The organism is Arthrobacter sp. B10-11, assembly GCF_033142195.1.
GTDB lineage: Bacteria > Actinomycetota > Actinomycetes > Actinomycetales > Micrococcaceae > Arthrobacter > Arthrobacter oryzae_C.
On record NZ_JAWMTH010000001.1, the window covers coordinates 1,147,402 to 1,205,072 of the forward strand.

Consider the following 57,671-nt stretch of genomic DNA (forward strand, 5'->3'; position numbering starts at 1 on the left):
GTCGGCACCTGGGTTCGCACCAGGGCCTACTTCAAACGTTCACGCTGGGCGGGCAAACGCAGCCTGGACGGTACCGACGTGGTGGACGGGGTGGCCACCAATGCCCTGGCGCATGCGGTGGCCACCGGGTTGCGGATGGCCGGCGCGGCGCTGGCGGACGACGTCGTCTCCGTGGAGACGGACCTGTACCGTGCCCACGCGACCGAAAGCGATGACACCTCGGTGATCCGAGTGCGCACTGCCGGCGGAGTGGTCCTCCTCTGCGCCCTCACCCTGTGCGCCGACAAACAGACCGCACCCTGTGTCACCATCCACGGCACCCTGGGACGGGCTGAATTCTTTTACACCGAGGACCGGCTGACAATCACAACGCCCGACGGCGAGCGCACCGAAACATTCGGCCGCACCGATCTGCTGGAAAACCTCCTGGCGGCCCGGCGCTCTCCCGGGGCGCGTGGACTGCTCAGCCCGCTGGCCGGGAACGGCGCCTTCATGAGAGTGCTCGAAGCCATCCGGAGAGCGGAGCCGCCCCGCGCGATTGGCGCCGGGCACGTGTCCTGGCAGGGCGAGGGCGACGACGCCCGCCCGGTGGTCCGCGGAATCAGCCACCTGGTGCGCCGGGCCGCGGCGGCACAGGCCACCTTTGCGGAGCTGGGCGTGCCCTGGGCGCGCGAGCTGCCGGCAGCCGGGACGCAACCGGTGTTTGCGGTGAACGGGAAGGTCGTGGCGAGGAGGGCGGACGGCGGCCGGATCACTCCGACGTCATCGCCGCGCCCGTACCTGCATCCGGTAGCAACGCTGGCCGGCACCGTGGTGACTGACCACCTGCCGGAGGACCACGTCTGGCACCTGGGAGCGGGCGTGGCCATCCAGGACGTGGACGGCGTCAACTTCTGGGGCGGCCGCACCTTCACCCCCGGCGCCGGAGCCTATGTGTGGCGGAAGGACCACGGGCGGATCGTCACGCTTGCGGCGGAGCACGACAGTGCCGGCAGCAGGCTGGCCGAAACCCTGGGCTGGCTCGGGCCGGACGGAAAACCCCTCCTCCACGAACAGCGCACGTGGAGCTGGGCCGCCGTCGACTCCTCCACCTGGCGGCTCACGCTCGACTTCATCCTCGCCCCGGCGGGGCCGGACCCGGTCACGCTGGGCAGCCCGGGCTCCAACGGCCGGCCGCAGGGCGGCTACGGCGGCTTCTTCTGGCGCCTTCCCACCGTCGCCGCGGCACAGGTTTGGACGGCCGCCGCGGACGGGGAAGATGCCGTGCACGGCACGGTCCCCTCCGTTGAGGCGCCGTGGCTGGCGTGGTCGGGCACCTTCCGGAACGGGGAGCACGACGGCGGTCCGGCCACCCTCGTCTTCCTGCCCCGGCAGGAACCTGGGCAGCCCGGCGACCCGTGGTTTGTCCGCCTCGCCGGGTATCCCGGCGTCGGACTGTCCCTGGCGTGGGAGCAGCGGGCAACGGCCAGCCACGCCCGGCCGCTGCACCGGACCGTCACGGTCCTCGTGGCCGACGGACTCCTGTCCACCCGCGACATCGAACAGCTGATCACTACTTTGGGGGAATCCGCATGAACACCGTTACACAGCAAACTGAGCAAACACCGCAGGCACCGCTCGTTGCCGCAGCAGGAGAAGGAGCCGCGGGAAATGCGGCCGACCGCGCCGTCAAACGCCGGCGCGTCCTGGACATCCTGGACGCAGCGGGCCGGGACTCGATCCTGCTCACCACCAACACGGCGCTGACCTGGTACCTGGACGGAAGCCGCGTCCATATCAGCCTGGCCGGCGACCCCATCGCCGCGATGCTGGTGGACCGCGACGGCGACCACCTGGTCACCTTCAACAACGAGGCCGCCCGGATCGCGGCGGAGGAACTGCCCGACGGCGTCGCCCTCCACACAGTGCCGTGGCACGGTCAGCTGCACGCTGCCGCAGCCATGCTCGCCCCCGGCGGCACGCCGCTTGCCGAAGCCGATGTTGCCGCGGAACTGCGGACCGCCCGCCAACAGTTCCTGCCCGGCGAGAGTGCGCGGTATGCCCGGCTGTGCGCCGAGGGGGCGGCCGCAATGACCGATGTCCTCTCGGAAGCCACGCCGGAAACCACGGAGTTCGGTGTTGCCTCCGCCCTGGCCGCGCGGATCGTGGCCATGGGGGCCGAGCCGCTGGTGCTCCTCTGCAATGGCGCCGGCCGCAGCGGGTTCCGTCATCCGCTGCCCACGCACGCGCCGATCGGCCGGCGGGCCATGGCGGTGGTGTGCGCACGCCGCAACGGCCTGGTGGCCAACGTGACCCGCTGGGTGCGGTTCGACGCCGGGACACCGGACGAGCTCGACGCTGAAGTCCGGATTGCCGCGGTGGAGGCGGACATCTTTGATGCCACCGTCCCGGGCGCACGGCTCGACGGTATCTTCGCGGAAATCCAGGAAGCCTACTTCCGGCACGGCTTCGGCGCCGACCAGTGGACCCGCCACCATCAGGGCGGTCCGGCCGGCTATGCAGGCCGGGATCCCCGGGCTACCCCGGCCACCAATGACACCGTGGTGCTCGGCCAGACTTTCACCTGGAACCCCTCCGGCCCGGGAGTCAAGATCGAGGACACGGTGCAGCTCACCGAGTCGGGGATCACCGTCCTCAGCGTGGATCCCCGCTGGCCTGCCGCCGTCGTCAACGGCATCCGGCGGCCGCTGACCCTGGAGCTGTGAGTACGCAACATGGAGTCACCGGTATAGACCGGTGAGTGCTTTTGGCCGAAACCAGCGGTAGATTTTTCCGCCCTGGCAGCCGAAGTGATACCCCATCAATTGGATTTGACTTGAAAACCGAGTCCGATTCGGCGGGGTCTCCGGCGGCTGTCAGCGGAGCGGCTCCGCCGCCCGACGGTGGCGTAACTCCGGGACTGTTGAGCCTCCGTTACGGCGCCCAGGGGCGTTTTCCGGCGTGTTTTTTCTCACGACATGTGCCCTTGCGGGCTGAACTGGAGCGTCAATAGCGTTGCACGGGACCGCGACGCACCAGCGAAGGACTGCCATGCCATCAGCACCCGCCACAACGGACCCGCCCGCCCCGCACCCCGATGCTCCAACGAGTCCCCATCCAGCCGGGCGCGATCCAAAAAGCCTCCGCACGTTCCTGACAACCGGACTCCGCTGGGACCTGCCGGCATCGCTGGTGGTGTTCCTCGTGGCCGTCCCGCTGTCGCTGGGTATCGCGGCCGCTTCCGGCGCCCCGGTCATGGCCGGCCTGATTGCGGCTGCCGTGGGCGGGATCGTCGCCGGCAGCCTGGGTGGTTCACCGCTGCAGGTCAGCGGACCCGCCGCCGGGCTGACGGTCATTGTTGCCGGCCTGATCGACCAGTTCGGCTGGCCGGCCACCTGCGCCATCACGGCGGCCGCCGGTGTTCTCCAGGCGCTGCTCGGGCTCGCCCGGGTAGGCCGCGTTGCGCTGGCTATTGCACCGGTGGTGGTCCATGCCATGCTCGCCGGCATCGGCATCACCATCGTGCTGCAGCAGGTGCACGTCATGCTTGGCGCCGAGTCTGCCAGCGAGGCCTGGGAGAACATCATGGCCATGCCGGGCAGCTTTTTCGCCGCCGACATCGCCGCAGCCGTCCTTGGCGCGGTGGTGATCGCCCTGCTGCTCGCCTGGAAGCACCTTCCCGCGGCTGTACGCCGGGTTCCCGGTCCGCTGGTGGCAGTGATCGCCGCCACCGGCCTGTCCCTGCCCTTCAACGTGGACCGGATCACCTTTGACGGTTCCCTCCTGGCCGCGCTGTCGCTTCCCGAGATGCCGGGCGGGAACTGGACCGCCGTGGTCATTGGCGTGATGACCGTGGCGCTGATTGGCAGCGTTGAATCCCTGCTCTCCGCCGTGGCCGTGGACAAGATGCACCACGGGCCGCGGACGGACTTCAACCGCGAACTCCTGGGCCAGGGCGCCGCCAATGTGACCTCCGGAATGCTGGGGGGCCTGCCCGTCACCGGAGTCATCGTCCGGAGCGCCACCAACCTCGAGGCCGGCGCCCGGACGCGTAAGTCCGCAATACTCCACGGCGTCTGGGTGCTGGTCTTCTCGCTGCTGCTGGCGGGCCTCATCCAGCTGATTCCGCAGGCTGTACTCGCAGGCTTGTTGATTGTGATCGGCTCCCGCCTGGTCCGGGCGGCAGATATCCGGACAGCACGGCGGACCGGGGACCTCACGGTCTACGGCGTCACCCTGTTCTGCGTGGTTTTCGTCAACCTGCTCGCGGGCGTCCTGACCGGCCTGGTCCTGGCCGTTGCCCTGGTGCTCTGGCGTGTGGCGCGGGCCAGCATCCATGCGGAACCGACCGGCACCGGCGACGGGAACCGCTGGCGCGTTGTCATCGACGGGTCCTGCAGTTTCCTCTCGCTTCCGCGGCTGAGTGCAGTATTGGCCTCGGTTCCCGCCGGCGCCTACGTGACGGTGGAGCTGGAAGTGGACTTCCTGGACCACCCCGTCCACGACACCCTGGATGCCTGGCGCAACCGGCACGTGGGCAACGGCGGCACAGTGGTCATTGAGGAAAGCGGCACTGCATCGCTCCACGATGCACAGGCGGGCCCGCCGAGCCGCGGCAGTTCGCGCTCCGCCCTGCGGAGCGGGTTTGCTCCCTGGCGCAGCTGGCAACGGCGGCTCCTTTCCGGGCACGCAGCCCACGGGCCCGACGCTGCAGGGCCGGAAATTCCCGGGCCCTTGCGCTCGGTGCTCACAGGCGTCGACAACTACCACCGCCGCAACGCCCACCTGGTGCGACCGCACGTGGAGGAACTGTCCACGTTCCAGGATCCAGGCACGCTGTTTGTTGCCTGCGCGGACTCCCGCGTGGTTCCGAACCTCATCACCAGCAGCGGCCCCGGCGACCTCTTCACGGTCCGCAACGTGGGCAACGTGGTGGGCGACGACGGCCGCGACGCCTCCATCGAGGCAGCCCTTGAGTTTGCCATCAACGAGCTCTCCGTGGAGTCCATCGTGGTCTGCGGGCATTCCGCCTGTGGCGCCATGACCGCCCTGTGGGCGGATGCGGAAGGCTCCGGCGGGCGCGGTGCCATCGACGTCTGGCTTGACCACGCCCGGCCAAGCCTCGAGGCCCTCCGCGAAGGGCACCCCGTCCAGGCGGCCGCAGCGGAGGCCGGGTACGGCGCCGTCGACCAGCTGGCCATGGTGAACGTTGCCGTCCAGCTGGACAGGCTGCAGCGTCACCCCGGCCTGCGGGAACCGCTCGAGTCAGGACGCGTCCATGTCGCGGGGCTGTTCTATGACATCTCCACGGCACGGGTGCTGCAGGTTACGCCTGACGGCATCAGCCACCCCGACCCCGCCGCAAGCGGCCGCTGAACAGGCGGCGCCTCAGGCGTTGGAGAACCACACGACGTGCGGTTCACGCCGGGCCGCGCGCGGAGCGGGCAACCGCTCCGCGCGAACCGCCTTGTCCACCCGGCCTGATTCTCGGATGGCCGGTTCAACCCGGGCCGGTTCAACCCGGGCAGGTTCAACCCGGGCCGGTTCAACCCGGGCAGGTTCAACCCGGGCAGGTTCAACCGCCGCTACCTTTTCGACCCTGACGATCTCGAGCGCTTCGACGTCCAGCAGCTTGCGCGTCCCGGTCCGCGAGTCCACGATCCAGAACAGGTCCGTTGTGGGAATCGTTTCAGTCACCCGTCCCCGGTGGAACAACCGGCCCTTGTGCCAGGCCTCGATTTCCTCCCCCACCGACAACTCCGAACTTGTCCTGACGATCGTATTGCCGCCTGTATCCACGATGAGCCCCTCCCCTGGTGCTGCTCCTGGGATCAGCATCCCCCGGCAAGATTGCAGCAACGTTTCCGGAGGGTGATTTTCCTGTGTCGCCTTCCCTCGAACCGGTCAGCGCAGCCGTCGCCGGTACCGCTAGGGCAGCACCAGCACACCGTCAACCCGGCGCGGGATGCCCAGCGGGTTGTCTTCCCGCAGGGCGGGATGCAGCACTGTCTCCGGAGCGTCCTGGTAGGCCACGGGGCGCTGGAAGCGCCGTACCGCCGTCGCGCCCACCGACGTGAACAGCGATGTGGTGGCCGGGTACGGCCCGCCGTGCTGCTGGGCCCAGTTCAACGCAACGCCGGTGGGCCAGCTGTCGAACAGCACCCGGCCGGCGAGGCCTGACAGGTACTCCACAAGTTCCGAAATGTCCTCGCCCGGCTGCGCGTGGACGGTGGCGGTCAGGCTGCCGGGCACCAGGGCCAGTGCCGCGCCCAGCTGGTCCGGGCCCGAATATTCAATCAGCAGGGTGGTGGGGCCGAAACACTCCTCCAGCAGTTCCTCCGGTTGTTCCAGCACATCGGCCGCACCCGTCACGAAAACCACCGGCGCAGCACCGTTCGCCGCAGCATCCTGGTCCACCGGGCCGCTGACCACCCGGACGGCGGGCAGCCCCGCCGTCGTCCGCAGTGCAGCCACGGCTTTGAGCCCGTCCGGGTAGGCCTCGGCGATGCGTTCCGTCAGCATGGGTGCCGCGTCCTTGTCCCGGACGGCATCCGCCAGCAGCGCCGGAAAATCGGTGCCGGCCGGGATGAACACCAGCCCCGGCTTGGTGCAGAACTGCCCGGCGCCAAGGGTGAACGACCCCGCCAGCCCGGAAGCCAGCTCACCGGCACGTTCCTGCAGCGCGGCCGCGGTGATGACCACCGGGTTCAGGCTGCCGAGTTCGCCGTAGAACGGAATGGGATCCGGCCGTGATACCGCCAGGTCGAAGAGCGCCCGGCCGCCGGGGATGGAGCCGGTGAAGCCCACGGCCTTGATGGCGGGATCCTGCACCAGCGCAGTGCCGGCCTCCCGGCCGCTGACCAGCGCGAACAGGCCTGCGGGAGCACCGGCTGCGGCCAGGGCGTCCGTCACGATCTCCGCCGTGCGCTCGGAGAGCCCGGGGTGGCCGGAGTGCGCTTTCACAATGACGGAACAACCGACGGCGAGCGCCGACGCCGTGTCCCCGCCCGCCACCGAGAACGCGAACGGGAAGTTCGACGCCGAGAAGACCGCCACCGGGCCGAGCGGCTTCAGCAGCCGCCTCACGTCGGGCCGGGGCGGTGTGGCTGAAGGATCGGCGTGGTCGATGACCGCCTCCAGGTAGGAGCCCTCGGCGATCACCGCCGCGAAGAGGCGCAGCTGTCCGGTGGTGCGGGCCACTTCGCCGGTGAGCCGCGCGGCACCAAGCCGGGTCTCCCCGTCGGCAATGGCCACCAGCTCCGCTGCATTGGCGTCCAGCGCATCGGCGACGGCGTTCAGCCAGGCGGCCCGTTCGACGTCGGACGCTGCTGCCGCGGCGTTGGCCGCCCGGGTGGCTGCAGCCGTCAGGGCGCTGAGTTCGAGGGTTGCTGTTGTCACAGTGAATTCCTGTTCTGGTGATCGGAGGGTGGCCCGGAGAAGTCGAACCCCAGCCCCGGCCTGCCCGCGAGGGTGAGCCGGCTGTTACGGACGTGCACTGGCGACGGCGCGTCGAGCACGCCGAGTAGTTCGAAGGAGGCGTCCTCGACGTCCTCCACCAGGGTGGGTTCGGCCATGGTCAGGGCGAGCTGGCCGGAGAGTTCCGGCAGCAGGTGCGGCATGACCCTGATGCTGTGCGTGCGGGCGAGTTCCACGATGCGGCGGAACGGGGTGATTCCGCCGACGCGGATGATGTTGGGCTGGATGATGTCCACCGCTTCCGCCTCGATGAAATCGCGGAAGCGGTAGATGGTGTGCAGGTTTTCGCCGAGCGCGATGGGCACCGGTGAGTGTTTGCGCAGCCGCCGGTAGGCCCAGAGGTCGTCCGCCCGGAGGGGTTCTTCGAGCCATTCGAGGCCGAACTCCGACAGTACGTCCAGGGCACGGAACGTGGCGGGGAGGTCCCACCGCTGGTTGGCGTCAACCATGAGCTTCCGGTCCGGGCCCAGGACTTTCCGGACAGCCGCCACGCGTTCCGCGTCTTCCCGGATGTCCGGTTTGCCCACTTTGATCTTGACGGCGTTGTGCCCGGCGGCCACCCAGCGTTCCACCTGTGCGATCAGTTCCCCGAGGGAATAGTGCAGGTTCACTCCGGAGCCGTACACTTCCACGGAATCCTGGCGCTGGCCGAGCAGTCCGGTGACGGACGTCTGCGCGCGGCGGGCCTGCAGGTCCCACAGGGCAAGGTCCGCTCCGGCCATGGCGATGGTGGTCAGTCCCCCGCCGCCGGCTTCGTGCAGCCGCTTCCACAGCGCATCCCACACTGTCTCGGGGTGCGCAGGCAGCCCGGTAATGAAGGGCGCGACGTCGAAGTCGAGGAGCGCTTTGACCGCCTGCGGGCCGATGTTGGGGGTCCAGGAGAAACCGTGTCCCGTGCCGCCGTCGTCCGTTCGGATTTCGGTGACGATGACGTGGTTTTCCGGCGCGTCCGCCCCCCAGCTCCGCAGGAGCGGGACCGTGAGGAGGCGGCTGGACAGACCGGCGATGCGCGGCGCTGTCCGGACGGCTGAGGCGACCGGCGCTTCGGCGACTGGCGAGCCCATTAGCGGCCGGCCAGCTCGTAGCCCTTGGCCAGGATGGATTTGAGCTGGACCAGCTGATCCTCGGTGGGGTCAACCAGCGGGGCGCGGACCGGGCCGACCGGGAGGCCGCCCAGGCGCAGCCCGGCCTTGATCAGGGACACGCCGAAGCCCGGGGTCTGGTCGCGGAGCCGGACCAGTGGCGCATAGAAGCCATCGAGCAGGGCGTGCCGGCGGTCCTCGTCGCCGGACATGTAGGCGTCGTAGTAGGCCTTGGCGATCTCCGGAGCCATGGCAAACGCGGCCGAGGAGTACAGCGGGATGCCCAGGCCTCGGTAGGCGCCCTGGGTCAGTTCGGCGGTGAGCAGGCCGTTGAAGAGCAGGAAGTCCTGGCGTCCGCTGGCGTTGATGGCGCTGACGATCTCCTGGGCCAGGCCAACATCGCCCAGCCCGTCCTTGAAGCCGATCACCTTCGGGTTGGCGGCGAGCCGTGCCATGGAAGCGGCGGTGTACTTGGCGTTACCCCGGTGGTAGACGATTACCGGCAGGCTGCTGGCCGCGGCCACCGCCTCGATGTACGCCACCAGGCCGTCGGTGGGTCCGGTCACGAGGTACGGCGGAAGGACCAGGAGGGCGTCGGCACCGGCTTCCTCGGCCACCCGGGCGGCGGCAAGCGCGTGGCCCAGCGGGCCGCCGGCGCCGGCAACCACCGGGACCTGGCCCGCCACGGCCTCGACGGCGGCGGTCACCACGGTGCGCACCTCGTCAATGCTCAGTGCGTGGAATTCGCCGGTGCCGCAGGCCGGGAACACGCCGCCCGGGCCGTGCGGCAGGCGGGAGGTGATGTGTTCCTTGAGGATGTCCACGTCCACGGTCCCTTCCGGTGTGAAGGGTGTGACGGGGAAGAACAGTACGCCGTCGAATTTCATGGGGTCTCCTTTGATCCTGTGCCGGCCGTGACCAGCACGGCGGGGGTCTCGTCATTGAGGGTGGTTTCAGTCTTGAGTTCGGTCCGCCAGCTGCGTTTCGGCTCCCAGCCGAGCAGCTCGCGGGCCTTGGCGATCGAGAATGCCGGGGTAGTGCCGGTGAGCCCGGCGGCAAGCTCGGCGCTGCCGGGCAGGAACTGCGGCATCAATTCGGCCAGCGGTGCGGTGGCCAGCGCATCGGCGGCTCCCACGAAGAAGGTCTGGCCGTTGGGGATGGAGTCCATCCTGGCCAGCAGCAGGTCCAGGAAGTCCGCCACATCGCGTGCATCCACATAGTTGAAGAGGGCCGGCGCGGACAATGCTGGATCGGCCAGCCGTTCGCGGACGGTGTGGCCCTGCTGGGTGGGTGCGCCCGACCATTCCTCCGGCGAGATCACGTAGCAGGGACGGAAGGCCGCGTAGCGGATGGCATCCCCCTGCGCGGCGGCGAACATCTGCACGGTCTGTTCGGCAATGAGCTTGGACAGCGCGTAGGCGTTCCAGGGTTTGGGGGTGGTGCGCTCGTCCACCGGGAAGTCCTCCGGCAGCCAGCCGGCCGGTGAACCGTACCCCAGGACGGTGGGGCTGCTCGCCGTGACGATCTTGCCGATGCGCAGTTCGGTGGCCGCGCTGACGACGGCGTAGGCCAGCCTCGTGTTGGTGCTGAAGATGACGTCTTCCGGCGCACTGAACGGGACGGCGATCGCCGCAAGGTGGACGACGGCGTCGGGCACTGTTTCGCGCAGGAGGCGCACTGCCTCCCCCGGCGCCAGAAGGTCGGCTGTGTGCTGCTCGACGCCGTCGGGCAGCTGGGCTGCGGGGACGGCCTCGCGGTCAACGGAGATGACGTGGTGGCCCGCGGCCGCAAGGCCGGCGACGACGCTGCGGCCCAGCCGGCCGGAGCCGCCGGTGACAAAAATCCTGCTCATGGTGGTTGTTCCTTTAGGTTGACGGACGCCGGGACTGTCGGACGCCTGGATTGTCGGACGCCGGCTAGGCGCCGCGGCGGAGGTCGGCGCCGAGCTCCAGGTCCGCGGTGCTGACCGGGAGCCCGGATTCCAGGGACGCGTTGCCCGCGATGCCCACCGAAACGGAGCGAAGTCCGTCCAGGTAGCCGGAGGGCCGTCCCAGGGGGTCATCGCCGGGGCCGTTGAAGAGATCGGACAGGAGCAGTTCGTCGCCGCCGCCGTGGCCGCCCTCGCCGTTGACGATCGGGACCTCGTAGGCCGCCTCCCAGTGCCGCTGGACCACCAGGCGTTCGCCGTTGCGGCGGACCGCGTCGTCTTCCTCGACGGGCGTTGCCGAGGGGTCCACCACGGTCTTCTTGTCGGTGCTGTGCACCACAGCCGCGCGTTCCACCACTTCGAGTTCCGCCCGGCCTTCGGTGCCGTTGACTGCCACGCGGTAGCCTTCCCACGGGCTGTGGGCATTGAGCGAATAGCTCAGGCGCGGACCGCCGTAATACTCCACCACGAGTGCCAGGTTGTCCTCGATGGTGATGCCGGCCGTGAACACATCCTGGTCGCGGCGGTAGCCGTCGAAGTGCTCGTTGTCGAGGAAGAGTGCCTTGAGCCGCTCGTCTTCGCGCAGGTCCAGTGCGAAGGGATCCCTCGCGGCTGTGCCGGTTCCGGCGTCGGGCGTTCCCCGCTCCGGGCGGGGGCCGAGGCCGCGTTCGGCGGCGTTCCTGTCCCCGTAGAACTTCAGTCCGCCGGACGCGAAGACCCGCTCGGGGACGTCGTTGATCCACCAGTTGACCAGGTCGAAGTGGTGGGATGCCTTGTGGATCAGCAGGCCGCCGGAGTTCTTCTTTTCGCGGTGCCAGCGGCGGAAGTAGTCGGCTCCGTGGACGGTGTCCAGGACCCAGCTGAAATCGATCGAGGTGACCTTGCCGATCACGCCGCTCTGGATGATTTCCTTCAGGGCGCTGTTGCGCGGCGAGTAGCGGTAGTTGAAGGTGACCACCACGTTCCGGCCCGTTTCCGCGACGGCCCTGGTGATCCGGCGGCAGCCCTCGGCGTCGATGGTGAGCGGCTTTTCGACGACGACGTCCGCTCCGGCCTCCAGCCCTTCCACGATGTAGTCGGCGTGCGTGTAGTCGGGGGTGGTCACCACCACCCGGTCAATGTCGTTGTCCCGGATGAACGCGGTGAGGTCGGCGGGATCGAAGGACGCAACGGGGCCGGCAGCGCCGAGTTCCTGGATGAGCTTCTGGTAGAACTCCACCCGGCCGGGGTTGACGTCGGAGAAGGCCACCAGTTCGGCGGTGTCCGAGTGCTTGCCCAGAATGGCCCGAATATACATTTCGGAACGGCCGCCCGTGCCGATCAGGACGATCCGCGCCTTGCGGACAGGGCTGGCGGAGCGGACAGGGCTGGCGGCTGCGACGGCGGCTGTGTCGTCGGCTGCGACGGCGGCTGCGACGGCGGCTGTGTCGTCGGCTGCGACGGCGGCTGTGGCGTCGGCTGCGAAGGCGCTGCCCGGAGTGACGGTGTTGGCTGTGTTGCCCATTGCGGTGTAACCCTTTCGAAGGCAGGAACGCTGGCCGCTTGACGGCCGGTAGTGGTGCGGTGAGAATTGTGAGAAAGCGTTTTCTCGGAGCGTTATAAGCTTTGTATCAAGACTCTGGCGGTCACGTCAACCATCGGAGAAGCCCGGAAAGGGGCCACATGGGCAGGAGAGCCACCACCAGGCGAATCGGCATTGCCGATGTCGCCCTCAAGGCCGGCGTTTCGCATGCGACTGTTTCGCGTGTCATGAACGGCAACTTCACGGTCGACCCCGCTATCGCCGCCAGGGTCCGGGCTGCAGCCACGGAGTTGAATTACCAGCCGAACCCGGTGGGCCGCAGCCTGGCACTGGGCAAGACGGACACCATCGGGATTGTGGTGCCGGACCTCTCCAACCCCACATTCCAGGCCATCCTCCGCGGCCTCAGCATGGCGGCCGCCCAGGATGGCTACCGCGTCCTGATCGCCGATTCCTCCGAAGTGTCCAGCGAGGAAGCCATCCTTGCCGGCGAGGCACGCCGCCGCTGCGACGGCCTGGTGCTGTGCGCGCCGCGCATGGCCGACGCCGAACTGGAGGAGCTGGCGCCGTCGCTCCAACCCATGGTGCTGATCAACCGCACCACCGTGGACACGCATACGCCCAGCCTCATGGTGGATTACGGCCAGGGCATCCGGGAACTGGCGGAGCACCTCGTGGGCCTGGGCCACACCCGGCTCGCGTTCCTGGCCGGCCCGGTCCGCAGCGCATCGAACGGCCTGCGCCTCGCCGGGCTGGAAAAGTTCACCAGGGCCCACCCGGGGATCGAGCTGCAAATGCTCGACGGCGGCTCCACCTTCGAGGCGGGGCACCAGTCAGTGGATGCGGTCCTTGGCAGCGGGGCCACGGGCATCCTGGCCTTCAACGACCTCGTGGCCATGGGCTTGCTGAGCGGGCTCCATGAGCGCGGCGTCAGTGTCCCAGAGGACATCTCCGTGACCGGCTTCGACGATATTCCCTTTGCCCGCTACACCACCCCTACGCTCACCACGGCGGCGGTTCCGATCACCGAACTGGGCCAGCAGGCGTGGCACCGGATGCGGGACCAAATCCGCAACGTGCCCTCCGACGCAACAGCCGAAGGACCTACGGTGTTCCAGCCGCGGCTCGAAGCCCGCGGCAGCACGGGACCGGCAAAGCCCTAACCCCTCCTTGGGAGAGTTTTTGTCCAGATAATGGCACTTGGAACCCCTTTTGGAGCCATTATCTGGACAAAAACTCTCCGCCGGGTCAGCCGGGGGCGCCGGCTGCGGGCGGAGCGAGCAGGACGTCGACGAGCTGGGTCAGCCCGTCGGCCATGTCCACGCTCTTGTCATAGAGCCACTGCAACTGCAGGCCGTCGAAGGCAGCCACCACCAGCCGGGCCAGCATCGTGGCGGATACGTCCGTGCGCACTTCGCCGGCGCCCTGCCGCCGGCCGATGTCCTCGGCCAGCTCCGCCACCACCTGGGCGTAGCGTTCCTGGAAATAGGGGTGGGAATCGTGCCCGGGATCATTTGCCGTCGCTGAAGCCACGGCATAGAGCGTGGTGAGTCCGGGCTCTTTGCGGTTACGCTCGGCGATCGGCGCCAACAGCCGAAGGCCAACATCCTCCTGGTCACTGTCGGCGAGGCCGCGCCGGTCCCGCTCCGCCAGGACCGCCGTCAGCAGCTCCTGCTTGCCCCGGAAGTAGTGGAACAGGGTGGCTTCCTTGACCCCCACCAGCTCGGCTACGCGCTTGAGCGCCGTCCCCTCGAAGCCCTCCGTGGCAAAGACATCGGTGGCCGTCTGGATGATCTGTTCGCGGCGTTCCGCTCCCTTGGCGTATTGGCCGCGTGGCTTCGACGTTGACATTGAGTCAGTGTATTTCACTTTTTTCTGCAAAAATCTAGTCAGACTCGGTTTTTATCGCTACCATCATTGTCAGGACCCAACGGAGGGTCACTTTTCGTCAGGAGGCAATGTGGCCGTCAAGACCATTTCCCAGGATTCCGCTGCTTCTCCGGCCAGCGGAACGCCACTCATCAACACCACAACCAGCACCACCCCTTCACCCTCGGCGCCCGCCAAGGCATCCCGCGCCTACGTCATCGGCATGCCGATCGCCAGCGCAGGCCTCTGGATGGCCGTGCTCGCACCCGCCCTGGTCGTACTGGCCATCAAGGTTTCCGAAATCACGACGCCGGACACCCGGGCCGGCGCACTGAGCCTCGTTGCGGGCGTCGGCGCCCTGGTGGCCCTGCTCGCAAACCCGCTCTTCGGCCGGCTCAGCGACCGCACCACGTCACGGTTCGGAATGCGCAAGCCCTGGATCGTGGGCGGTTCCCTCGTGGGGCTCGCGTCCCTGTTCCTGCTGGGATCCGCCGCGGATGTAGCCGCCGTGCTGGTTGCCTGGGTCATTGCCCAGCTCGGGTTCAATGCCGCCCTTGCGGCCCTGGTGGCAACACTTCCGGACCAGGCCGCACCGGCTGAGCGCGGGCGCCTGTCCGGCCTGATCGGCATGACCCTTCCCATCGGCCTGGTCGCTGCAGCCTTCTTCGCGCAGCTCTTCGATAACGCGCTGCAGATGGCCGTCGTGCCCGGTGTCGTGGGCACCGCTGTGGCCATCGCGTTCGCCTTCACCTTCAAGGACCGGGTGCTGACGGAAAAGCCCGCCCCGCTGAACCTGAAGGAAATCCTGGGTTCGTTCTACTTCAACCCGCGCATCCACCCGGGGCTGGGCTGGGCCTGGCTCACCAAGTTCATGGTCTACATCGGCTACTGCGCCGGGCTCCTCTACCTGCCGTACTTCTTCACGGACCACCTGCACGTCGCCGAAACCGAGGTCACCAGCCTGGTGTTCCAGGCAACGCTCGTCAGTGCCGCAGGCACCGTGGCCACCAGCCTTCTCGGCGGCTGGATCAGCGACCGCATCGGCAAGCGCAAGGGCATGGTGATCCTCTCTGCCCTGATCATGATGGCGGGCCTGGTCGTCATCGCCACCAGCTCCACCACCGGCCAGGTCCTGGCGGGCCAGGCGATCGCCGGACTGGGGCTGGGCTGCTTCAGCGCTGTGGACGTCGCCCTCATCGCCGACCTCCTGCCTGGCACGCAGACTGATAACGCCAAGACTTTCGGCGTCTTCAACATCGCCCAGGCCCTCCCGCAGTCGCTGGTCCCCGCCGTCGCCTTCCCGGTGATCACCTTCGGCGGCTACCCCACACTTTTCCTCGGCGGCGCAGCCGTCGGCATCGTCGGAGCCATCCTCGTCACCCGCATCAAAGGAGTCAAATAAATGAATCCCGCCCTGTCGCCCGCCGTCCTGGCCCCGGCTTCGGCCAACCCGGATGCCGAGGCACGGATCCGCGAACTCGCGAACAGCCTGACCCTCGAGCAGCAGGTCCAGCTGCTGACCGGCGCGGACGTCTGGGCCACCCACGCCATCCCCGAGATCGGGCTGAGCCGCGTGGTGATGTCGGACGGGCCGTCCGGCGTCCGCGGCGAAGACTTCGATGAGCGTCACGACTCCGTCTCCCTGCCGTCGTCGTCCGCCCTGTCCGCCACCTGGAGCGTGGAAACGGCGCGCCGCTACGGCCAGGTGCTGGGCCAGGAGGCGCGGCGCAAGGGCGTGCACGCCGTCCTCGGCCCCACGATCAACCTGCACCGTTCCCCGCTGGGCGGCCGCCACTTCGAATGCATGAGCGAGGATCCGCGGCTCACTGCAACCATGGCCGCCGGGTACGTTGCCGGCGTGCAGTCCATGGGCGTCGGCGCCACCCCCAAGCACTACCTGGCCAACGAGGCCGAAACGGACCGGTTCACGGCGGACTCGGTGGTGGACGAACGTCCGCTGCGCGAGCTCTACCTGGCCGCCTTCGAGGACGCCATCACGGAGGCCCGCGCCTGGCTGGTGATGAGCTCCTACAACTCCATCAACGGCACCACAGCGAGCGAAAACAAGCTCCTCGAAACCCCGCTGTCCACGGAATGGGGTTTCGACGGCGTCGTGGTCTCTGACTGGACCGGCGTCCGGTCCGTGGATGCGGCCAACGCGCACCAGGACCTGGAAATGCCCGGACCGGTGGGCCACTGGGGACCCAAGCTGCTGGCCGCCGTCGAGGACGGGCGGGTCAGCCGGGCCGCCATCCTGGAAAAGGTGACCCGCATCCTGCGGCTGGCCGCCCGCGTCGGTTCGCTCGAGGGGTTCACGCCCGCCGTAACGGAGCTTCCCGCGCAGCTGAACGGTGCCGCCGTCGCCCGTGAAGTGGCTGTGCGCGGCGCGGTGCTGGTCCGCAACGAGGGCGGCATCCTGCCGCTGGACGCCTCGAAGCTCGGCAGCGTGGCGGTGATCGGCCACAACGCCGAGGAGGCACGCACCCAGGGCGGCGGCAGCGCCACGGTGATGCCGAAGTACACTGTCTCGCCGCTGCAGGGACTGCGGAGGGCATTGCCCGGCGACGTCAAGGTCACCTATGTCCGGGGCGCCAAGGTGGCAGAGGGCCTCCAGCCCTTCCCCCGCACCTCGCTGCGCAACCCGGTCTCCGGCGTCCCGGGAATCCGCGTCACGTTCCTTGCCGCGGACGGCACGGAGATCTCCGGCGAGGACCGCCTGGCAACGCACCTGATCTGGTTCGGCATTGGAATTCCCGACGGCGCTGCCTCCATTCGCATGGAAGCGGACTGGACCGCCGAAACGGCTGGTATCCACCACCTCGGCGTCGGGACGGTGGGGCAGATCAGGCTCACGCTTGACGGCGCCGACGTGTTCAACAGCGAACTGGAGGACGATACGGACGTCCTCGGCGCAGCCCTGTTCGATCCGCCCAAGACCGTCCACGCCATCGAGACCACAGCCGGCCAGAGCGTGCGGATCGAGGCCGAATACCAGCTGCCGAAGGAACAGGTCATCCCGTTCACCGCCATCCTGCTCGGTGAAGAGACCGTAGAGGCCGATCCGCAGGCCGAGATCGACGCCGCCGTGGAAGCCGCCCGGACCGCCGACGTGGCAGTCGTGGTGGTGGGCACCAATGCGGCCATCGAGTCCGAAGGCTTCGACCGCAAGGACCTGGACCTTCCCGGCCGGCAGAACCAGCTGGTCGAGGCCGTGGCCGCAGTGAACCCGCGCACGGTGGTGGTGGTCAACTCCGGTTCGCCCGTGCTCATGCCGTGGCTGGACAAGGTGGGCGCAGTCCTGCTGGGCTGGTTCGGCGGCCAGGAATTCGGCACCGCCATCGCCGACATCCTGCTGGGCGCCGAGGAGCCCGGCGGACGCCTGCCCACCACGTGGCCGGCAGCCCTGGAGGATGTCCCCGTCCTGAACACCACCCCCGTTGACGGCAAGGTGGTCTACTCCGAGGGAATCCACATCGGCTACCGGGCGTGGCTCAAGCAGGAAGCTGCCGGCGGGGCCGCCCCGGCCCTCCCGTTCGGCTTCGGCCTGGGCTACACCACGTTCGAGCTGGGCACCGCCCACGCTCCCCGGTCGGTGCCGGCCGGGCAGGACGTCGTGGTGCACGTTCCGGTCCGGAACACCGGCACGCGCACGGGCCGCGAAGTGGTCCAGGTGTACCTCGACCGTGCCGACAGCGCGGTGGAGCGCCCGGTCCGCTGGCTCGCCGGCTACGCCGGAACGCACCTGGCGCCGGGCGGAACGGACAGCGTCGAAGTGCGCATTCCGGCGAAGGCGTTCGGGCATTACGACGGCGGCTGGAAGTTTGAGCAGGGCACCTTCCGCCTGCTGGTGGGCCGGCACGCGGCCGACGACTTCCAGGCGCTGGAGATCGAACTGCGCTAGTCACCTCACTTCCACCCCTCCCTTCCGAGTTTTTGTCCAGATAACGCGAGATAAACGCACCTTTCGGCCCGTTATCTGGACAAAAACTCCAGGGCTACTGCCGGGCTGGGTCCGAATCCATCGGGCCCAGCCCGGCTTCTTTGTAGTACCCCTCGATGTGGGCTGCCACGAGCTCGGCCGCCCTGCCGCCGTCGTGCTTGTTGATGGCCGCGAGGATGTCGCGGTGTTCGGCGCGGAGCCGGGCGGCTGTGGAGTCCCAGTCAGGAAGGTTTGCCGTGAGTTTGCCGGCGTAGCTTTGGATCGCCTCGCGCAGGGAGCCCATCATGGCACTGACCACGGCGTTCCCCGCGGCTTCGGCGAGGGCGAGGTGGAAGCGGACGTCGAGGGCAAGGAATTCGTCGGTGTCCGGGCACGCCTCCATCTTTTCCAGAAGCGCGGCGGCCTCTGCCAGGGCCGGGGAATCCGTACGGGCGCGGGCAACGGCCCAGGATTCGAGCAGGACGCGGGTCTGCACAATGTCCGCAACCGGCAGGTGCGAGGTGGCCACATGGAGGCGCAGCGCCGAGCCGAGGGCAGCCGTCGGATCGGCAATGACCACGGTGCCCGCCTCGGGACCGGAGCCCACCCCGGCGCGCACGACACCCATGGCCTCCAGGACCCGGATCGCTTCACGGACCGAGGTGCGCGAAACCTGCAGCTGTTCAGCCAGTGTGCGCTCCGCCGGCAGCCGGCCGCCCAGGGCCAGCTGGCCGCTGGAGAGCTGGTTCTCGATCCACTGCAGGACCAATTGATGGGTTCGCATGGGCCAATGGTACTTGATGTGGTTGGACCACATCCCTTAGAGTGTGGTTAGACCACACCCCGGGGCAGTCAGCCAGACTGTCCGGAGCCATTCCAGACCTACGCCGCGGAGGCCGCAATGACGCACACCATCCAGCCCAGCAACCCCGAGGCCACCCCGGCACCGGACGCAACGGACGTACCGGCTACTGCCGGCAGCGTGCCCGCCGGCACCGCGCCCGCGAACACCACGCTGACGGGCGCGGTGAACCGTGCCGCAGCCGCGGTCCCGGCCGCGCTCAAGCGCCGTGTGCCGAAATACTCGGACCTGGCTCCCCTGATGCAGTTCAAGAAGCCCGAGTTCAGCCGCGCCGCGAAACTCCAGCGCGCCAGCACCATCTGGGAACTGCGGGACATGGCCAAGCGCCGCACCCCGCAAGCGCCGTTCGACTACACCGACGGAGCCGCCGAAGCCGAAATTACGCTGCGCCGTGCCCGCGAGGCCTTTCTGGACATCGAGTTCCGTCCAGGCATCCTCCGGAACGTCTCCAGCATCGACCTGAGCACTGACATCCTGGGCAAGCCGTCCCGCCTGCCGGTCGGCATCGCCCCCACCGGCTTCACCCGGATGATGCAGTCCGAAGGCGAATACGCCGGCTCGCAGGCGGCGGAAGCGGCCGGCATTCCCTACACGCTGTCCACCATGGGCACGGCATCCATCGAGGACGTCGCCGAGGCCGCACCGAACGGCCGGAACTGGTTCCAGCTGTACCTGTGGACGGACCGCGACCGTTCCCTCGAACTCATCGAACGCGCGGCCAAGGCCGGGAACGACACCCTGATGGTCACGGTGGACACCGCCGTCGCCGGTGCCCGCCTCCGCGACGTCCGCAACGGCATGACCATCCCGCCGGCGCTGACGCTGAAGACGGTGCTGGACGCGTCCTACCGCCCGGCGTGGTGGTTCAACTTTCTTACCCACGAGCCGCTGACGTTCGCGTCGCTGTCCCGCTACACCGGCACGGTGGCGGACCTGATCAACTCCATGTTCGACCCCACGCTGACCTTCGAGGACCTGGACTGGCTGCGCGAAACCTGGAAGGGCAAGCTGGTGGTCAAGGGCATCCAGACTGTCGACGACGCCCGCAAGGTTGTGGACCACGGCGCCGACGGCGTGGTGCTCTCCAACCACGGCGGACGCCAGTTGGACCGTGCCCCCATCCCGTTCCACCTGCTACCCGGCGTCAAGGAAGCTTTCACCAAGGACAACTCGGACGCCGCGATCACGCTTGACACCGGCATCATGAGCGGTGCGGACATCATTGCCGCGCTGGCACTGGGAGCCGATTTCACGCTGATCGGCCGCGCCTACCTGTACGGACTCATGGCCGGCGGGCGGGCGGGCGTGGACCGTGCCATCCAGATCCTGGAGAAGGACATGACGCGCACCATGGCGCTGTTGGGCGTCAGCAAGCTGTCCGAGCTGACCCCGGACCACGTGCGGATCCTCGGCAAGTAGGGCAGGTCCGGCTTAGGAACGCCCGCCCAACTGACTCGCAGTTAATGCTCCCAGAACGGGTTTTGACGACATTAACTGCGGGTCAGTTGGGTTTGGGGGCTACTTCTTGCGGCCGAACTTCGGCAGGTTCGCAATGAGGTCGGCGGCTTTGGTTGCGGCCCGGCCCACGGTGCGGCCGATCTGCTGCGGGACCGTGTCATCCCCGGCCGTGGCCACCGGGATCGCGACGGCCGGGCTCAGCTGCCCGCCTTCCGAGGCGCCGGACACCGCCGCGGCGGCCGGGCGGGCTGTGCCGGCAGCAGCCGGCACCGGTGACGGCGCCGCCGTTTCCCCCGCCGGCTGCGTTTTTTCCTCCAGGATCTGCGCCGCCGGTGAGCTGGCGACGGCGGCCCGCGGCCCGACGTCGAACGTCTCCAGCCAGCTGGCGACGCCGGCCAGCGGCTTGGGGTTCAGTGCGTAGTAGCGCTTCTGGCCCTGGGCGCGCATGCTGACGAGGTCGGCCTCGCGCAGCACCTTCAAATGTTTGGAAATGGTGGGCTGGCTGGCGTCCAGTTCCTCAACCAGCTCCCCCACCGCTTTGTCCCCCGAGCGGAGGGATACCAGAATGTCACGCCGGGTTGCCTCAGCAATGACGGCAAATACGTCGTCTGTCACCATGAGATCCACCCTAGCGACATATACGCCGGATGGCATCCACTATTTCGCCCCGCTCCCTGAGGCCATTGCCCCGTCAGTGCCCCGGTGCTACAACGGACTCACGGTTGCCCCGGGCTTTCCGGCTGCGGCCGCTCAAACATGAGGGGTGGGTGGCCATGGATTTCCTGCGCCAGCAGCTGTTCAACATCATCGCTTTTGTGTTTTTAGGCCTGTTTGTGGCGGTCTGGGGATCCGTGCTTTTGCGCGTCGGGTTCTGGGTGCCCGACGGCAGGACAGTCGCGCCGCCCCTCAACGGCGCCCTGGTAACCGCGGCGGGCGTACTGGCCACGTCCCTGAGCTCCCTGACCGCATCGGCCTTGGGGTTCACCATTGCCGAAGTCCGCCGCGACGAGGAAGCCCGCCGCGACCTGGAACCCGGCCAGGCCGGCGCCACCGCTGCATTCAACCCGGCCGAGGTCACGGCCCGGCTGTCCGGGCGGATCGTGGCCGCAGTGGTGGTTTACCTGGCAGTGGGGCTGCTGGTCCTGCTGCTCTGGCTGATCAAGGGAACCGCGTCAACGGACCTCATCGGCGCCTTTGCGCTGTCCCTGCTGGGCTGGCTGATCGGCGCCGCCGGGGTGGTCTTCCAGACGGAGAAGCCGCTCCGCTGAATGCCCGGCTTTAGTCGAACCGGGGACCTAGTCGAACCAGGGATCCAGTCCGTACAGGGGAAACACTTCCTTGCGGGTGGCCATCACAGTGCGGTCCACCTCGTCGTTGGGATCGAAGCCCACCTCCCACGAGCGCCACCATACGTCCACGTCGTCGCCCATGAACTCCGGCGCCGACACCCCGTAGATAGCCCCGTACTTGTCCTGGACGTACTGGCGCCAATCCTCGGGGACCGCTGTGCGAAGCGGGACTGGCCTGCCGGCCGCGATGGCAATCAGGTGACTCCAGGAGCGCGGCACCACGCTGATCACGTTGTAGCCCCCGCCGCCGGTGGCAATCCACCTGTCCCCGCAGTAGCGCGCAGCCAGATTCCCGACGGCGGTGGCCGCCTCGCGCTGGCCGTCCACGCTGATGTTGAGGTGTGTCAGGGGATCCAGCCGGTGCGAGTCGCAGCCGTGCTGGCTCACAATTACCTCGGGTTCGAAGGCGCCGATTAGTTGCGGCACCACGGCGTGGAACGCCCTCAGCCAGCCGGCGTCGCCCGTCCCTGCCGGCAGCGCCACGTTGACCGCGCTGCCCTGGGCATTCGGGCCGCCGATCTCGTTGGCGAAACCCGTCCCGGGGAACAGCGTCAGGCCGGTCTCGTGCAGGGAAATAGTGAGGACGCGTGGATCATCCCAGAAAATGCTCTGCGTCCCGTCGCCGTGGTGGGCGTCAACGTCGATATATGCCACACGCTGCACACCGCCGTCGAGCAGTTTCTGGATGGCCAGGGCGGCGTCGTTGTAAATACAGAAGCCGCTGGCCCGTTCCCGTGCCGCGTGATGCATGCCGCCGCCGAAATTGACCGCCCGGACGGCACTGCCGTCCAGGATCGCGCCGGCTGCCATCAACGAACCGCCGGCCAGCCTCGCACTGGCCTCGTGCATGCCGGCAAAGGCGGGGTCGTCCTCAGTGCCCAGGCCCCGTTCAAGGTCAGGGACGTCCGGGTTAGAGCTGACGCGCCGGACTGCCGCCACGAATTCGGGGCTATGGACAGTGGACAGTTCATCATCACTGGCCACCTCCGGGGCGGCCACGGTAACGTGCCCCAGGTCCAACAGGCCCAGGCTGCGGGCCAGGCGGGCGGTTAGTTCCATACGTTCCGGCGCCATCGGGTGCCCGTGGCCGAAGTTGTAGGCGGTCATGGCCATGTCCCACACCACCATCGTTGGCAGTGCGGGCTGAGCGAGTCCGGGCAGGAATGTCATCAAGGACAGGCTACCTGAGCCGGGCAGCCCCATTTCCCGGTCACCGCGCGGAATATAGTGGTTTACTACTGAAGGAAGCAGTTTCAACCGAGGATAAGCCGCACATGACGCAAAGCCAGCCGAGGTCCAAGAGCCCGGCAAACTGGCACCCCGGCATGCCCGAGCGTGAGGGCCTGTGGATTTTCACGGGTATCCGCGACTTTATCGACAACATCGCCAACACCTCGCCGGCGAGGCTGGCACTGACGGCGTTCGGCGTCGTCATCATTGTCTTTACACTGCTCCTTTCCCTGCCGGCGTCCTCAGCCACCGGCGATTTCACGCCCCTGCACCAGGCCCTGTTCACCGCGGTGTCCGCCGTCTGCGTCACCGGCCTGACCGTGGTGTCCACCGCCGTGCACTGGTCCTTTTTTGGCCAGCTGGTCATCCTGGTGGGCATCTTCGTCGGCGGCCTGGGCACGCTGACCCTCGCCTCGCTGCTGGCGCTGATGGTCAGCAAGAAGCTCGGCGTGCGTGGCAAGCTCATTGCCCAGGAAGCCATGAACAACGCCGGCCGTCTCGGCGAAGTCGGCACCCTGCTGCGGATCGTCATCACCACCTCCGTGGTCATTGAGGCTGCCCTCGCCGTCGCACTGATCCCCCGCTTCCTGACGCTCGGCGAGAGCTTCGGCCAGTCGGTGTGGCACGGCGTCTTCTATGCGATCTCGTCCTTCAACAACGCCGGATTCACACCGCACTCGGACGGCATCGTCCCCTACGAGACCGATCTCTGGATCCTGGTCCCACTGATGCTCGGAGTCTTCCTGGGCAGCCTGGGGTTTCCTGTGGTGATGGTGCTGCAGCAGAACGGGCTGAACTGGAAGAAATGGAACCTGCACACCAAGCTGACCATCCAGGTGTCGTTCATCCTCCTGGCGGCCGGAACCGTGCTGTGGGGCCTGATGGAATGGGAAAACATGCGGACCATCGGTTCCATGGACATCGGCGACAAAATTACGCACTCCCTCTTCGCCTCGGTGATGACCCGGTCCGGCGGCTTCAACCTGGTCGACCAGAACCACATGGAATCCACCACCATGCTGCTTACGGACGCCCTGATGTTCGCCGGCGGCGGCTCGGCCTCCACGGCCGGCGGCATCAAGGTGACCACCATCGCCGTCATGTTCCTGGCCATCGCGGCGGAGGCCCGCGGCGACGCCGACGTGAAGGTCTACGGCCGCACCATTCCGCAGGGAACCATGCGGGTGGCCATCTCGGTGATCGTCGCCGGCGCCACCCTCGTTTCCGTTTCAGCCTTCCTGCTCCTGCACATCAGCGGGGCGTCCCTGGACCGGGTGCTCTTCGAAACCATCTCCGCCTTCGCCACCGTGGGCCTCAGCACGAACCTCAGTGCCGAGCTGCCGCCGTCGGGCGTTTATGTCCTGTCCGCGCTGATGTTCGCCGGACGCGTGGGCACCGTGACCCTCGCCGCTGCGTTGGCGTTGCGCCAGCGCAGCCAGCTGTACCACTACCCGGAAGAGAGGCCCATCATTGGCTGATTCCTCAGGCGCCGTAAATCGGCCCGCCCACAACGCCCCCGTGCTGGTGATCGGGCTGGGCCGCTTTGGCTCATCCACCGCCGAACAGCTGGTCAAGCAGGGGCGCGAGGTCCTGGCGATCGAACGCGACCGCAACCTGGTGCAGAAATGGGCACCGGTGCTCACGCACGTCGTCGAGGCCGACGCCACGAACATCGACGCCCTGCGGCAGCTCGGCGCGCAGGAGTTCAGCTCCGCCGTGGTGGGGGTGGGCACGTCCATCGAGTCGTCGGTGCTGATCACAGTGAACCTCGTGGACCTCGGGATCCAGCACCTCTGGGTCAAGGCGATCACACCGTCACATGGCAAGATCCTGACCCGCATCGGCGCCAACCACGTGATCTATCCGGAGGCCGACGCCGGCGTCAGGGCCGCGCACCTGGTGTCCGGCCGAATGCTGGACTTCATCGAGTTCGACGACGACTACGCGATCGTGAAGATGTATCCGCCGCGGGAAACCGTGGGCTTCACCCTTGACGAGTCCAAGGTCCGCTCCAAGTACGGCGTGACCATCGTCGGCGTGAAGTCACCCGGCGAAGACTTCACTTACGCCCGTCCGGAAACCAAGGTGTCCTCCCGGGACATGCTGATCGTGTCCGGCCACGTTGACCTGCTGGAACGGTTCGCCGCCCGCCCCTAGCACCCGCCCGCCCCTAGCCCCCGGCCCCCGGAGTTTTTGTCCAGATAACGGCACCATAGCGGCCACTAACGGCCATTATCTGGACAAAAACTCGTTGGTGCGGCACGGAATGTGGCTGTTGCCCGGGCGGTCAGGCGAGTTGTTTGGTGATTTCGGCGGCGCGGGCTGCAGCGGCGCGGGCGCCGTCGGCGATGATCGCAGGAAGTCCGCGTTCGTCGAAGGTGGCAATGGCGCGTTCAGTGGTGCCGTTCGGGCTTGTCACGGCCTTGCGAAGGGCAGCGGGGTCCGCGCCCGGTTCGGTGAGCATCATGCCGGCTCCCGCCACGGTTTCCCGTGCCAGCAGCAGCGACAAGTCAGGATCCAGGCCGAGTTCGACGCCGGCAGCCGCCATCGCCTCGGCCAGGTAGAACGCGTAGGCCGGACCCGAACCGCTGATGGCTGAGAGCGCATCCACCTGCTCCTCGGGCACCTCCACCACAGTTCCGGCGCCCTTGAGGATGTCTTTGGCCAGCTGCAGCTGTTCTGCCGAGCAGTTAGTTCCCGGTGAGACGGACACGACGCCGCGCCCCAGTTTGGCGGGAGTGTTCGGCATGGAGCGTATCACCGGCTGCCCCGCCGGCAGCGCGGCTTCCAGTTGGGCGATGGACACCGCGGCGGCCACGCTGATCACGATGGCTTTCGGGGAAAGGGAACCGCTGATCTCCCGCGCGAGGTCGGCAATGCCTACGGGCTTGACCCCGAGAATCACGACGTCCGAGCCGGTGGCCGCCTGCTTGTTGTTCTCCGGCTCCTCTTCCCCGGCGATGGCCGTGATGCCGGGGTGCCGCTGGGCAAGCTCGGCAGCACGCTCCGCGCGCCGGACCGTGGCGACGACGTCCGCCGGGTCTGTTCCGGCCTCCAGCATGCCGGTCATGACGGCCTCGTTCATGGATCCACAGCCAAGGAATGCGATTCGGTTGCTCATGGGTCCATCATTGCAGTTCGGCGCGCGTTGCCGCACGCGGGGGTTACAGTCCGGACCTCAACTGCGGCGGCGGGTCTCCATTCACAGCTGGCTCACATGTTCGCCGCAGCTTCTTCACAAAGTGGGCCCCTAACGTATTAATTACCTCATTGAGGGTGCGAGTGATGAGGCAAGCATGGGGATGTTTGCCCGGCACCGGTGGTCTGACGCAGGTTTCCCCCATTTTCCTGCCACGGCCGCCGGTGCTTTCTCGTTTAACGGCGCTTCTCCGAACGGTTTCAGGCGTCCCGCGCGCCGACCAGCGGATGGCTCAGGTGCTGGCGCGCGAACTCCAGCGTTTCGTTGAGCCACTGTTCGCGCTCTCCCGCAAACCTCGCCCTTCGGGTGGAAATTTCCGCCACCACCACGCCGTCGAATCCGCTCCTTGCCAGGTGCTGCAGCGCTTCCGCGCAGCCCTGGTTGCCCCGTCCGGGAATCAGATGCTCGTCCTTGCCGGAGCCCGACCCGTCCGTGAGGTGGATGTGCCTGAGCTTGCTGCCGAGGGCCTTGATCGCCTCAACACTGTTTGCCCCCGCGGTGGCGGCGTGCGAGAAATCCCACGTGACGTCGTCGTAATCCTGCCCCACGGGGTCCCAGTGCGGCAGGTACGCCACCGTCTCCCGGCCCCGCACGCGCCACGGGTACATGTTTTCGACGGCGATCCGGACCTGGTACATATCGGCGAGCTGGCGGATGCCGGCGGGAAAGTTCTCCGCGTAGTTGTTCTGCCACCGGAACGGCGGATGGACCACCACGGTGCCGCAGCCCACCTCCCGGGCCATTCGGCAGGACATCTCGATCTTGTTCCAGGCCGATCCCCACACCTTTTGCGTCAGCAGCAGCGTGGGTGCATGGATGGAGACGATGGGCTGCCGGTAGCGGTGGCTGAGCTCAAGGAGGGAGTGCGGGCTCTGGCTGGTGGTGTTGTTGGTGACCATCACTTCCACGCCGTCAAAGCCAAGGTCCTGCGCCACGGCGAAAGCATCATGCACGGTCAGCGGGTACACGGACGCGCTGGACAGCGCTACCGGAATCACCCGGTCTTCTTCAGGGGAATGTTCGACGCCGGGACTCATCTCAGTCGGCCCTCCCGCCGGAAAGGACGGCTGGGGCCGCGGCAGAGGCGGACGTGCCCGCCTCAACCGGCGGCAGCACGACGTGGTGCGCCGGTTCCAGCGGCCCTTCAAAGATCAGCTGGTCCAGCCTGCGGAGGATCAGTCCTTCCCGCAGCGCCCACGGGCAGATCTTGACCTTCTTGAATTCAAAGAGTTCCAGGGCCGCCTCGGCCACGAGCGCTCCGGCAAGGAGCTGGTTCGCGCGGGCCTCGGAGACACCGGGGAGGTGCAGCCGGTCCTCGGTCTTCATGGCGGAGATCCGCTGCGCCCAGAGGCCAAGGTCCGTGGCGCCGAGTTCGCGCTTGACGTATGGTCCGGCCGCGCTCGGTGCTGCCCCGGCGATGCGGGCCAGCGAACGGAAGGTCTTGGACGTCCCCGCCACCACGTTTGCCCGGCCGAGCTCGTTGAAGCTTCGGACGGCAGGTTTGAGGGTGGCGCGGATGTAGCGCCGGAGTTCCTTGACGCTCTTGGCCGTGGGCGGATCCTCGTGCAGCCAGTCGCGGGTGAGGCGGCTGGCGCCGAGCGGCACGGACGTAGCGAGTTCCGGCAGCTCGTCCTGGCCCAACGCCATTTCGAATGAGCCGCCGCCGATATCGAGGTTCAGGATGGGTCCGGCTCCCCAGCCATACCAGCGGCGGACGGCAAAGAACGTCATGGACGCTTCTTCGCTGCCGGTAAGTTCCTGGAGCGTCACGGTCGTTTCGTGCTTGACCCGGGCCAGCACCGCCGGGCCGTTGGTGGCTTCCCTGATGGCGGAGGTGCAGAAGGCCAGCAGGTCCTGGGCTTTGTGTTTGGCCGCGAACTCCCACGCTTCCAGGACGAATTCGATGAGTTCGTGCTGGCCGGCCTCGTTGATGTTTCCCTCGGCGTCGAGGAACTGCACCAGTGAGAGCGGGCGTTTGTGCGAGGCGAAAGGCACCGGCCGTGCGCCGGGGTGCGCATCAACCAGGAGCAGGTGGACAGTGTTTGAACCGATGTCGAGGACGCCTAGACGCATTCTGCCATTATTCACCGACAGCAAGCCGCCGGCGCAAACTGCGTCGGCGGCTTGCCGGTTCGAGTCGGGATCCCGCCGGCAACTACTCGGCCGGAGCTGCCGAATCTTCCGAGGGCTGGTCCGCGCGCTTGAAGTCGCGGCGGATGTTGGCCACGCCTTCGGGATCGATTTCGAAGCCGAAGGCGCTGCCGGGGTTGATCACCATGCCCAGCTCATCACCAAGGTTGCCGATGATCGCGGCTCCCTGGGTGCCCAGCACGTTGGGGGCTGCGTCGAGGAACTGCTGGTCCACGCGGCTCGGGTGCGAGAACACGGCCAGTACGGGCTTGCCTTCGGCGTTGGAGAGCACCAGCGGCTCCACCTGCGCGTCTTCACCCTCAAGCGCGTCGGAGCTGATGATGTAGACCTCGTTGTTGAGGAACGACAGGATGACGTCCACCGGGTTGGCATCCGGCTGGTCACCAGTGGCGAGCTTCTCTTCGAGGTCGTTCAGGGGCTGGATTTCCGCGGGTGCAGGCTGTTCAGTCATGTATCTACTCGATCACGTTGTACCCGTGGCGCGCAATTCCTTCACCATCCGCCCTGCCACTACTACTTCTTGGCGACGGCCTTCTTCTTTGCAGGGGCCTTGCGCGCCGCAGGACGCTTGGCCGGTCCCTTGGCACGCTTTTCCGCCAGGAGTTCCACAGCCTGTTCCCTGGTGAGTTCCTCCAGCGAAGTGGAGCGCGGAACAGTGATGTTGGTGATGCCGTCGGTGATGTAAGGACCGAACCGGCCTTCCTTCACCACGATGTTTTTCTCCGATACCGGGTCCGGGCCGAACTCGGCGAGCGGCGGGACGGCGGCGCGGGCACCGCGCTGCTTGGGCTGGGAGTAGATCTCCAGTGCCTGCTCCAGCGTGATCGAGAAGATTTCCTCTTCGGAGCCGATGGAGCGGGAGTCCGTGCCCTTCTTCAGGTACGGGCCGAAGCGGCCGTTCTGCACCGTGATGACGTTGCCTTCGGCATCCTCGCCGAGCACGCGCGGCAGGCTCATCAACTGCATCGCCTCGTCAAGGGTGACCGAATCCACGCTCATGGAGGCAAACAGCGAACCGGTGCGCGGCTTGGCCTTGACGGGCTTCTTCGGCGGCTTCGGCTTGCCGTTCTTGTAGTACTCCACGGGCTGGTTGGCCAGCTGTTCGTCGGTCATCTCCGGAATGATTTCCGTAACGTAAGCGCCGTAGCGGCCGTTCTTGGCCACGATCGTATGCCCGGTGTGCGGGTCCTCGCCCAGCACACGTTCCTCGGGCGCAGCCGTTTCCATCAGCTCAATGGCCTTGGCCGGTGTCAGCTCGTCCGGCGCAAGGTCCTCAGGAACGTTGGCGCGGGCGGACTCAACAACTTCTCCGGTCTTCGGATCAACCGTGGGGACGGAGCTCTCCAGGTACGGGCCGAACTTGCCGACCCTCAGGGTGATGCCCTCAGCGATCGGCACGGAATTGATTTCCTTGGCATCGATTTCGCCAAGGTTGTTCACGATGCTCAACAGGCCCGGATCGGAATCCTCGCCGTAATAGAAGTGCTTGAGCCAGGCCGCGCCCACGGCCTGGCCGTTCGCGATCTTGTCCAGGTCACCTTCCATATCAGCCGTGAACTCGTAGTCCACGTAGTCATGGAAGTGCTGTTCCAGAAGCCTGATCACCGAGAACGCGATCCAGCTCGGAACCAGCGCGGAGCCCTGCTTACGCACGTAGCCGCGGTCCTGGATGGTGGAGATGGTGGAGGCATAAGTGGACGGGCGTCCGATGCCCTTCTTTTCCAGCTCGGCTGTCAGGGAGGCTTCGGTGTAGCGCGGCGGCGGGGAGGTCTCGTGGCCCACGGCGATGATGTCCGCCGCGGTGAGGGAGTCGCCCTTGGCCACGTTGGGCAGGCGGCGGGCCTCCTCGGAGTCGTCGTCCCCTCGGCTTTCGTCCTTGCCTTCTTCGTAGGCGGCAAGGAAGCCCGGGAAGGTGATCACGGTACCCGAAGCGGAGAACTCGGCGTCCCTGCCGTCCGTGGCTGTCGCACCGAGTCGGATGGTGGCAGTGGAGCCCTTGGCGTCTGCCATCTGGGAGGCGACGGTGCGCTTCCAGATGAGCTCGTAGAGCCGGAATTCGTCGCCGGAGAGCTGCTTGGCCACCTGCGCCGGAGTCCGGAAGGAGTCGCCGGCGGGACGGATGGCCTCGTGGGCTTCCTGCGCGTTGGCAGCCTTGCCGGTGTAGACCCGGGGCGACTGCGGCACGTATTCCGGGCCGTAAAGCTCCGAGGCCTGACGCCGGGCAGCCGTGACGGCCTCGTCACTCAGCGCGGACGAGTCCGTACGCATATAGGTGATGTAGCCGTTTTCGTAGAGGCGCTGGGCCACCTGCATGGTGCTCTTGGAGGAGAAACGCAGCTTGCGGCCGGCTTCCTGCTGCAGCGTCGAAGTAGTAAACGGAGCGGCCGGACGGCGCGTGTACGGCTTCGTGTCGACGGAGCGGACCTGGAATTCCGCGGTCTGCAATCCCGCCGCCAGGGACGTGGCGAGTTCCTCGTTCAGGTGCGTGACGTTGCGCGAGGTGAGTTCGCCGTCGTCGTTGAAGTCGCGGCCGCTGGCCACCTTGGCGCCGTCGACGGCGGCCAGTTTGGCTTTGAAAGAAGCAGATGCGGAACCGGCGCCGAACTGGCCGGTGAGGTCCCAGTAGGACGCGGCCTTGAACGCCATGCGTTCCCGTTCCCGGTCCACCACCATACGGGTGACCACGGACTGGACACGGCCGGCGGACAGTCCGCGGGCCACCTTGCGCCACAGGACCGGGGAAATTTCGTAACCGTACAGGCGGTCCAGCACTCGGCGGGTTTCCTGGGCATCCACGAGGTCCTGGTCAACATCGCGCAGGTTGCCCATGGCGCGCTGGATGGCTTCCTTGGTGATTTCGCCGAAGGTCATCCGGTACACAGGCACCTTGGGCTTGAGCACTTCCAGCAGGTGCCACGCGATGGCCTCGCCCTCGCGGTCCCCATCGGTTGCGAGATAAAGTTCGTCGGCGTCCTTGAGCGCCGCTTTGAGCTCGGTCACCTTCTTCTTCTTGTCCGCGGACACAACGTAATACGGCTTGAAGTCGTGTTCGATGTCGACGGCGAACTTGCCGATGGAGGTTTTCTTGAGTTCGGCAGGGAGCTCGGACGGCTGCGGCAGATCACGGATGTGACCGATGGAGGCCTCAACGATGAAGCCCTCGCCCAGGTACTTGGCGATGGTCTTGCTCTTGGCCGGAGACTCCACAATCACGAGTTTCTTGCCGGTTTTGGCCTTGCTTGGCACGGTGCTCCTACAGAAAAAGGTTGGCTCGGGCAGATGAGCCCATACTCGCCTAGTTCACCATATTTTGCAGGATGATGCGCATTCATGTGGAAAACGGGTGCGGGGCATCACTTACGGTCGTCCGGAATTAAGGACCACATTGTGGCCATGCGCTCGGCGCCCCCGGGAACCTGGTCCGGGTCCTCCAGCTCGTATTCCTTCAGCAGGCCCAGCACCTTCGCGGTCAGCTCCGAGCGCTGCGCGGGTGTCAGGTACAGCAGGTGGCTGGAGAGCACCACTACGCCGGGCGCCTCGGTGGATTGGTCGTTGTTCCGGCGCTCGTCCCGGACCTTGGCGTAAGCACTGACCCGTCGCCGGAAGGCGTCCAGTTCCAGGTCGAGGACTGCGAACTCGGGGCTGGCCACTCCCCCGCCCGAGTTGATGGTGAAATCCGTTCCGGCGGCTCGCCAGCGGCGTTCCCGTGCATCGCCGGCAGTGGCGGCAGGCTCCACGATGCCCCACTTCTCCAAGGCACGCAGGTGGTAGCTCATCGCGCTCGGCGTCAGGCCTGTCTGCACGGCAAGCTCCGTGGCCGTCCGGCTGACCTGGGTGGAATACAGCTCGGAGATCACTTCCAGGCGTGCCGCGTGGGCCAGCGCGCGGATGGCCTTGGGATCGGTGATCTCCACCTTCTTCTCCGGCCGCACCCTGCGTCTGGCGCCCTCTTCCGGGGCGGCCGGGGCCGGCTCTGGAATTTCTGCATTCACGCCTCCATTCTATCGGCCGTTCGGCAACTCTGAAAGAAACGCTTGACATCCACTGGCGCCGGGAGTAGTTTCGCGGACATGGGGGACACGGCCGGGCGATCGCCTGCCTTATTACGAAGAGATTCAGCGCTTTGGCGAAGCCGGGACTTCCTGCTGGCAAGCAGCGCACGCTTTATGGCTGCCGCCGGCATGGGTGCTGTTGTGGTCAGCGTGATGCTGCACCTCCAATCAACTGCCGAGGCAGGCACGGTGGCCTTGGCGGGCTCCTGGCTGGTGGCCTTCTACTTGCTGTGTTCGGCCCTGCCTCTGGTGGTCCTCGCCCCCTGGGCGGGCCGGCTGGCGGACACCAGGGATTCCCGGACGCTCGCGACGGCGGCTTCCGGAGTCAGCGCCGCGGCTGTCGCCGGCATGGGCCTGAGCATGCACTACCTGGAAAACTACATCCCCGCGGTCTTCGTGCTGACTCTGGTGCTGAACGCGTGCCAGGCCGTGGCTGGCCCCACCTTTCAGGCGCTGTTGCCACGCATTGTTGGTGAAGAGCGGACACCCCGCGCAGTCGGCACCATGCAGGCGACCATCATGATCGCGGGAATGGCCGGTCCCGCTGCGGGTGGGCTGCTAAGTGGCTGGGGCGGCCCGGTACTGGTGTTTTCCGTCGCCAGCGGCTGTTACATCCTGATGGGAGCCGGCTCCTTCCTGATCCGGACCCGCCGTGGCACTGCCGCCGAACGCGCGGGCCGCGGCCAGCCCGCACTCATGGACGGGCTCCGGCTTATCAGGCGGGACAGCCTGGTGTGGGCACTCGTGCTCGGCGCCCTGTTTTTCATTGCCGTGGGGGAGGCCACCAACGTCCTTGAAGTGTTCCTGCTCCGGGGCGAGATGGGCGCCTCCGAAGAACAGTACGGCCTGCTTATTGCCGCGTTTGCGCTCGGAATGGCCGCCGGGGCCGCCCTCGCCGGGCTGATCAAGACATCCCCGCTCCGGCTCCGTGTCCTGCTGGGTTCCATGGCGCTAACGTCCGCGGTGCTGGCATTCATCGGGCTGGTGCCGACCGTGGACATCATGTTCGTCGCCTACACCGGGATGGGCGTCTCCTGCGGTGTCCTCAACGCCTGCTTCGGGGCGATCGTGATACTCCGGATGCCCGAGGAAGGCCGCGGTCAGGCGATGTCCATGATCGGCGGCCTGACCCGTGCCATCACCGTTGCAGCGCTGGCGTTGGGCGGCCTCTTAGGGGCCATGCTTCCGATCCGCTCCGGTTTCCTGCTGATCGGCGGGATTGGCGCGCTGGTGTCCCTCACCTTCGCCATCATCGTGCTCTGGCGCTTCGGTTCAAGCGATGCGGCTCCTGCCGTGCCGGGTGGTGCCGGCATCGAAGCCGCGGACCACAAAGACCTGGAAGACGGCGGTACCACACCGGCCATGCCCGGTTCAGGCCGGCAGGAGGAACCCGTCGCGGACCAGGTTACCGACTTCGGCGAGGAGCCCGTTCCGGAACGCTTCGCCGTCGAACCCGTCACCCCCGCCCAGCAGCGCTTCAAGGGCACCGATGATCTGCCCGACGGACAGATCGCCGTCGCACGCTGACACGAAACCGGCGAGTTCGGTGCTCAGCAGGTTGGTGCGCCGAAGTCCTGCGCCCTGGCGCAACAGGATCACGCCGGGGTGCTCCGCGCCCGGGCGCTGGTGCCGCTCCTCCGTGACGTCCTCTGCCACCAGTAAGTGGGTGGCGGCAAGGTTGTTGGCCGCCAGCCAGTCGGCCCGCTCCACTGCTGCGCCCAAGTGCGGACCCACTGGCTGTTCGATGGGATAGGTGATCTCCTCGAAGCGGCTGATGACCGGTGCAGCGCCGGCAGCAGGGCGGCGCAGGAAGACCATGCCGAATCCGATCCCCGCCACGTTTCGTGAGGCGAAGTCGTCCAGGTAGGCGGCGTAGGCGTCCTGGTAGTGCTGCCGGTCGCGCGATTGGGAGGCGTCCTGCAGCCAGGTTTCGGCATACTGTTCCGGCCCCACCAGTTCCCGCTGGATGAACCAGGCGTCCACCCCCGGACCAGCCCAGCTTTGCGGCCTTTCCTGCCACTCCGTGCCCGCCGCGACCTCCCAGTTGCCCAACAGCTGGGCTGTTCCGGCGGGGGCAAGGATGGACGGCAGTTCCCTGACCAGCGACGCCACAATGTCGTCTCCGGGCAGGCCGCCGTCCCGGTAGGTGAACTGGTCCGCGGCGGCCTCGCCCTGGCTCCGGGGCGTAATGACGAACGGCGGGTTGGACACCACCAGGTCAAAGGTTTCGCCGGCCACGGGTTCCAGCAGCGAGCCGAGGCGCAGGCTCACCCGGTCTTCCAGCCTGGCCGGATCGATACGGAGCGCTTCGGCGTTGAGCAGCAGGTTGAACCGTGTGAAGGCCAGCGCCCGGGCGGAGATGTCCGTGGCTGTCACGTGATCCGAGTGGTGCAAGAGGTGGAAGGACTGGATGCCGCAGCCGGTGCCCAGGTCAAGGGTCCTTGGCACCGGGCGGCGGATGGTGGTCTGCACCAGTGTTGTGGAGGCCTGCCCGATTCCCAGCACATGGTCGTGGCGGAGGACGCCGGGCTGCTGGTGCGCCGCGAGGTCGCTGGCCACCCAGAGGTCGGCGCCGGGGGCATCGGTGCCGTTCCCGCCCCACCCGTAGGGCCGCAGATCGGCTTTCGCCCTGATGGCCTCCGTGCCGGCCCCTCCCGGTGCCGAAGCTTCAACCAGCCCCAGCGTGAGGAGACCCTCCGTGCGGATCCCCGGCAGGGCGGCGTCGAGCACGTCTGCGCGCTGTGGCACCGCCAACAGCCACAGGCGTACGACGGCGGCGAGCGCCGCTGCGTCCGGGTCGCCCTTCGCGGCGGCTTCGGTGGCTATCAACGCCGGGATGAGCTGGTCGCGGCTGAGGGCTGAGTAGGCGGACTCCCCCAGCAGCCCCGCCACTCCGTCCACGGTGTAGCCGATGGCGCGCAGGTCCGTGGCGAGCGCGGAGAGTAGTTCCGGGAGGTCGCTGCGCGGGGCGTCGGAAGTGTTGCCGGCCGTGAAGTGCATCGCTGTTTCAGTCACTGTGCAAGTCTATGGTTCGGGCCGCGCCGGCCGGCCCGCGATCATCAGGCTCGCACCGCGTACGGCGGAATTGTCGGCAGCACCACCTATGCTTCAGAGCATGAGCCGCAAAAGTGTGATCTTCGTTGACGCAGGTTTTCTCCTGGCCACGGGCGGTCTTCGGGTCACGGGGAATTCGCTGCGTTCTGCGTTTTCCGTCCAGTACAAAAGCCTCGCGGACGGCATCCAGTCTTTTGTGAGCGAGCGCGACAGCCGGGATCTGCTGAGGATGTACTGGTATGACGCCGCCAAGGATGGCGTGTTCAGCGACGAACACAAGCGGATCGGCCTGCTTCCGGGCGTCAAGGTACGGCTGGGGCGGATGTCCTACAACGGCGAGCAGAAGGGTGTGGACCTCAAGCTCGGCCTGGACCTTGTGGGGGTCGCCCGGAACCGTTCGGCCGACGTCGCCTATCTGCTCTCCGGCGACGACGACCTCGCCGAAGCGGTGGAAGCGGCCCAAGACCTCGGCATGAAGGTGGTGCTGCTGGGGATCGAGAACCAGGGCCACCGACTGGGAGTCACTGCGGTGGCCGAGCACCTGGCCCTGCAGGTGGACGACATCGCCACCCTGCCGCAATCGCTCCTGGACCGCTGCTTTGCCAAGTCGGCCCCGGTGGTTGCCGCCTATGCTGCCGCGTCCTCTGAATCCGGGGTTGAAGTCAGCGTGTCCGGCAACGGCGCGGGTCCCGCTCCCGGCACGCGACCTCTCCCGGGGCCGGGCATGGTTCCCGCCCTGGGAGCTGTAGCGGCCGAAGAGGGAGAGACACCTGCCGATGCGGAAGCTGCCGCCGACGCCGGCACGGAGGCCGCCGAATCCCCCGCGGCTGCAGCGCGCGCCGCTGCTTCCGTTGCCGCCGGACCGACGGGTCCGTCAGGGAGGCCGGTGCCCACGCCGGGTCCGAGGCGCGTGCCGCAGGACGTGCGGCCAGTGCCGGCAGCCGGCGCCGTGCGGCGGGAACCCGTGTATTCCACGGCAACCGGCGCACCTGCAGCCCAAAGCCCCTGGTTCGACCTCGTGGAGAGTGCCGAAGCAGTGGCTGTCAGCCTCGCGGACAACTGGCACGGCAGCGTCAGCCAGCGTGAACTGAGCGAACTCCTTGCCGAACGCCCGCTGCTCCCGCCGACCATAGACCGGGTCCTGATCAAGGACTGTGCCGCGAAGATCGGTGAGGCGAAGACCGACCTCCAGGACATCCGCAAGGCCATCCGGGCAGCGTTCTGGCGCCGACTCGATGAGCTCGTGTAGCAGCACCGGTCACAGCATTAGGCAGTGAGCGCCGGGCGGCGCCGAGCGGTCAACTCCAGGCCCGCCAGGGGTCCGGGCGGGACCGTCGCAACGGGTAAGTTGGAAGTATGTTTCCACGTACCCCCGGGCCCCGGCGGCCCGCGCTGAGTCGCGTCGCCGGCACGGCGGCCGCGGCCGCCTGCCTCGTAATTGCCGCCTCCGCCTGCTCGTCAGCCGTATCGATCGAGAATGCCGACGTTCCCGCCTGGCGGGCCACGGCCCTGCCGACAGCCAGCGGAACCGTCCTTGAGGACGCCGGCAAGATCCTCAACCGTGAGCCGCTGGTCAAGGACGCGGCGGACGTTCCGGCCGGTGTGTACACCCTGACCATGACGTGCGACGGCGGAGGCAAGGCCTTCTTCACCGTCACCGCAGGCAGCACGAAGCTCGCCGAAGCGGGCGCCGCCTGCAACGGCAGCCGCGAGCGCGCCAGGATAACTGTGCCCGCCGCCGGCCGCGTGCAGGTCAGCACGGCCAGCGTGGATGCACCGCTCATCTACGCCTATCACCTGGCGGCAGGGAGCTAGCTTCGGCTGGCGGTGGTGTGACTTGCACCGTCCGCGCGGGTGCGTATGCTCAAGGGCATGTCAGCTCTTTGGGGGAAGCGGATGTCGGGCGTCAGGGCGATCATTCCTGTACTGATCCTGCCCGCGGCGGCGCTGGGAGGTTGTGAATACCCGGACGACCGTGAGGCGGGCGTCGGGACGGGCGTCGCTGCATCCCCGCCGCCGTCGGACACCAGCCCGGAAAGCCGGGTCACGCCCCACAGCCAGCAGGCCTACATTGATGCACTGTCGGAACTGCTTGGACCGCCGGGCGACGACGGCCTTCCTTATGCTGCCGGGAACGCGGCGTCCTGGGTGGCGGACATTTCCGCAGGAGAATATTTCCTGACAGCTGCCTGCGTGGCCGCGCCGGGTGCCGAGCTCACGGTGCAGTCAGGCAGTGCCGAGCCGGAACGCACATCATTCAGGTGCGGCATGGGCAAGGTGGTGTACCTGGATCACAAAGGCGGCCCCATCAACGCCCGGGTTGTTCCGTCCCCGGATGCGCCGTATGGGTACACAGGCCTCAGGCTGGACCCGGACCCAGCTCCCCGGGGCCCGTCCGCCGCTGCAACGACTGCCTGGGCGGCCGGGATGCTCGGCGCCGAACGACCAGGCGAATTCCGGGGCTACCCCTGGACAGGCAAGTGGCATCATTCCGGCCCGGTCGAGGTGCCGGGGATGCTCACCATGACGTTCATTTGCCAAGGCCCGGCCACCGTCGACGTCACCGTTCTCCAGCCCAGGGGTGAGGACCTTTTCTCCGGCACCGTTCCCTGCGGCGGGCCGTTTCCCGCGGACGTTCCGGTCGGTCGGGAGGGTGTCATGGTGATGGTGGACTCGAACAACTATCCCGTCCAGGCCGCCTACAGCCTGATGCCCGTCGCCGGAAGCGGGCAGTAGTGGCGGTCCACGCGCCAAAACGCGCGGCATTCCTGGCCGCTGCCCTGCTCGCCGCCGGCGTGGCCGGGTGTGAGTACGCGAACGACGTCGGGCCGGACCCGTCGCGACCGTCCGGGACGGGAACCCCCGCGGCAGCCGACCCCTTTCCGCTCGCCTCCGTCGATCCCGAATTTGAGGCTGAACTGCAACGCAACATGGCCGCCGTCGAACTGATCCTGGCTGACGTCCCGGCGGGTGCGGGCGGGGCCTCGGGCGGCATCAGCGGGCATGGTGCCGCCGGAGGCGGCTTGACGTACAACGGCGTCCTCACGAACGCGGGCACGTACACTGTGACGGCGGCTTGTACGGGCGCAGTGGAAGCGCAGTTGGTGGTCACCTCGCGCGGAGTAGCGGGCAGCTCCGAGGCCATCGATGTGCCGTGCGGGGAACCGGTCAGGCGGCAGCTTCAGCTTGGCACCGGGCCCGTAACTGCCTACCTGGTTAGTCCGGACGAAAGCCGGGTGCACAAAGCAGCTGTGGGCGCTGTACGCATCGGCTCATCGCCCTGACAGCACGCCCTGACACCGGGTTGTTGTGGTGCGGTCCCGGGGCTCTGGTTTGACGGTGGCGGCGGGCCTAGAGTCGGAGTATGCACAATGTGCAGGCACCCCCGGTGCCACGACGGACGGCCGCGGCGGCCGCCGTCGTGCTTTCCGGGGTGCTGGCCGCCGGAGTTGCGCTGAGCGGTTGCGAGTACGTGTACGACGACGGCCGCGGACCGTTGCCCACTGCGACGTCGCCGCCGTTCACGGACGCCGCGCTCCCGCAGGACCCCCGGCGGAACCTCCCGGTGACCGGGGCGGAACTTGACGCCTGGGTTGAGCGGGTCCTTCCGGACACGGCGGGCCAGGTCTTCCACACGGGCTTCGGCCTGCTCAAGGCGGGCACCACACGCCAGGAGAGCACAGGGCATCTGCCCAGCGGGACGTACTCGCTGACGCTTGCCTGCAAGAGCCCGCGTAGGGTGTCGTTCACGGTGCGCAACGCGGAACTGGCGCTCGTGGACCTGAGCCTGCGGTGCGGAACGTCCAGGGTGAACGTGATCTATGTTTCCGAGGACGCCGTGCTCAGCGTGGAGGTGGCGGCCCAGGCCGCTGCGAACTTCGCCTACCGGTTCAGCCGGATCTGAACACCGGGCTGCTCAGAATACCGGCTATGCGGCGCATCCTTCCGGGCACCGGAGGGTCTCCGGGCTCGAGGCGCAGTCCTGGCAGTACAGCGTGAGGGTGCGGCAGCTCGGGTTGGAGCAATTCTCGAACTTGCTAGTGGGGGCCGAACAGCGTACACATTCACCGATGGTCTTGGCGTCCTCGCTGAATTCGAGGTGCATCCGCTTGTCGAAGACGTAGAGGGAACCCTCCCAGAGGCCCTGGTCCTTGAAGGTTTCGCCATAGCGGACGATCCCGCCGTCGAGCTGGTAGACCTCCTTGAACCCCCGGTTCACCATGAGGCTGGAGAGTACTTCGCAGCGGATGCCGCCGGTGCAGTAGGTCACCACGGGCTTGTCCTTGAGGGCGTCGTACTTGCCGGACTCCAGTTCCTTGATGAAGTCGTGGGTGGTGGCCACGTCCGGAACGATGGCGTCCTTGAACTTGCCGATCTGGGCTTCGAACGCGTTGCGGCCGTCGAAGAACACCACGTCCTCGCCGCTTTCCTTCTTGGCGTCCACCAACTGGTGGAGTTCCTCAGGCTTGAGGTGTGTGCCTCCGCCCACTACGCCGTCGGCATTGACCTTGAGTTCTCCGGGGGCCCCGAAGGACACGATCTCGTCCCGGACTTTGACACTGAGGCGGGGGAAGTCGGCAGCTCCGCCGTCGGACCACTTGACGTCAATTCCGTGGAAGCCCTTGTATTCGCGTGTTGTCTTCACGTACTGCTTAACGGCGTTCAGCTCGCCGCCTACCGTCGCGTTGATGCCGTCCTTGGAGATGAGGATGCGTCCGGTCAGGCCCAGCTTCTCGCAGAGGGCGCGCTGCCAGAGGCGCACGGCGTCGGGGTCGGCGAGCGGAGTAAAGCCGTAAAAGAGCACAATTCGGTTCAAAGCCACGTATTTAAGGGTACTTGCTGTCTGAAAGCGCCCGAAACGGGGCCTTAGACCCTACCGGCGGCGTCGGTCACAATTCGATAAGCAAGACTGTTTCCCGAACCCTGCCCCCTGTTGCTTAGGGCACCGCTGGAATACTCTCATCACATGAGCCCAGACGCCATGGTTGAAGACATCACCCGCCTCGTGGAAATCTGGGTGACCGGATGGGCCGGTTGCCGAGGCTACGAGACGCGGATGGAAGGCCGCTTCCCGGCGGTCCTGCGCGCGGACACCACCGGAGACTGGGAATACTTCGCCCACGATCCGTCGGACACCGAATTCTCCGAGCTTGCAGCCAGGACTGCTGAAGCACCGGCACGGATCCTGACCGTCCTCACCAACGATGTGCAGCGGTATTCCTACCTGGCCCAGCAGGTGGGCCTCAAAGTTACCTCCGCCTCCCAGACCATGATGATCGTGGACATGGAAACCCAGGACTCCGAAGACCCCTGGCTCTCGGATGATGACCTGAAACTGACCACATCCAAGAGCGACGGCGTCCACCATGCCGTGGTGCGCGCCGGCGAATCCCTGGCGGCGAGCGGACGCGTATTCGTGGTGGGCCACACGGCGGTATTCGACAAGATCGTCACCGAACCGGCCTATCAGCGGCGCGGGCTGGGCAGTTTCATCATGAAGGCGTTGGCGGCGCAGGCCTTCGAACACGATGTAGAAAACGGCCTGTTGCTGGCGTCCCTGGACGGTCAGAAGCTGTATTCGCACCTGGGCTGGACAACGCTGTGCCATGTGCTCATGCTGTCCGCCTCCGACGAGGGCGCCGACCTTTCCGTCGGCTGACCCTGCGTCCGGCACGTCGGCTGCCCCTGCCGGCGCTGCCGACTGCTGATGCTGCCAGGTGCTGATCCGGGCTTCTCCTGCGGGCGATTTGAGCCCGGATGAAACAATATTGAAGTGAACCCGCATGACTCCCTGATTCCGCTGCTGGGCCGTGGCCCGGACCCGGAGCAGCTGCGTCATGTCCGCACCATTCCCGCCCGACAGGCCGTGAACGAGCCCTGGCCGGAATGGGCCCACCCCGATCTCATCGAAGCCTACGGCTCCCTGGGCATCCACGAGCCGTACCGTCACCAGATCCAGGCAGCGAACCTTGCCCACGGTGGCGAACATGTGGTGATCGCCACCGGCACCGCCTCCGGTAAATCGCTGGCCTATCAGCTGCCTGCCCTGGACGCCATCCACCGCTCGGAACTGCGGGTGCTATCCGAGCCGGGGAAAATCCACGACGACGGTGCGGTGGCCCTGTACCTCTCCCCCACCAAGGCACTGGCTGCCGACCAGCTCGCGGCCATCCGCTCGCTCAGGCTCCCGACTGTCCGGGCAGAAACGTACGACGGTGACACTGACCCGGCGTCGCGGCGCTGGATCCGGGACCACGCAAACCTGATCCTGGCCAACCCCGACATGCTGCACTTCGGCATCCTGCCCAACCACGCCTGGTGGGCCAGCTTCTTCCGCCGGCTCAAGTACGTCATCGTGGACGAGGCCCACAGCTACCGGGGCGTCTTCGGCTCCCACGTGGCCAACCTGATGCGCCGGCTGCGGCGCATCTGCGCCTACTACAGCGCCAATACCTCCCAACCCGGTCCAGTGTTCATCGCAGCCTCGGCAACGGCATCCGAACCGGGAACGTCTTTCGGCCGGCTCATCGGCGCACCCGTCCGGGCCGTGTCCGAGGATTCCTCACCCCACGGCTCCACTACCGTGGCCTTCTGGGAGCCGGCACTCACGGAGCTGCGCGGCGAGAACGGCGCCAAAGAACGCAGGACCGCCGTGGCCGAAACCGCCGACTTATTGGCCAACCTTGTCTCCTCCCGTATCCGGACTATTGCGTTCATCAAGTCCCGGCGCGGGGCTGAGACCATTTCCGCCATTACCAAGCGGCTCCTGGACGAGGTGGATCCCAGCCTCCCCCAGCGGGTGGCGGCGTACCGTTCCGGCTACCTGCCCGAGGAGCGGCGGGCGCTGGAGAAGGCCCTGAGGTCAGGGGAACTCCTCGGTGTCTCCAGCACGTCCGCCCTCGAACTCGGGATCGACATCTCCGGGCTCGACGCCGTCCTGGTTGCCGGCTGGCCCGGCACCAGGGCGTCCCTCTTCCAGCAAATCGGCCGGGCGGGGCGCGCCGGCCAGGACGCCATCGCCGCTTTCGTGGCCAGCGACGATCCGCTGGACACTTACCTGGTGAACCATCCGGAAGCCATCTTTGATGTCTCCGTGGAAGCCACGGTGTTTGATCCCTCCAATCCGTACGTGCTCGGACCCCATCTGTGCGCCGCCGCAGCCGAACTGCCCCTCGGTTACGCGGAGCTTGATCTGTTCGGCCCGACGTCGGAGAAACTGCTGGACCAGCTCGTGTCGCAGGGCTACCTCCGCAAACGTCCGGCGGGCTGGTTCTGGACGCACCCGCAGAGCGCGGCGGCCATGGTGAACCTGAGGGCCGACGGCGGCGGTCCGGTGAGCATCGTCGACGCCGACACGGGTTCCCTGCTTGGGACCATGGACTCGCCCCAGACGCACTACCAGGCCCACACGGGTGCCGTCTATGTGCATCAAGGCGACAGCTACGTGGTGGAAGACCTGAACGAGGCGGACCACTGCGTGATGGTGCGCCGGGCCAACCCCGACTACTACACGACGGCCCGTGACGTGACCCAGATCGACGTCCTGGAGACGCAGCGGACAGCTCAGTGGGGCGACGTCGCCGTGCACTTCGGGGACGTGAAGGTGACAACACAGGTGGTCTCCTTCCAGCGCAAAGCACTGATTTCGAATGAGATCCTGGGCGAGGAACCCTTGGAGCTCGGCGCCAGGGACCTGTTCACGAAGGCTGTCTGGTTCGTCGTGGACAACCGTTCGCTGACGGGTGCCGGACTGATCGAAGCCCAGTTCCCCGGCGCACTGCATGCAGCCGAACACGCTGCGATCGGGCTGCTCCCGCTCGTGGCGTCCAGCGACCGCTGGGACATCGGCGGTGTATCCACCGCCATCCACGCCGACACCGGGGTGCCCACGATCTTTGTGTACGACGGGCACCCCGGCGGCGCCGGCTTTGCCGAACGCGGCTTCGACAAAGCCAAGGTGTGGCTTTCCGCCACCCGTGACGCCATCGCAGCCTGCGAGTGCGACGCCGGGTGCCCGTCCTGCGTTCAGTCGCCCAAATGCGGCAACAAGAACAACCCGCTGGACAAGGCGGCGGCCATCACCCTGATCGACGTCCTCCTGAAGGACGCCACCGAACAGCCGGATGCTGCCCGGGCGGAAGAGCACGCAACCCCGTTCTGAGCCGGCTGATCGCTGCGCGGTCATCGAAGGGCGGTCATGAAAGGGCGGCTTATGGTGCGCGGCTTTTGGTGCGCGGTCATGGCGGCGGTCCCGCCCTGGAGTGGCCGGTAGCGGCGCCGAACATACTTCTGTCCAGGAGTTCCGTCCGGACCTCCATGGTGTCACCTCCCCCTTCAATGCAACGGGCTATTTCCGCCCCGTGCCGGGCCGCAACGTCGGCTGCAACGGAGCACGGCACACCCTGGGTGATCCCGCGCAGCGCGTCGGCTGCCGCGAGCGCGGCGAGGTCGGCGGCCGCAGCTGCCCTGGACGCCATCACGGCGGACTGGGCCAGCAGCAACATGAGCGCCATGGCAACCATCACCACCATTCCGAGCCCGGCGGCCAGAACTGTTCCGGATCCACGCTCACGGGCAGTCCGCCGGGGGCTGTGTTGCAGATGCTCCGTCTGAGGGATGCCCTGGCCCGGACTCCTCCCGGCGGTCACGAGGCCGCAGCTTCCGGACGGTGCTCCCGAGCCGGTACGGGCAATACAATTCCGCTCAATGCAAGGACGGGCAACGCCGCCATGGACGGGCTCTCCGCCGGATGCAGGCTTGCGGACCGGGCGGTTTCTCCCCGTGCCAGGGCCCGAGCGGAGAGCGTCCACGGCATCATTGACCCGACAGGGCCGGAGACCTTGCCTGAAACGGTGACGCTCAGCCATTCGCCCTCGGCCACAATCGACGATGACGCCGAGGCACCGGCAAGCTGCCGAACTATCCCCTGCACAGCTCCGGCGTCCTCACCGCGCGCCAGCGCCCTCGCCCCGGCCCGTGCCGCCTCCTCGAGCCGGAGCTGGGTAATCCCGGCCGCCGAGCCCGCGAGCAGGAGGGCCAGGAGCAGAAGGACCGCCGGCAGGGCCACCGCGAACTCGGCAGTGACAGCTCCACGATCCTTCCCCGAACCGCGGACCCCCTTCAGCGTTTCCCGGCCGCGCACGCCCGTCGTCATGGCAACGCCAGCGCCGTCCGGATCAGGGTCAACAGAAATCCCCTGACTTCATCACTGCGAAGGATGAACACCAGTATCCCGGCAAAACCCACGGCGGCGAGGGTGGCGATGGCATATTCCGCGGTGGCCATTCCCACCTCGGATCCCATCAGCCGTCTACGCGTCCGGGCCGCCGCGGGCGCCGCGTCCCTGGCCCCGGGGTAGAGCTCCACGACGTCCGCATCTGCGGGACCGGAGGGTTCGGGCTGGGCGTACGAACGGCGGTTGGAAGTGGTTGACATGGCAGTTCCTTTCATTTTGTCCGGCTGATTTGCCGGCTGCTTCGACTCTCCCGGCTAGCCCCAAGGGAGATAAGGGAGAAATTCGGCTAAGTGGAAAAGCCGGGTTCGCGGCGGCTGTGGAGGAACACTTGGGCACCATGCGCCCCCGTTCACGACCTCTTTATCAGGGCCACGGGTCAGCCTCCGGTCGGAAGCATCGCGAGCAAAACCGGCACCACACCGAGGCAGATGAAGGCGGGAAGCGAACAGAGTCCCAGCGGGACCACCAGCCGGACGCCGAGGGCAGCCGCACGCTTTTCAGCCGCCCTATAGCGTTCGCGCCGCAGCCTTGCTGCCTGCGCGTAAAGAATGGCTGACGACGGTGCCCCGGTCAGGGCGGCGAAGCCGAGAGCCTGCCGCAGGATCAACAGTTCGGGAGTCCGGGACTCGGAACTGCGCCAGGCTGTTTCCCAGTCGGCACCAATAGCCAGCGCCGATACCACCGGCCGCAGTGCGCGGTGATAATCCGGTGACGCCGAGTCTGCAATGAGCTCCAAGGCACGCCCGATCCCCGACCCGGCATCCAGCATGGCACCGATCAGCTCCAGCATCATGGCGGTGTCGCGGAGGCCCTCACCGGAGAGCCCCGGCGGCCCGGCCGTTGTTCCGCCGTCACCGTTCCTTCCGCCTTCCGGGTGCAGACGACGCTGCCGGAGGAGCCTCCTGTGCGCGCCGCCGCGCCCGGACAACGCCAGCACCGCAGCCAGGGCCAACGCTACTGCCACGCCCACGGACGGCAGCCATGGCGCCGTCATGGCGCGCCAATTGCGGAGCGGACGAGCCTGGCGGACCAGATCCGGCCTGCAGCTGTCAGCACCACACCTGCGGCGAGCGCAGCCATCCCCCACGGCGTGCCAAGAAGGATGGACAGCGGATCCACCCCGAGCGCGACCCCGAGCCCAAGACCCAGCAGCGGCAACCACGTCAGGAGGGTAACGGTGGCCTTCGGCCCCGCCAGGGCGGTCTGGCGGGCGGCTTCGGCGTCGTCCTCCACTTCGAGCTGCGCGGCCAGACGGGTCAGGACGTCCGCCAGCGGGCATCCACTCGCTGCCGCAATGTCAAAGCAGGCTGCAAGCTCGCCCCAGATTCGCTGTTCCCGGCTCTGGCTCCCGTGGAAGGCAGCCGCGGACGCCGCCCGGATGGCGTCCGCGACGGTGGCACCCCGCTTCGCGGCTCCCCGGGCCACCGACAACATGGACAATGACGCAGGCGAGAGCCCGGGCCCGTCGTCAGGTCCGGCCCCGGTCCGCTCCTCCACGGCATAGACCATCCAGAGTTCGTCCCACAGCCGCGACGGTGTCCGGCCGCCTTTAAGGAGGGCGGCCAACTGCTGGACAACGACTGTCATGGACACGCAGTCCGGGCGTTGACGGGACTTTCCGTTCCAACCGGCGCGCCGGTCCCCGGAGGCACCGCGCCAGGCACCGCGCCGGCCGCCACCGGAGCCCCGCCCGCCAGAGTCTCTCCCGCCGCCGGAGCGCGACTGCGGATACCCGGTGTTCAGTGCCCTGCGGATCCTTCCTGAACGGCCGCCAGGGGGCCTCACCAACAGCCACGCGGCGAGTGCCAGCGCTGTGACAAGGAAAACCATCATCCGCCGGCCCCGGTCACGGGTCGCGGCGGCACCGCATCGCCGTCGGCTGTTTCGAAAGTGTCGATCCCAAGCCGCCGGGCCAACCTTGGCCACGAAGGCCCCAGGCTGACATTTCCCGCACGTACGGCCACGGCCACCGAGACCTCCAAGCCGTGGGAGCCGTCTTCAACGACACCGATGCACGCCACGTGACGTACGCCGTGCGCACGCTCAACATGCACCACCACGTCCAGGGCGCTGGCCATCTGCAGCCGCATGGCGTCCTGGCCCATGCCGGCGAGGGCGCCCAGGGCCGTGAGCCGGGCAGGAACGGCGGCAGCAGTGTTGGCGTGGATGGTGCCGCCGCCTCCGGTGTGCCCGGTGTTCATGGCCGTCAGCAGTTCGCGGACCTCGGCTCCGCGGCACTCGCCAACCACCAGACGGTCGGGCCTCATCCGGAGGGCCTGCCGGACCAATTCCGCTAAATCCACGGCGCCGCCGCCTTCGAGGTTGCCGTGCCTTGATTCAAGCGACACCACGTGCGGATGGACGGGGTTCAGCTCGGAAGCATCCTCGATCAAAACGAGCCGTTCACCGGGATGGCTCAGCCCCAGCAGGGTGGAGAGCAGCGTGGTCTTTCCTGATCCGGTGGCGCCGCTGATCAGGAAACTCAGGCGCCGGCTGAGCATGCGTTCCAGCACGTCCTGGACCATGGCTCCAAACATTCCGCCGTCCCGGAGCTCGTCCAGCGTGAACACCTCGTGACGGCGGATTCGAACGCTCAGAAGCGTGCCAGCCGTCGAGATGGGCGGCAGGACAGCGTGGATGCGGTATCCGGCCTCCAGCCGGACGTCGACGCACGGGGAACCGTCGTCGAGGCGACGCCCGCCTGCCGCCACGAGCCGGGAAGCCAGGGCACGGACCTCGCCTTCCGAGGAAAACGACACCGGTGCCTGCTCCAGGCCGTTCCCGCGGTCCAGCCAGACGGAATCCGGGGCGTTGACGAAGATGTCTGTCACGGCCGGGTCCCTGGTCAGCACCTGCAGCGGCCCCAGACCATTGAGCTCCGCACTGATCTGTTCGACGGCCGCCAGCGCCCCTGCCGTCCCCAGCAGCCTGCCCGTGGCCTGCACCGCCGCTGCCACCCGGGACGGCGTCACCGGGCCGGAGTCGGCCATCACCGACTCCCTGACGGACTCGAGCAGCCCGGCGTCGAGGGCCCGGCTTTGCCGGCGCCTCGGGCCGCCGGACGGACCAGGGAACCGTGCCGGCCCCGGCGCCTGTGAGGGGGCGCTCACGGAAGGTCACCACCCAGCAGGTCCAGGACGGAGGCCGCAAACCGGCGCACGGTGCGCCGGCGGCCCATTTCCAGCAGGCGGCCGAGCTCCGTGGCGTTGGCCGTGCCCTTCACCTCCGGGACGAGTCCCTGCAGCGGCAGCCCAACTGATTCCGCGATCAGCGGCCCGTCGAGGACGGCCCCCGCCTTACCCCGGATGACCAGGGCCGTCTCCACCGGGGGAAGTTCCTGCAGCAGCCGGGCGGAGGAAACGGCCGCTTTCAGTTGCGCGGGCGCCACCACCAGGATGCGGTCACAATCCCAGGCAAAGGTGCGCAGCGGTTCCGTTCCGCGGCCGATATCCACCAGCACCAGTTCATAGCCCCGCCGTGCGGCGTCAAGAACCCCGCCAACAGTGGCGGCTTCCACACCGGGCTGGCGTTCCCGGCTGCCCGGCCAGGACAGGAAGGAGAAACCTCCCGCTACGGGCAGCGCGTCCGACAATTGTTCGGGGTCGATGCTCCCGCTCGCCTCCGAAAGGTCGGTCCACCGCAGGCCCGGTGATTCCTCGGCAGCCAAGGCAAGCTCCAGACCGCCACCCCAGGGATCGCCGTCGATCAACAGGACCCGGGCTCCCCACTCCGCGGCCGCCTGGGCGATCCAGATCGCAGCAGTGGTTGCGCCCGCTCCCCCGCACCCGCCAGTCACACCGAGGACGAGTCCGCCGGCTTCCGGAGACCGGGACCGGCTCAGGTATTCAGCCAGCCACGCGGCAGCATCCGGAAGAACCGCAACGCGTTCCGCCCCCAAGGCTGCGGCAAGGTGCCAGAGACTGTCGCCCTCGCCGCCCAGGCCAACGAGGACGGCAGGTGCCCGGCGGCGCGGCGGCAGCTCGCGGATATCGCTGCCCACGAGTACCACGGCCGCGGTGTCCCAGAATGGTGCCGCTTCAGTGGCATCGGCCGCCACGCGAAGCTGTCCGCCGGCAGCGGCGACGATCCGCTCCACCTCGCCGCGCAGGAAGTCGAAGCCGGTCACCAGCAGCGTTTCCGCTGACTCGGCCGGAAGCCACGCCCCGGGGGCCCGTGCACCCGTCTGAACGTCCCTGGCGGCGGCAACACCGCGGGATGCGGCGCGGGCCGGTGCCGCCCGCGCTGACCGGCGCTGCGCGCGACCCGGCTCCCGCGCCCCCTCCGGTGCCCCGGGCGCTGGACGGTTAGCCGTCACGGGGCCGGAGCGGGTGGATTCGGGCGCGGACTCCGGAGTGGGTTCCTGAAGATGTTGCCTGCTCATCCTGCCACTGTGCCGGGCGGCCGGACCCTGCTGACAGACCCCCTGCACGCCATGTGGACAACCCCGCTGAACCGCACGCCTGTGGAGGAATAGTGGGGCGGCGCAAACAACGCCCTCCACAAGGCAGAATGAAGACTATGTATCTGCTGCTGTCCGCCCACGCTGACGGCGCAGCCCTCCAGGAACTCGCGGCAGACGGCACCCCCGCCCCGGCCAACCCCGAACCGCGCCTCATCAGCTCCGGTGAGCTGGCCGGCGTCGTACATGAACTCGAAAAACGCAGGCCGCGCTGGATCTGGCACCGGACGCAGGACTGGTACCCCGCGCTGCTGACCCAAGGGGTTGAGCTGGAGCGTTGCTACGACCTCACGCTCTGCGGCGCCATCCTTGCCCATTCGGAGTTCACGGCACACACGGCCTACGCCCGCACTGCGGAAAAGCTCACGCAGGACGACGATTCCCAGCAACCGCCCCGCAGCCTCCAGCCGCCGCCGCAGCCGGCGCACCAGGGGGCCTTGTTCGAGGACTCCGGATTCAGCCGTGCGCCCAGGCACTCGCTGGACGAGCTGCGGACCGAATACGCTGCCCAGCAGGAAGCACTGAGCCAGGCGGGCACCGAAGCAAACCGCCGGCACCGCCTGCAACTGCTCCTCGCCGCGGAATCCGCCGGAGCCATGATCGCCGCGGAAATGCAGCACACCGGTGTGCCTTGGCGTGAAGAGCTGCACGAACAGATCCTGGCGGACTACCTCGGCCCGCGCCCGCCGCTGGGCCACCGGCCCGCCAAGCTTGAGGCGCTGAACACCGAGCTCCGCCGGCTCCTGAACTCGCCGGGCCTGAACCCGGATTCGCCGCAGGATCTGATGCGTGCCCTGCACCGGAACGGCATCGAGGTGAAGACCACCAGGCAATGGGAGCTGAAGGAATCCAGCCATCCGGCCATCGAGCCGTTGCTGGCCTACAAGAAGCTGTCCCGGCTGCATACGGCCAACGGCTGGGCCTGGCTGGATGCCTGGGTGAACAACGGCCGCTTCCAGCCCGAGTATGTGGTGGGAGGTGTCGTCTCCGGGCGGTGGGCATCCCGCGGCGGCGGTGCACTGCAGATTCCGCGCCAGATCCGCGGCGCAGTGCACGCCGACCCCGGCCACAAACTCATCGTGGCCGACGCCTCCCAGCTAGAGCCGCGGGTGCTGGTGGCCCTCGCGCAGGACTCCAAAATGGCGGAAGCAGCCCGCGACAAAGACCTCTATGCCGGCATCGCAGCGCAGGGTTTCGGAGGTGACCGCGCCAAGGCGAAAGTAGCCCTGCTCGGTGCCATCTACGGTGCCACGACGGGCGAATCGGGACGACTCATGCCGCAGCTGACCCGCACCTATCCGCGTGCTGTCGGCTTCGTGGAACAGGCCGCCCGTGACGGAGAAGCGGGCGGAACGGTCACGTCCCGGCTGGGCCGCAGCAGCCCGCCGCCGTCGGACCGCTGGCTGCAAAGCCAGCAGTCCACCACCGCTGAGGAACAGCGGCGGGCAGACGCAGTTGCCCGCTCCCGCGGCCGCTTCACCCGCAACTTCGTGGTCCAGGGCTCTGCCGCTGACTGGGCAGCCTGCTGGCTGGCGGAATTACGACGGCGGCTCCGCGCAATGCGGTCGGCGGGCCGGCCGGCCGGCGAACTGGTGTTCTTCCTCCATGACGAGGTGATGGTTCACTGCCCTGACGATGCGGTGGACGCCTGCATTGCAGCCATCGAGGAGGCGGCCGCGGCTGCAAAAGAACTGCTGTTCGGCCGGATTCCGGTGGAGTTTCCGGTGAGCGTGGCAGTGGTCGACTCGTACGACAAAGCAAAATAGCCCCAAAGGTCGCCCTCCGTAACGTACCCGCGGGTAGCTTTGTGAACTGTCTCACCCTCCGGTTAAGCTCAATTAGCCGGTTCGCAGCAGTGGCAGTGCAGCACCAATAAGGAACCGGCCGATGCAATGACGCATGGAATCTTGGGGAGGCACCACACAGTGGCTGGCACTTTTGAAATTGTTAACGCCGAAGAAGAGAATTTTTACTTCCGGCTCAAGGCCGACGACGGCACGGTAGTGGCGGTTTCGCCACGGTTTAGGACATTGAAGGGCGTCGTCGCGGGCATCAATGCGGTGCGGGAAAGCGCAGCGACAGGACTCGTAGTGAACCGCTCCTAACCCGCCGGCAAATCACAGCTCCCGGTCACACGTCGATGACGTGCAGGCGGGTCCGGTCCCACGGAACGGACCAGCCGAGGTGATCGAACAGTTCGTTGAGGATCATTCCGGTAAACCCCCACACCAGCACCTTGTTCACCACGAAGGCGGGGCTGAGGAACGACTGGCTGCCCCGGTTGACGGAGGCCATGACCCGGTTGTCCGGGTCCAGCAGGTCCCGGACCGGAACCCGGAAAACCTGCGCCGACTCACCGTAGTCCACGACACGGACCGGAGAAGGCGAGTGCCACCAGGCGAGCACTGGCGTCACCAGGAAATTACCTCGGGGCAACGCCAGTTGCGGCATGGCGCCCAGTACTTCAACGCCGCCGGAGTCCAACCCGGTTTCCTCCTCTGCTTCACGGAGGGCCGCTTCAATGGGCGTCTCGCCGGGGTCGATCCCGCCGCCGGGGAACGCCACCTGGCCCGGGTGGTCGTCCAGGGTGTGTGCCCGTTCCAGCAGAAGGACGTCAAGGTCGGCCGGAGCCAACGGCTTGCCCGAAGCAGCGGGCACGTTATCCAAGGCGCCGAACAGCATAAGCACGGCGGCCTTGCGGGCAACGGCGTCATCCACGGACAGATCGCGCCAGTACGGATTGCGCGCCGGACCGGTCCCGGCATCGATGGCGGCAATGAGGTCGATGAGGTCCTGGCGGGCAGTCATTTCCCCCGCTTTTGTGATTCCATGCGGATTTCGGCAGCCCGGTGTGTTTCCGCCAGGAGCTGGGCCAAAAGAGCTTCCTGGCCCGGGGCGAGCTCGTATTTGAGTAGCTTGCCCGCCTTCTCCGGGTCCGTCTCCCCCGCCCCGTAGCTGGGGCACCAGGTGGCCACGGCACATGCACCGCAGGCAGGTTTGCGCGCGTGGCAGACGCGCCGCCCGTGGAACACCACCCGGTGGGACAGCATGGTCCAGTCACGCGGTTCGAAGAGTTCTGCCACGTCCGCTTCGACCCGCACCGGATCATCCGAATCGGTCCAGCCGAAGCGGCGCGCGAGCCGGCCAAAGTGCGTGTCCACGGTGATTCCGGGAATGCCGAAGGCGTTGCCCAGCACCACGTTGGCTGTTTTGCGCCCCACCCCGGGCAGCGTCACCAGGTCCTGCAGCCGGGGCGGGACTTCCCCGTCGTACTCGTCCACCAGCCGGTTGCACAGCGCCATCACGTTCCTCGCCTTCGCGCGGAAGAACCCGGTGGGCTTGAGGATCACTTCGAGCTCGGCAGGATCGGCCTCAGCCATGCTCCGGGCGTCCGGATAACGCGCGAACAGCATCGGCGTGATCTGGTTGACCACCACGTCCGTGGTCTGGGCCGAGAGCACCGTGGCCACCAGCAGCTCGAAGGGGCTGCGGAAATCCAGCTCGGCGTGTGCGTACGGATAGAGCTCCGCGAGCGCCCGGTTGATCCTGCGGGCGCGCCGCTTCAGCGCCAGCAGTGACTCCCCGGACGTCCGCGGAGTAATGCTGCCCGGCTTCGGTGTGCCGGAAACAGGGGCCATCAGGTACCCGGCTAGCCGCGCTCGATGTGGCTGAGGTCGCGCAGTATGCCCACCCGGCCATCGGTGTGCTGCACCAGGAATTCGTGTCCGCGATCTTCCAGTGCCAGTACCCACCCGCCGGGTTCGATCACGAAGGCGGGCATGCCCGTCCGCTCGTCGACGGCCGTGCGCGGCTGGGCCACGGCGAACCAGAACGCTTCGTGGACCGGCTGTTCGTCGTGTTCCTCGGGACGGCTGGACGGGTCGACGGTGGCGCCGATCGGCTCCTGGGGCCTGACCTGCGGGTTCAGCATCGTCGCAGCAGGCGAGGCTGCGGACGCGGACGCAGCGGGCGAGGCTGCGGACGCGGACGCAGTGGGCGCCGAAGCAGCCGGCTCGGCACCCGTGACGGGACCGGAGGCGGACCCACGGCCGGCCGCGGCGGGAACGTCGGCTGCCTGCGTACGTTCCGCGGCAGGAGGAACGACGTCGGCGGCCTGCGTACGTTCAGCGGCGGAAGGAACGACGTCGGCGGCCTGCGTACGGGGCGAAGCGTCGGTACCGCGGCTGGCGGCACCTGCACCTACTGCCGCTGCGGCCGTGGCGGCAGCGGCGTTGTTGCCGGATGCGTTGCCCGGCGTGGCCGCGGCAGCTGCCGCCGGCACTGCGTGCCCCAGCGGCGCGTCTCCCTGCGGCGCGGCGCCCTGCGTTGTCCCCCTCGGCGTTGCTGCATGCTGTGTTGCCCCGTAAGGGGTTGCGCTGTGAGGAGTTTCAGTGGCAGCCCCGCCGGCGGCGCCCCGGCTGGCGTTTCCTGCGCCACCGGGCGTCAGCCGCTTCGACCAGCCAGCCAGCGCGCTGGAACCCGGTTCCTTAGCTGCCTTGGGCTCCTTCGGGGCGCTTGGCTTGCGGAACGGCGCGGCGGACTCACGTGCCACAACATGCGCGGGAACCTCGGCCCGGTCCAGGAAGTCACCGGCAAAGAACGGTATGAAGCGTGCAAGCACAGTGGCGGCGAAGAGGCCCACGGACCCAATCAGCCCCACCAGCATGACGGGAGCGAAGTCCTCGGCGGCAGCAAGGAAGAAAAAGCCAAGTGCGAAGGACGCGACTACGGAGGCGAACTGGTCAATGGACAGTGAGCCGATCCGCACCTTGGATGCGGGGCTCAGCCGGCGGGCGGCAAAAAGGGCTGTCACGATCAGCGGCAGGATGACTCCCAGGCCCAGGAAGAAAAGGCTGCCCAGGTTCCACAGGTTGTACCGGGACTCGAACATCGGGATCAGCGAGGCTACCAACAGAATCAGCGTCGAGGCCATGACGGTGAGGTCGCGCACGGTGAACGGACCGAGGACGGTTTCGTTCTTCGTGGCCATCAGGCTGCTTCGCGCGGACTTGGACCCGTCCGCGCCGGCCGGCTTGCCGGCTTTCGCCGGTTCAGATGCCTGGCCGGGGTGATGGGCAGCTTTGTGCTGCCCATGGCTTTGCTGGTTCATTCTGTTCTCCTTAGCACGGCGGCGCCCTGGACAGCGCCTCCTAACGGCAGGCAGAAACAGGACCGCAAGCGGTCCTGTCGCCTCCATCGGATGTCACAACTCCATCTCAGCCTAGCCAAGTGACTGGCTGATCACTAGCTGACGGGCGGGGGCGGGCGCGCCGGAATTTCCGTGGAATCCGCCTAGCACACCCGCCTGTTGGCGGGGTGGACGTACCCCGTGAGGACAGGCCTGCCCCGCCGGTTTCCGCACCGGAGGCCGGTGCCCCGGCCGCCGGCGAAACCATTCGGCGCTAAATAAACACCGCTCACGGTTCACTATGTGACGGGGCACACGTCTGGCCCGGGGCAGGCGTTAGTGTGTATTTCGGAACAGCTCTTTGCGGTACAACCGCGACCAGCCGCTGCCCGATGCCGCGCATGCGGCTCGGCTGCGGCACGGTGGCGGCCCGTCCCGCGCAGCAAAGATCGATGAATGATGAGGTTCACCATGTCCCAGGACACACCCAGCTCCACGGCCACCGCTGCACACACCGACGTGCCGGCCAATCTGTCCCCCGCCGGAGCCGACGCAGTCTCCGGAGCAGCAGCCGCAAGCCCTTCAGCCAACGGCGCCTCAGCCACCAGCGCCCACACCGGGAACGGCGACGCGTTCGAGAACCTATCCCAGGAGGACCGGAAGTTCGCCCCGTCGCCGGAGTTCGCCGCGAATGCGGTGGTCACGGCTGCGGATTATGCGGAGGCCGACGCCGGCCGTCCGGCGTTCTGGGCGAAGCAGGCCCGCGAACTGCTCACCTGGAGCAAGGACTTCACCGAGACCCTGGACTGGTCCAACCCGCCCTTCGCTAAGTGGTTCGTCGGCGGCGAGATCAACGCCGCGTACAACGCCCTGGACCGGCACGTGGAGAACGGGCTCGGGGACCGGGTGGCCATCTACTTTGAAGGCGAACCGGGCGACACCCGCACCTACACGTACGCGCAGCTCACCGAAGAGGTGAAGAAGGCTGCGAACGCGTTCGAATCCCTCGGCGTGGCCAAGGGCGACCGGGTGGCCGTGTACCTGCCCATGATTCCCGAGGCCGTGATCACCCTGCTGGCCTGCGCCCGGATCGGCGCGGTCCACTCGGTGGTGTTCGGCGGCTTCTCCGCAGAGGCCCTGCGTTCCCGGATCGACGACGCCGGAGCCAAACTCGTCGTCACCGCCGACGGCACCTACCGCCGCGGCAAGCCCAGTTCCCTGAAGCACGCGGTGGACGACGCGTTGTCCCATGAAGGAGACGGCAGCGGCCACACCGTCGAGAACGTCGTGGTGGTCAAGCGTAACGGCCAGGACGTGGACTGGCACGAGGGCCGGGACCACTGGTGGGCCGACACCGTCGGAGCGGCCTCAAACCAGCACACCGCCGTCGGGCACGACTCCGAGCACCCGCTGTTCATCCTCTACACCTCCGGCACCACGGGCAAGCCCAAGGGCATCCTGCACACCACCGGCGGGTACCTTGCCCAGGGCGCCTACACCCACAAGGCCGTGTTCGACCTGCACCCGGAAACGGACGTCTACTGGTGCACGGCCGACGTCGGCTGGATCACCGGCCACTCGTACGTCGCCTACGCCCCGCTGATCAACGGCGCCACCCAGGTCATGTACGAAGGCACCCCGGACTCCCCGCACCAGGGCCGCTGGTGGGAGATCGTGGAGAAGTACAAGGTCTCCATCCTCTACACGGCACCCACCGCGATCCGCACCTTCATGAAGTGGGGCAAGGAGATCCCGGCGAAGTTCGACCTCTCCTCCATCCGGGTCCTGGGCTCCGTGGGCGAGCCCATCAACCCCGAAGCCTGGATGTGGTACCGCGACGTCATCGGCGCAAACGCCGGCAGGAACGGCGAGAAGAAGGAGCACCCGGCGCCGATCGTGGACACCTGGTGGCAGACCGAAACCGGCGCCCAGATGATCGCCCCGCTGCCCGGCGTCACCGCCACCAAGCCCGGCTCGGCGCAGGTCCCGCTGCCCGGCATCGCCGTGGACGTGGTGGATGAGCTCGGCGAGTCCGTGCCCAACGGCCACGGCGGCTTCCTGGTGATCCGCGAGCCCTGGCCGGCCATGCTCCGCGGCATCTGGGGTGATCCGGAGCGGTTCAAGGACACCTACTGGTCCCGTTTCGAGACCATGTACTTCGCCGGTGACGGCGCCAAGAAGGACGACGACGGCGACGTGTGGCTCCTGGGCCGCGTGGACGACGTCATGAACATCTCCGGCCACCGCCTCTCCACCGCGGAAATCGAATCAGCCCTGGTGTCCCACCCGGCCGTCGCGGAAGCCGCCGTCGTGGGCGCCGCCGACGAAACCACCGGCCAGGCCGTCGTCGCATTCGTGATCCTCCGTGAAGACGCCGTGGACTCCGGCGACGCGATCGTCCAGGAGCTCCGCAACCACGTGGGCAAGGAAATCGGCCCGATCGCCAAGCCCAAGACCATCCTGGTTGTCCCGGAACTGCCCAAGACCCGGTCCGGCAAGATCATGCGCCGCCTCCTCAAGGACGTCGCGGAAGGCCGCGACCCCGGCGACGCCACCACCCTCGCCGACAACACCGTCATGGCCCAGATCGCAGCGTCGCTGCGCAAGTAGTCGCCGCTCAGAAAGCAACAGCCCCCTGGCCCCTCATGGGCACCAGCCGGCCCCGTTTCCCCGCTCCGCGGCGGGAAAACGGGGCCGCAGTGCTTTGTGACGATTCAAAGACCAGCCTAAAAGAAAATGTTAGTTCCCGTTCTTTCCTGTTCTCTTTTGAGACGTTATAGTCATGAGCATGTGAGGTGTCTCACATGCAGCTATTTTTCAAGGGAGAGAACATGGCAGCACAATTTGATGCGTCGGCAACCGCTTTTCCGAGCCGGCGGACCATCCTCAAGACGGTCGGCGTCGGCGCAGCAGGCCTGGCCGGGATTCCGTTCCTCGCGGCCTGTACCGGCGGGAGCGGGCCGTCGGCCACGGGCTCCGACTCCCCCGGCCTGACGTTCGGTTCCGGGTCCTCGGATGACGTCCCCAAGCGCGCCTACCAGGCCGTCACGGATGCATTCACCGCCAAGACCGGCAAGAAGGTCACCACCAACGTTGTGCCGCACAACGATTTCCAGAACAAGATCAATTCCTACCTGCAGGGCTCCCCGGACGATACCTTCACGTGGTTTGCCGGATACCGCATGCAGTACTACGCAGGCAAGGGACTCCTGGCACCCATCGACGACGTCTGGGAGAGCATCGGCGCCAACTACTCGGACGCGCTGAAGAAGGCTTCCACCGGACCTGACGGCAAGCTGTACTTCGTTCCCAACTACAACTACCCGTGGGGTTTCTTCTACCGGAAGAGCCTCTGGGCGGAGAAGGGCTACGAGGTTCCGGAGACCTTCGACGGCCTCAAGTCCCTGGCCACCAGGATGAAGGCTGACGGCATCATTCCCATTGGCTTCGCCGACAAGGACGGCTGGCCGGCCATGGGCACCTTCGACTACATCAACATGCGGCTCAACGGCTACCAGTTCCACGTGGACCTGTGCGCGCACAAGGAGTCGTGGGACCAGCAGAGGGTCAGCGCCGTTTTTGACACCTGGGCCGAACTTCTTCCGTTCCAGGATCCGGCAGCCCTGGGCCAGACCTGGCAGGACGCGGCAAAGGCATTGGAAGCCAAGAAGACCGGCATGTATCTCCTCGGTTCGTTCGTGACCCAGCAGTTCACTGATC

The 57,671-nt window shown here is 67.4% G+C and carries 49 protein-coding genes and 1 pseudogene (2 of these 50 only partly in view); 22 read left to right on the plus strand and 28 right to left on the minus strand.

What is annotated here, in order from left to right; translation table 11 throughout:
- The 3 genes from RW112_RS05370 to RW112_RS05380 form a co-directional block, all read left to right on the plus strand.
- A protein-coding gene (locus tag RW112_RS05370) for a DUF6807 family protein (protein WP_317780734.1) crosses the window boundary here: on the plus strand, positions 1-1,575 show its 3' portion. Its footprint begins 567 nt before the window's first position; only the last 1,575 of its 2,142 coding nucleotides appear in the window; the start codon falls outside the window, past its left edge; its stop codon occupies positions 1,573-1,575.
- The gene (locus RW112_RS05375; RefSeq protein WP_317780735.1) at positions 1,572-2,705 is read left to right on the plus strand and encodes a M24 family metallopeptidase; all 1,134 of its coding nucleotides are present in this window, start codon (positions 1,572-1,574) and stop codon (positions 2,703-2,705) included. The genes RW112_RS05370 and RW112_RS05375 overlap by 4 nt, the downstream gene beginning before the upstream one ends.
- Before the next feature lie 325 nt (positions 2,706-3,030).
- Positions 3,031-5,355: a bifunctional SulP family inorganic anion transporter/carbonic anhydrase gene (locus tag RW112_RS05380; RefSeq protein WP_317780736.1), complete on the plus strand. Its 2,325-nt coding sequence runs from the start codon at positions 3,031-3,033 to the stop codon at positions 5,353-5,355.
- A gap of 12 nt (positions 5,356-5,367) precedes the next feature.
- Here RW112_RS05380 and RW112_RS05385 read toward each other — a convergent pair whose 3' ends face one another.
- The 6 genes from RW112_RS05385 to RW112_RS05410 form a co-directional block, all read right to left on the minus strand.
- Positions 5,368-5,817 carry a hypothetical protein gene (locus tag RW112_RS05385; RefSeq protein WP_317780737.1) on the minus strand — a complete coding sequence of 150 codons (450 nt, stop codon included), beginning with the start codon at positions 5,815-5,817 and terminating at the stop codon, positions 5,368-5,370.
- Between the two features lie 90 nt (positions 5,818-5,907).
- A complete protein-coding gene (locus RW112_RS05390; RefSeq protein ID WP_317780738.1) occupies positions 5,908-7,377 on the minus strand; it encodes an aldehyde dehydrogenase (NADP(+)) in 1,470 nt (489 codons plus the stop codon).
- Positions 7,374-8,519, minus strand: a complete 1,146-nt coding sequence (locus tag RW112_RS05395) for a mandelate racemase/muconate lactonizing enzyme family protein (protein ID WP_317780739.1) — start codon at positions 8,517-8,519, stop codon at positions 7,374-7,376. The genes RW112_RS05390 and RW112_RS05395 overlap by 4 nt, the downstream gene beginning before the upstream one ends.
- Positions 8,519-9,424, minus strand: coding sequence for a 5-dehydro-4-deoxyglucarate dehydratase (locus tag RW112_RS05400; protein ID WP_317780740.1), 906 nt, complete (start codon positions 9,422-9,424; stop codon positions 8,519-8,521). Before RW112_RS05400 ends, RW112_RS05395 begins: the two co-directional genes overlap by 1 nt.
- Positions 9,421-10,389, minus strand: a complete 969-nt coding sequence (locus RW112_RS05405; RefSeq protein ID WP_317780742.1) for an NAD(P)-dependent oxidoreductase — start codon at positions 10,387-10,389, stop codon at positions 9,421-9,423. Before RW112_RS05405 ends, RW112_RS05400 begins: the two co-directional genes overlap by 4 nt.
- A gap of 64 nt (positions 10,390-10,453) precedes the next feature.
- On the minus strand, positions 10,454-11,968 hold the full coding sequence (locus RW112_RS05410) for a Gfo/Idh/MocA family oxidoreductase (RefSeq protein ID WP_317780743.1): 1,515 nt from the start codon (positions 11,966-11,968) through the stop codon (positions 10,454-10,456).
- 158 nt (positions 11,969-12,126) lie between these two features.
- Between RW112_RS05410 and RW112_RS05415 the strand changes: the two genes are divergently transcribed.
- Entirely contained in the window at positions 12,127-13,149 is a 1,023-nt protein-coding gene (locus RW112_RS05415; RefSeq protein WP_317780744.1) for a LacI family DNA-binding transcriptional regulator, read from the plus strand.
- A gap of 85 nt (positions 13,150-13,234) precedes the next feature.
- Here RW112_RS05415 and RW112_RS05420 read toward each other — a convergent pair whose 3' ends face one another.
- On the minus strand, positions 13,235-13,837 hold the full coding sequence (locus RW112_RS05420) for a TetR/AcrR family transcriptional regulator (protein WP_317780745.1): 603 nt from the start codon (positions 13,835-13,837) through the stop codon (positions 13,235-13,237).
- A 109-nt stretch (positions 13,838-13,946) separates the two neighbouring features.
- Between RW112_RS05420 and RW112_RS05425 the strand changes: the two genes are divergently transcribed.
- Positions 13,947-15,257, plus strand: a complete 1,311-nt coding sequence (locus tag RW112_RS05425) for an MFS transporter (RefSeq protein ID WP_317780746.1) — start codon at positions 13,947-13,949, stop codon at positions 15,255-15,257.
- Entirely contained in the window at positions 15,258-17,756 is a 2,499-nt protein-coding gene (locus RW112_RS05430; RefSeq protein WP_317780747.1) for a beta-glucosidase family protein, read from the plus strand.
- Positions 17,757-17,850: 94 nt separating this feature from the next.
- Here the strand turns inward: RW112_RS05430 and RW112_RS05435 are convergent, their stop codons facing one another.
- Positions 17,851-18,558 carry a FadR/GntR family transcriptional regulator gene (locus RW112_RS05435; RefSeq protein WP_317780748.1) on the minus strand — a complete coding sequence of 236 codons (708 nt, stop codon included), beginning with the start codon at positions 18,556-18,558 and terminating at the stop codon, positions 17,851-17,853.
- Positions 18,559-18,675: 117 nt separating this feature from the next.
- On the opposite strand from RW112_RS05435, the gene RW112_RS05440 reads away from it, so the two are divergent.
- Entirely contained in the window at positions 18,676-20,055 is a 1,380-nt protein-coding gene (locus RW112_RS05440; RefSeq protein ID WP_317780749.1) for an alpha-hydroxy acid oxidase, read from the plus strand.
- Positions 20,056-20,154: 99 nt separating this feature from the next.
- Here RW112_RS05440 and RW112_RS05445 read toward each other — a convergent pair whose 3' ends face one another.
- Complete coding sequence (locus RW112_RS05445) at positions 20,155-20,712, minus strand: metalloregulator ArsR/SmtB family transcription factor (protein ID WP_317780750.1); 558 nt, start codon at positions 20,710-20,712, stop codon at positions 20,155-20,157.
- A 155-nt stretch (positions 20,713-20,867) separates the two neighbouring features.
- Here RW112_RS05445 and RW112_RS05450 point away from each other — a divergent pair, with 155 nt between their 5' ends.
- Entirely contained in the window at positions 20,868-21,362 is a 495-nt protein-coding gene (locus tag RW112_RS05450; protein ID WP_317780751.1) for a hypothetical protein, read from the plus strand.
- Positions 21,363-21,389: 27 nt separating this feature from the next.
- On the opposite strand, the gene RW112_RS05455 is transcribed toward RW112_RS05450, so the two are convergent.
- Positions 21,390-22,613, minus strand: a complete 1,224-nt coding sequence (locus RW112_RS05455; RefSeq protein WP_317780752.1) for an acetoin utilization protein AcuC — start codon at positions 22,611-22,613, stop codon at positions 21,390-21,392.
- Positions 22,614-22,717: 104 nt separating this feature from the next.
- On the opposite strand from RW112_RS05455, the gene RW112_RS05460 reads away from it, so the two are divergent.
- Positions 22,718-24,151: a TrkH family potassium uptake protein gene (locus RW112_RS05460; protein ID WP_317780753.1), complete on the plus strand. Its 1,434-nt coding sequence runs from the start codon at positions 22,718-22,720 to the stop codon at positions 24,149-24,151.
- The gene (locus RW112_RS05465) at positions 24,144-24,830 is read left to right on the plus strand and encodes a potassium channel family protein (protein WP_305942151.1); all 687 of its coding nucleotides are present in this window, start codon (positions 24,144-24,146) and stop codon (positions 24,828-24,830) included. The genes RW112_RS05460 and RW112_RS05465 overlap by 8 nt, the downstream gene beginning before the upstream one ends.
- Before the next feature lie 130 nt (positions 24,831-24,960).
- On the opposite strand, the gene proC is transcribed toward RW112_RS05465, so the two are convergent.
- The 6 genes from proC to RW112_RS05495 form a co-directional block, all read right to left on the minus strand.
- Positions 24,961-25,794 (minus strand): pyrroline-5-carboxylate reductase, encoded by an 834-nt coding sequence (proC, locus tag RW112_RS05470; protein WP_317780754.1) that lies wholly within the window; start codon positions 25,792-25,794, stop codon positions 24,961-24,963.
- 278 nt (positions 25,795-26,072) lie between these two features.
- Entirely contained in the window at positions 26,073-26,909 is an 837-nt protein-coding gene (locus RW112_RS05475; protein ID WP_317780755.1) for a sugar phosphate isomerase/epimerase family protein, read from the minus strand.
- A gap of 1 nt (position 26,910) precedes the next feature.
- Positions 26,911-27,945 carry a Ppx/GppA phosphatase family protein gene (locus RW112_RS05480; protein ID WP_317780756.1) on the minus strand — a complete coding sequence of 345 codons (1,035 nt, stop codon included), beginning with the start codon at positions 27,943-27,945 and terminating at the stop codon, positions 26,911-26,913.
- Positions 27,946-28,027: 82 nt separating this feature from the next.
- The gene (locus RW112_RS05485; RefSeq protein ID WP_305942155.1) at positions 28,028-28,474 is read right to left on the minus strand and encodes an SseB family protein; all 447 of its coding nucleotides are present in this window, start codon (positions 28,472-28,474) and stop codon (positions 28,028-28,030) included.
- A gap of 62 nt (positions 28,475-28,536) precedes the next feature.
- On the minus strand, positions 28,537-31,269 hold the full coding sequence (gene topA, locus RW112_RS05490) for a type I DNA topoisomerase (protein ID WP_317780757.1): 2,733 nt from the start codon (positions 31,267-31,269) through the stop codon (positions 28,537-28,539).
- Between the two features lie 107 nt (positions 31,270-31,376).
- Positions 31,377-32,015, minus strand: coding sequence for a winged helix-turn-helix domain-containing protein (locus tag RW112_RS05495; RefSeq protein ID WP_317780758.1), 639 nt, complete (start codon positions 32,013-32,015; stop codon positions 31,377-31,379).
- A gap of 189 nt (positions 32,016-32,204) precedes the next feature.
- Here RW112_RS05495 and RW112_RS05500 point away from each other — a divergent pair.
- A pseudogene (locus RW112_RS05500) lies at positions 32,205-33,347 on the plus strand (MFS transporter); the annotation flags it as partial.
- 99 nt (positions 33,348-33,446) lie between these two features.
- Here RW112_RS05500 and RW112_RS05505 read toward each other — a convergent pair.
- Positions 33,447-35,075, minus strand: coding sequence for a methyltransferase (locus tag RW112_RS05505; protein ID WP_317780838.1), 1,629 nt, complete (start codon positions 35,073-35,075; stop codon positions 33,447-33,449).
- 115 nt (positions 35,076-35,190) lie between these two features.
- On the opposite strand from RW112_RS05505, the gene RW112_RS05510 reads away from it, so the two are divergent.
- From RW112_RS05510 to RW112_RS05530, 5 genes are all read left to right on the plus strand, one after another.
- On the plus strand, positions 35,191-36,378 hold the full coding sequence (locus RW112_RS05510) for an NYN domain-containing protein (protein ID WP_317780759.1): 1,188 nt from the start codon (positions 35,191-35,193) through the stop codon (positions 36,376-36,378).
- Between the two features lie 107 nt (positions 36,379-36,485).
- Complete coding sequence (locus tag RW112_RS05515) at positions 36,486-36,944, plus strand: hypothetical protein (protein ID WP_317780760.1); 459 nt, start codon at positions 36,486-36,488, stop codon at positions 36,942-36,944.
- Between the two features lie 57 nt (positions 36,945-37,001).
- Positions 37,002-37,865, plus strand: coding sequence for a hypothetical protein (locus RW112_RS05520; protein WP_317780761.1), 864 nt, complete (start codon positions 37,002-37,004; stop codon positions 37,863-37,865).
- The gene (locus RW112_RS05525) at positions 37,865-38,413 is read left to right on the plus strand and encodes a hypothetical protein (RefSeq protein WP_317780762.1); all 549 of its coding nucleotides are present in this window, start codon (positions 37,865-37,867) and stop codon (positions 38,411-38,413) included. The genes RW112_RS05520 and RW112_RS05525 overlap by 1 nt, the downstream gene beginning before the upstream one ends.
- Positions 38,414-38,493: 80 nt before the next feature.
- The gene (locus tag RW112_RS05530; RefSeq protein WP_317780763.1) at positions 38,494-39,033 is read left to right on the plus strand and encodes a hypothetical protein; all 540 of its coding nucleotides are present in this window, start codon (positions 38,494-38,496) and stop codon (positions 39,031-39,033) included.
- Positions 39,034-39,057: 24 nt separating this feature from the next.
- Here RW112_RS05530 and RW112_RS05535 read toward each other — a convergent pair whose 3' ends face one another.
- Positions 39,058-39,951, minus strand: a complete 894-nt coding sequence (locus tag RW112_RS05535) for a rhodanese-related sulfurtransferase (protein ID WP_317780764.1) — start codon at positions 39,949-39,951, stop codon at positions 39,058-39,060.
- A 144-nt stretch (positions 39,952-40,095) separates the two neighbouring features.
- Between RW112_RS05535 and RW112_RS05540 the strand changes: the two genes are divergently transcribed.
- Both RW112_RS05540 and RW112_RS05545 read left to right on the plus strand, forming a co-directional pair.
- Positions 40,096-40,788, plus strand: a complete 693-nt coding sequence (locus RW112_RS05540) for a GNAT family N-acetyltransferase (RefSeq protein ID WP_305942164.1) — start codon at positions 40,096-40,098, stop codon at positions 40,786-40,788.
- A gap of 114 nt (positions 40,789-40,902) precedes the next feature.
- On the plus strand, positions 40,903-43,290 hold the full coding sequence (locus RW112_RS05545) for a DEAD/DEAH box helicase (protein ID WP_317780765.1): 2,388 nt from the start codon (positions 40,903-40,905) through the stop codon (positions 43,288-43,290).
- 76 nt (positions 43,291-43,366) lie between these two features.
- Here the strand turns inward: RW112_RS05545 and RW112_RS05550 are convergent, their stop codons facing one another.
- From RW112_RS05550 to ssd, 7 genes are all read right to left on the minus strand, one after another.
- Entirely contained in the window at positions 43,367-43,777 is a 411-nt protein-coding gene (locus RW112_RS05550; RefSeq protein WP_317780766.1) for an Rv3654c family TadE-like protein, read from the minus strand.
- Positions 43,774-44,283, minus strand: a complete 510-nt coding sequence (locus RW112_RS05555) for a TadE family type IV pilus minor pilin (protein ID WP_317780767.1) — start codon at positions 44,281-44,283, stop codon at positions 43,774-43,776. Before RW112_RS05555 ends, RW112_RS05550 begins: the two co-directional genes overlap by 4 nt.
- The gene (locus RW112_RS05560) at positions 44,280-44,564 is read right to left on the minus strand and encodes a DUF4244 domain-containing protein (protein WP_317780768.1); all 285 of its coding nucleotides are present in this window, start codon (positions 44,562-44,564) and stop codon (positions 44,280-44,282) included. The genes RW112_RS05555 and RW112_RS05560 overlap by 4 nt, the downstream gene beginning before the upstream one ends.
- Before the next feature lie 176 nt (positions 44,565-44,740).
- Entirely contained in the window at positions 44,741-45,358 is a 618-nt protein-coding gene (locus RW112_RS05565; protein ID WP_317780769.1) for a type II secretion system F family protein, read from the minus strand.
- A complete protein-coding gene (locus RW112_RS05570) occupies positions 45,355-46,197 on the minus strand; it encodes a hypothetical protein (RefSeq protein WP_411709856.1) in 843 nt (280 codons plus the stop codon). The genes RW112_RS05565 and RW112_RS05570 overlap by 4 nt, the downstream gene beginning before the upstream one ends.
- Positions 46,194-47,474 carry a TadA family conjugal transfer-associated ATPase gene (locus RW112_RS05575; protein WP_317780771.1) on the minus strand — a complete coding sequence of 427 codons (1,281 nt, stop codon included), beginning with the start codon at positions 47,472-47,474 and terminating at the stop codon, positions 46,194-46,196. The genes RW112_RS05570 and RW112_RS05575 overlap by 4 nt, the downstream gene beginning before the upstream one ends.
- Positions 47,471-48,745: a septum site-determining protein Ssd gene (gene ssd, locus RW112_RS05580; protein ID WP_317780772.1), complete on the minus strand. Its 1,275-nt coding sequence runs from the start codon at positions 48,743-48,745 to the stop codon at positions 47,471-47,473. The genes RW112_RS05575 and ssd overlap by 4 nt, the downstream gene beginning before the upstream one ends.
- A gap of 137 nt (positions 48,746-48,882) precedes the next feature.
- On the opposite strand from ssd, the gene RW112_RS05585 reads away from it, so the two are divergent.
- Both RW112_RS05585 and RW112_RS05590 read left to right on the plus strand, forming a co-directional pair.
- On the plus strand, positions 48,883-50,589 hold the full coding sequence (locus tag RW112_RS05585; RefSeq protein WP_317780839.1) for a bifunctional 3'-5' exonuclease/DNA polymerase: 1,707 nt from the start codon (positions 48,883-48,885) through the stop codon (positions 50,587-50,589).
- Positions 50,590-50,748: 159 nt separating this feature from the next.
- Positions 50,749-50,928, plus strand: a complete 180-nt coding sequence (locus RW112_RS05590) for a YegP family protein (RefSeq protein ID WP_305942172.1) — start codon at positions 50,749-50,751, stop codon at positions 50,926-50,928.
- A gap of 25 nt (positions 50,929-50,953) precedes the next feature.
- On the opposite strand, the gene RW112_RS05595 is transcribed toward RW112_RS05590, so the two are convergent.
- From RW112_RS05595 to RW112_RS05605, 3 genes are read right to left on the minus strand one after another with little or no spacing between them, the layout of a single operon-like run.
- Positions 50,954-51,631: a CoA pyrophosphatase gene (locus RW112_RS05595; RefSeq protein ID WP_317780773.1), complete on the minus strand. Its 678-nt coding sequence runs from the start codon at positions 51,629-51,631 to the stop codon at positions 50,954-50,956.
- Complete coding sequence (gene nth, locus RW112_RS05600) at positions 51,628-52,461, minus strand: endonuclease III (RefSeq protein WP_317780774.1); 834 nt, start codon at positions 52,459-52,461, stop codon at positions 51,628-51,630. Before nth ends, RW112_RS05595 begins: the two co-directional genes overlap by 4 nt.
- A gap of 11 nt (positions 52,462-52,472) precedes the next feature.
- Positions 52,473-53,933 (minus strand): hypothetical protein, encoded by a 1,461-nt coding sequence (locus tag RW112_RS05605; protein ID WP_317780775.1) that lies wholly within the window; start codon positions 53,931-53,933, stop codon positions 52,473-52,475.
- Between the two features lie 489 nt (positions 53,934-54,422).
- On the opposite strand from RW112_RS05605, the gene acs reads away from it, so the two are divergent.
- Positions 54,423-56,561 (plus strand): acetate--CoA ligase, encoded by a 2,139-nt coding sequence (gene acs / locus RW112_RS05610; protein ID WP_411709862.1) that lies wholly within the window; start codon positions 54,423-54,425, stop codon positions 56,559-56,561.
- Positions 56,562-56,782: 221 nt separating this feature from the next.
- A protein-coding gene (locus tag RW112_RS05615) for an ABC transporter substrate-binding protein (protein WP_317780777.1) crosses the window boundary here: on the plus strand, positions 56,783-57,671 show its 5' portion. It continues 422 nt past the right edge of the window; only the first 889 of its 1,311 coding nucleotides appear in the window; the start codon lies at positions 56,783-56,785; its stop codon lies off the right edge, out of view.

Coding starts and splice junctions, on each gene's coding strand:
- RW112_RS05560 (WP_317780768.1), bottom strand. CDS start 44,564: ATGTCAACCACTTCCAACCGCCGTTCGTACGCCCAGCCCGAACCCTCC.
- RW112_RS05435 (WP_317780748.1), bottom strand. CDS start 18,558: ATGCGAACCCATCAATTGGTCCTGCAGTGGATCGAGAACCAGCTCTCC.
- RW112_RS05480 (WP_317780756.1), bottom strand. CDS start 27,945: ATGCGTCTAGGCGTCCTCGACATCGGTTCAAACACTGTCCACCTGCTC.
- RW112_RS05455 (WP_317780752.1), bottom strand. CDS start 22,613: ATGACATTCCTGCCCGGACTCGCTCAGCCCGCACTGCCAACGATGGTG.
- RW112_RS05585 (WP_317780839.1), top strand. CDS start 48,883: ATGTATCTGCTGCTGTCCGCCCACGCTGACGGCGCAGCCCTCCAGGAA.
- RW112_RS05510 (WP_317780759.1), top strand. CDS start 35,191: ATGAGCCGCAAAAGTGTGATCTTCGTTGACGCAGGTTTTCTCCTGGCC.
- nth (WP_317780774.1), bottom strand. CDS start 52,461: ATGGCCCCTGTTTCCGGCACACCGAAGCCGGGCAGCATTACTCCGCGG.
- RW112_RS05385 (WP_317780737.1), bottom strand. CDS start 5,817: ATGCTGATCCCAGGAGCAGCACCAGGGGAGGGGCTCATCGTGGATACA.
- RW112_RS05430 (WP_317780747.1), top strand. CDS start 15,258: ATGAATCCCGCCCTGTCGCCCGCCGTCCTGGCCCCGGCTTCGGCCAAC.
- RW112_RS05540 (WP_305942164.1), top strand. CDS start 40,096: ATGAGCCCAGACGCCATGGTTGAAGACATCACCCGCCTCGTGGAAATC.
- RW112_RS05555 (WP_317780767.1), bottom strand. CDS start 44,283: ATGACGACGGGCGTGCGCGGCCGGGAAACGCTGAAGGGGGTCCGCGGT.
- proC (WP_317780754.1), bottom strand. CDS start 25,794: ATGAGCAACCGAATCGCATTCCTTGGCTGTGGATCCATGAACGAGGCC.
- RW112_RS05515 (WP_317780760.1), top strand. CDS start 36,486: ATGTTTCCACGTACCCCCGGGCCCCGGCGGCCCGCGCTGAGTCGCGTC.
- RW112_RS05475 (WP_317780755.1), bottom strand. CDS start 26,909: ATGAGTCCCGGCGTCGAACATTCCCCTGAAGAAGACCGGGTGATTCCG.
- RW112_RS05405 (WP_317780742.1), bottom strand. CDS start 10,389: ATGAGCAGGATTTTTGTCACCGGCGGCTCCGGCCGGCTGGGCCGCAGC.
- acs (WP_411709862.1), top strand. CDS start 54,423: ATGTCCCAGGACACACCCAGCTCCACGGCCACCGCTGCACACACCGAC.
- RW112_RS05440 (WP_317780749.1), top strand. CDS start 18,676: ATGACGCACACCATCCAGCCCAGCAACCCCGAGGCCACCCCGGCACCG.
- RW112_RS05415 (WP_317780744.1), top strand. CDS start 12,127: ATGGGCAGGAGAGCCACCACCAGGCGAATCGGCATTGCCGATGTCGCC.
- RW112_RS05450 (WP_317780751.1), top strand. CDS start 20,868: ATGGATTTCCTGCGCCAGCAGCTGTTCAACATCATCGCTTTTGTGTTT.
- RW112_RS05565 (WP_317780769.1), bottom strand. CDS start 45,358: ATGACGGCGCCATGGCTGCCGTCCGTGGGCGTGGCAGTAGCGTTGGCC.
- RW112_RS05400 (WP_317780740.1), bottom strand. CDS start 9,424: ATGAAATTCGACGGCGTACTGTTCTTCCCCGTCACACCCTTCACACCG.
- RW112_RS05420 (WP_317780745.1), bottom strand. CDS start 13,837: ATGTCAACGTCGAAGCCACGCGGCCAATACGCCAAGGGAGCGGAACGC.
- RW112_RS05410 (WP_317780743.1), bottom strand. CDS start 11,968: ATGGGCAACACAGCCAACACCGTCACTCCGGGCAGCGCCTTCGCAGCC.
- RW112_RS05395 (WP_317780739.1), bottom strand. CDS start 8,519: ATGGGCTCGCCAGTCGCCGAAGCGCCGGTCGCCTCAGCCGTCCGGACA.
- RW112_RS05605 (WP_317780775.1), bottom strand. CDS start 53,933: ATGAACCAGCAAAGCCATGGGCAGCACAAAGCTGCCCATCACCCCGGC.
- RW112_RS05380 (WP_317780736.1), top strand. CDS start 3,031: ATGCCATCAGCACCCGCCACAACGGACCCGCCCGCCCCGCACCCCGAT.
- RW112_RS05445 (WP_317780750.1), bottom strand. CDS start 20,712: ATGGTGACAGACGACGTATTTGCCGTCATTGCTGAGGCAACCCGGCGT.
- RW112_RS05530 (WP_317780763.1), top strand. CDS start 38,494: ATGCACAATGTGCAGGCACCCCCGGTGCCACGACGGACGGCCGCGGCG.
- RW112_RS05595 (WP_317780773.1), bottom strand. CDS start 51,631: ATGACTGCCCGCCAGGACCTCATCGACCTCATTGCCGCCATCGATGCC.
- RW112_RS05570 (WP_411709856.1), bottom strand. CDS start 46,197: ATGATGGTTTTCCTTGTCACAGCGCTGGCACTCGCCGCGTGGCTGTTG.
- RW112_RS05505 (WP_317780838.1), bottom strand. CDS start 35,075: ATGCACTTCACGGCCGGCAACACTTCCGACGCCCCGCGCAGCGACCTC.
- ssd (WP_317780772.1), bottom strand. CDS start 48,745: ATGAGCAGGCAACATCTTCAGGAACCCACTCCGGAGTCCGCGCCCGAA.
- RW112_RS05375 (WP_317780735.1), top strand. CDS start 1,572: ATGAACACCGTTACACAGCAAACTGAGCAAACACCGCAGGCACCGCTC.
- RW112_RS05485 (WP_305942155.1), bottom strand. CDS start 28,474: ATGACTGAACAGCCTGCACCCGCGGAAATCCAGCCCCTGAACGACCTC.
- RW112_RS05460 (WP_317780753.1), top strand. CDS start 22,718: ATGACGCAAAGCCAGCCGAGGTCCAAGAGCCCGGCAAACTGGCACCCC.
- RW112_RS05520 (WP_317780761.1), top strand. CDS start 37,002: ATGTCAGCTCTTTGGGGGAAGCGGATGTCGGGCGTCAGGGCGATCATT.